At 53.8% G+C, this 41,223-nt stretch carries 36 protein-coding genes and 3 pseudogenes; 21 read left to right on the top strand and 18 right to left on the bottom strand.

Going from position 1 to position 41,223, the window contains the following annotated elements:
- From CFLAV_RS36235 to CFLAV_RS27580, 6 genes and pseudogenes are all read left to right on the top strand, one after another.
- Positions 1–533 (top strand): annotated as a pseudogene (locus tag CFLAV_RS36235) (YMGG-like glycine zipper-containing protein); the annotation flags it as partial.
- 56 nt (positions 534–589) lie between these two features.
- Positions 590–1,228 carry a penicillin-binding protein activator LpoB gene (locus tag CFLAV_RS27560; protein WP_007418194.1) on the top strand — a complete coding sequence of 213 codons (639 nt, stop codon included), beginning with the start codon at positions 590–592 and terminating at the stop codon, positions 1,226–1,228.
- 33 nt (positions 1,229–1,261) lie between these two features.
- A complete protein-coding gene (locus CFLAV_RS27565) occupies positions 1,262–1,594 on the top strand; it encodes a hypothetical protein (protein ID WP_007418195.1) in 333 nt (110 codons plus the stop codon).
- Positions 1,595–1,601: 7 nt separating this feature from the next.
- Positions 1,602–2,441: a COG3014 family protein gene (locus CFLAV_RS27570; RefSeq protein WP_007418196.1), complete on the top strand. Its 840-nt coding sequence runs from the start codon at positions 1,602–1,604 to the stop codon at positions 2,439–2,441.
- Positions 2,438–2,866, top strand: coding sequence for a DUF1425 domain-containing protein (locus CFLAV_RS27575; RefSeq protein ID WP_007418197.1), 429 nt, complete (start codon positions 2,438–2,440; stop codon positions 2,864–2,866). Before CFLAV_RS27570 ends, CFLAV_RS27575 begins: the two co-directional genes overlap by 4 nt.
- A 31-nt stretch (positions 2,867–2,897) precedes the next feature.
- Positions 2,898–3,803, top strand: a complete 906-nt coding sequence (locus tag CFLAV_RS27580) for a hypothetical protein (protein WP_007418198.1) — start codon at positions 2,898–2,900, stop codon at positions 3,801–3,803.
- Between the two features lie 146 nt (positions 3,804–3,949).
- Here the strand turns inward: CFLAV_RS27580 and CFLAV_RS27585 are convergent, their stop codons facing one another.
- Positions 3,950–4,471, bottom strand: a complete 522-nt coding sequence (locus CFLAV_RS27585) for a c-type cytochrome domain-containing protein (RefSeq protein ID WP_007418200.1) — start codon at positions 4,469–4,471, stop codon at positions 3,950–3,952.
- 187 nt (positions 4,472–4,658) lie between these two features.
- Between CFLAV_RS27585 and mbfA the strand changes: the two genes are divergently transcribed.
- The 3 genes from mbfA to CFLAV_RS27600 all read left to right on the top strand — a co-directional run bounded on the left by mbfA (position 4,659) and on the right by CFLAV_RS27600 (position 6,368).
- Complete coding sequence (gene mbfA, locus CFLAV_RS27590; RefSeq protein ID WP_040550480.1) at positions 4,659–5,603, top strand: iron exporter MbfA; 945 nt, start codon at positions 4,659–4,661, stop codon at positions 5,601–5,603.
- 157 nt (positions 5,604–5,760) lie between these two features.
- The gene (locus CFLAV_RS27595; RefSeq protein ID WP_007418202.1) at positions 5,761–6,057 is read left to right on the top strand and encodes a hypothetical protein; all 297 of its coding nucleotides are present in this window, start codon (positions 5,761–5,763) and stop codon (positions 6,055–6,057) included.
- Positions 6,058–6,170: 113 nt separating this feature from the next.
- Positions 6,171–6,368: a hypothetical protein gene (locus CFLAV_RS27600; RefSeq protein WP_007418203.1), complete on the top strand. Its 198-nt coding sequence runs from the start codon at positions 6,171–6,173 to the stop codon at positions 6,366–6,368.
- Between the two features lie 127 nt (positions 6,369–6,495).
- Here the strand turns inward: CFLAV_RS27600 and CFLAV_RS27605 are convergent, their stop codons facing one another.
- From CFLAV_RS27605 to CFLAV_RS27625, 5 genes are all read right to left on the bottom strand, one after another.
- Entirely contained in the window at positions 6,496–7,569 is a 1,074-nt protein-coding gene (locus CFLAV_RS27605; RefSeq protein ID WP_007418204.1) for an aldo/keto reductase, read from the bottom strand.
- A 7-nt stretch (positions 7,570–7,576) separates the two neighbouring features.
- Positions 7,577–8,476, bottom strand: coding sequence for an NAD(P)-dependent oxidoreductase (locus CFLAV_RS27610; RefSeq protein WP_040550482.1), 900 nt, complete (start codon positions 8,474–8,476; stop codon positions 7,577–7,579).
- 92 nt (positions 8,477–8,568) lie between these two features.
- Positions 8,569–9,696 carry a HupE/UreJ family protein gene (locus CFLAV_RS33315; RefSeq protein WP_007418206.1) on the bottom strand — a complete coding sequence of 376 codons (1,128 nt, stop codon included), beginning with the start codon at positions 9,694–9,696 and terminating at the stop codon, positions 8,569–8,571.
- 67 nt (positions 9,697–9,763) lie between these two features.
- Positions 9,764–11,296, bottom strand: a complete 1,533-nt coding sequence (locus CFLAV_RS27620) for a DUF4331 domain-containing protein (protein ID WP_007418207.1) — start codon at positions 11,294–11,296, stop codon at positions 9,764–9,766.
- Between the two features lie 62 nt (positions 11,297–11,358).
- Positions 11,359–12,795, bottom strand: coding sequence for a tetratricopeptide repeat protein (locus tag CFLAV_RS27625; RefSeq protein ID WP_007418208.1), 1,437 nt, complete (start codon positions 12,793–12,795; stop codon positions 11,359–11,361).
- A gap of 226 nt (positions 12,796–13,021) precedes the next feature.
- On the opposite strand from CFLAV_RS27625, the gene purS reads away from it, so the two are divergent.
- The 5 genes and pseudogenes from purS (at position 13,022) to CFLAV_RS27650 (ending at position 19,830) form a co-directional block, all read left to right on the top strand.
- A complete protein-coding gene (purS, locus tag CFLAV_RS27630) occupies positions 13,022–13,258 on the top strand; it encodes a phosphoribosylformylglycinamidine synthase subunit PurS (protein ID WP_007418209.1) in 237 nt (78 codons plus the stop codon).
- A gap of 53 nt (positions 13,259–13,311) precedes the next feature.
- Positions 13,312–14,025, top strand: coding sequence for a phosphoribosylformylglycinamidine synthase subunit PurQ (purQ, locus tag CFLAV_RS27635; RefSeq protein ID WP_007418210.1), 714 nt, complete (start codon positions 13,312–13,314; stop codon positions 14,023–14,025).
- Between the two features lie 108 nt (positions 14,026–14,133).
- Positions 14,134–16,445: pseudogene (gene purL / locus CFLAV_RS37940) on the top strand (phosphoribosylformylglycinamidine synthase subunit PurL).
- A 45-nt stretch (positions 16,446–16,490) separates the two neighbouring features.
- Positions 16,491–17,951 carry an amidophosphoribosyltransferase gene (gene purF / locus CFLAV_RS27645; protein WP_007418213.1) on the top strand — a complete coding sequence of 487 codons (1,461 nt, stop codon included), beginning with the start codon at positions 16,491–16,493 and terminating at the stop codon, positions 17,949–17,951.
- A gap of 88 nt (positions 17,952–18,039) precedes the next feature.
- Positions 18,040–19,830: an amino acid permease gene (locus CFLAV_RS27650; RefSeq protein WP_007418214.1), complete on the top strand. Its 1,791-nt coding sequence runs from the start codon at positions 18,040–18,042 to the stop codon at positions 19,828–19,830.
- Here CFLAV_RS27650 and CFLAV_RS27655 read toward each other — a convergent pair.
- Both CFLAV_RS27655 and CFLAV_RS27660 read right to left on the bottom strand, forming a co-directional pair.
- Complete coding sequence (locus tag CFLAV_RS27655; protein ID WP_007418215.1) at positions 19,827–20,072, bottom strand: hypothetical protein; 246 nt, start codon at positions 20,070–20,072, stop codon at positions 19,827–19,829. The two genes, CFLAV_RS27650 and CFLAV_RS27655, sit on opposite strands and share 4 nt — an antisense overlap.
- Before the next feature lie 141 nt (positions 20,073–20,213).
- Entirely contained in the window at positions 20,214–20,909 is a 696-nt protein-coding gene (locus tag CFLAV_RS27660; RefSeq protein ID WP_007418216.1) for a Mut7-C RNAse domain-containing protein, read from the bottom strand.
- Between the two features lie 418 nt (positions 20,910–21,327).
- On the opposite strand from CFLAV_RS27660, the gene CFLAV_RS33320 reads away from it, so the two are divergent.
- Complete coding sequence (locus tag CFLAV_RS33320; RefSeq protein ID WP_007418217.1) at positions 21,328–22,194, top strand: nuclease-related domain-containing protein; 867 nt, start codon at positions 21,328–21,330, stop codon at positions 22,192–22,194.
- 185 nt (positions 22,195–22,379) lie between these two features.
- On the opposite strand, the gene metF is transcribed toward CFLAV_RS33320, so the two are convergent.
- From metF to CFLAV_RS27690, 5 genes are all read right to left on the bottom strand, one after another.
- On the bottom strand, positions 22,380–23,291 hold the full coding sequence (gene metF / locus CFLAV_RS27670; RefSeq protein ID WP_007418218.1) for a methylenetetrahydrofolate reductase [NAD(P)H]: 912 nt from the start codon (positions 23,289–23,291) through the stop codon (positions 22,380–22,382).
- A gap of 92 nt (positions 23,292–23,383) precedes the next feature.
- Positions 23,384–24,388 carry a phosphoglycerate dehydrogenase gene (locus tag CFLAV_RS27675; protein ID WP_007418219.1) on the bottom strand — a complete coding sequence of 335 codons (1,005 nt, stop codon included), beginning with the start codon at positions 24,386–24,388 and terminating at the stop codon, positions 23,384–23,386.
- A 67-nt stretch (positions 24,389–24,455) separates the two neighbouring features.
- Positions 24,456–24,806 (bottom strand): hypothetical protein, encoded by a 351-nt coding sequence (locus CFLAV_RS27680; protein ID WP_007418220.1) that lies wholly within the window; start codon positions 24,804–24,806, stop codon positions 24,456–24,458.
- Positions 24,807–24,940: 134 nt separating this feature from the next.
- Positions 24,941–26,182: an outer membrane beta-barrel protein gene (locus CFLAV_RS27685; protein ID WP_007418221.1), complete on the bottom strand. Its 1,242-nt coding sequence runs from the start codon at positions 26,180–26,182 to the stop codon at positions 24,941–24,943.
- Positions 26,183–26,578: 396 nt separating this feature from the next.
- Positions 26,579–27,841, bottom strand: a complete 1,263-nt coding sequence (locus tag CFLAV_RS27690; RefSeq protein ID WP_007418222.1) for an outer membrane beta-barrel protein — start codon at positions 27,839–27,841, stop codon at positions 26,579–26,581.
- A 481-nt stretch (positions 27,842–28,322) separates the two neighbouring features.
- On the opposite strand from CFLAV_RS27690, the gene CFLAV_RS27695 reads away from it, so the two are divergent.
- Complete coding sequence (locus CFLAV_RS27695) at positions 28,323–29,534, top strand: type II secretion system F family protein (protein ID WP_007418223.1); 1,212 nt, start codon at positions 28,323–28,325, stop codon at positions 29,532–29,534.
- A gap of 90 nt (positions 29,535–29,624) precedes the next feature.
- The gene (locus CFLAV_RS27700) at positions 29,625–31,133 is read left to right on the top strand and encodes a sigma-54-dependent transcriptional regulator (RefSeq protein WP_007418224.1); all 1,509 of its coding nucleotides are present in this window, start codon (positions 29,625–29,627) and stop codon (positions 31,131–31,133) included.
- Positions 31,134–31,341: 208 nt separating this feature from the next.
- Here CFLAV_RS27700 and CFLAV_RS27705 read toward each other — a convergent pair whose 3' ends face one another.
- Genes CFLAV_RS27705 through CFLAV_RS27720 form a run of 4 tightly spaced genes read right to left on the bottom strand, consistent with a single transcriptional unit; the run spans position 31,342 to position 36,833 of the window.
- Positions 31,342–32,634 carry a carbohydrate porin gene (locus tag CFLAV_RS27705; RefSeq protein WP_202796964.1) on the bottom strand — a complete coding sequence of 431 codons (1,293 nt, stop codon included), beginning with the start codon at positions 32,632–32,634 and terminating at the stop codon, positions 31,342–31,344.
- A 22-nt stretch (positions 32,635–32,656) separates the two neighbouring features.
- The gene (locus CFLAV_RS27710) at positions 32,657–33,109 is read right to left on the bottom strand and encodes a DUF3237 family protein (protein ID WP_007418226.1); all 453 of its coding nucleotides are present in this window, start codon (positions 33,107–33,109) and stop codon (positions 32,657–32,659) included.
- Positions 33,110–33,122: 13 nt separating this feature from the next.
- Positions 33,123–34,160, bottom strand: a complete 1,038-nt coding sequence (locus CFLAV_RS27715) for an SMP-30/gluconolactonase/LRE family protein (protein ID WP_202796965.1) — start codon at positions 34,158–34,160, stop codon at positions 33,123–33,125.
- Between the two features lie 48 nt (positions 34,161–34,208).
- The gene (locus CFLAV_RS27720; protein WP_040550487.1) at positions 34,209–36,833 is read right to left on the bottom strand and encodes a redoxin domain-containing protein; all 2,625 of its coding nucleotides are present in this window, start codon (positions 36,831–36,833) and stop codon (positions 34,209–34,211) included.
- 861 nt (positions 36,834–37,694) lie between these two features.
- Between CFLAV_RS27720 and CFLAV_RS37945 the strand changes: the two genes are divergently transcribed.
- The 4 genes from CFLAV_RS37945 (at position 37,695) to CFLAV_RS27745 (ending at position 40,983) form a co-directional block, all read left to right on the top strand.
- Complete coding sequence (locus CFLAV_RS37945) at positions 37,695–37,979, top strand: carbohydrate porin (RefSeq protein ID WP_083809182.1); 285 nt, start codon at positions 37,695–37,697, stop codon at positions 37,977–37,979.
- 78 nt (positions 37,980–38,057) lie between these two features.
- On the top strand, positions 38,058–39,257 hold the full coding sequence (locus tag CFLAV_RS27735; protein ID WP_007418230.1) for an ABC transporter permease: 1,200 nt from the start codon (positions 38,058–38,060) through the stop codon (positions 39,255–39,257).
- On the top strand, positions 39,254–40,012 hold the full coding sequence (locus CFLAV_RS27740; RefSeq protein ID WP_007418231.1) for an ABC transporter ATP-binding protein: 759 nt from the start codon (positions 39,254–39,256) through the stop codon (positions 40,010–40,012). The genes CFLAV_RS27735 and CFLAV_RS27740 overlap by 4 nt, the downstream gene beginning before the upstream one ends.
- On the top strand, positions 40,009–40,983 hold the full coding sequence (locus CFLAV_RS27745; RefSeq protein WP_007418232.1) for an MlaD family protein: 975 nt from the start codon (positions 40,009–40,011) through the stop codon (positions 40,981–40,983). Before CFLAV_RS27740 ends, CFLAV_RS27745 begins: the two co-directional genes overlap by 4 nt.
- Here CFLAV_RS27745 and CFLAV_RS36730 read toward each other — a convergent pair.
- Positions 40,977–41,223, bottom strand: a pseudogene (locus tag CFLAV_RS36730) (hypothetical protein); the annotation flags it as partial. The gene CFLAV_RS27745 and the pseudogene CFLAV_RS36730 overlap by 7 nt on opposite strands.

A 41,223-nucleotide genomic window follows, 5' to 3' on the forward strand; every position in this document is an offset into this window, starting at 1 on the left:
TGGGTTTGGTGGTGTCAGCCCAGGCGCAATTGTTTAATCCTGAGTCAACGGGAGGCGCGTTGATGGGGGCTGGCTTGGGAGCGGCGATCGGCTCGGCGGTGGGGCATGGTCATGCGGGAGAGGGCGCGGCGATTGGAGCTGCGAGTGGATTTTTGGCAGGGAACCTGGCGCATGCGGCGCAGCACGATGGTTATTATAACGGCGGATATTATGGTGTGAGCTATCACGCTGGTTATGGGTATCACGGGCCTTATTACGGCTACCACGGTTACCGACCTTATTGGGGTGGTTATTATGGTGGATGGCGTGGCGGCTGGGGAGTTTCGCTTTATGGCGGTCCTGATTATTACTCCTATTTCCCGGCGCCGACTTATTACAGCGCCCCTTCCTATTACGAGGCAGCTCCTGTAACACACCAACAACCTGTGCCAGTGCAACAGCAGCAGCCCGCATCACCGCCAACAACAATCATCAACAATTATTATTACACCACGACGCCGATGAGCAGCGCGAATGGTTTGTTCGGACGTTGAGCATTAAAACAAGTTGAATTTCAGCAAGCAATCCACCATATAATCACCTTTTATTTATGAACCTAAGTTTTATTAAACAGCATTCTAAATCAGCTTTGGTAATCCTGGCCGCCAGCATGATGGCCGGCTGCGCCTCCTCGGGCGTGCGTAATCCTTCCGGCGTAGCGGTGACGGAGATGCGTCCGGATGAGCGTGGTTTCGTGGCGGGGACGGGCATGGAATCGCAAGACCTGGTGGCGGTAACCGACAAGATGTCGCGGAGTATTTTGGGGATTCCGCAGATTGCGCAGGCGCAAGGAGTGCCGTGCGTGGTGCTGGATCCAGTGAAAAATGAAACGCGGTTCCCGATCAACAAGGACATTTTTCTGACGCGGATTCGGACGCAGCTGAACAGCAAGTCGGCGGGCAAGGTATCATTCCTGGCGCGCGATCGCATGGATGCGTTGCAGAAGGAACGGAACATGAAGCTGGCTGGCCAGGTGACGGCAAACGCTGATCCGCGCGTGGTGGAATTCAAGGGAGCGGACTATTTCCTGACGGGTTCATTGCAGGGCATGACGACGCGAACCAGCGCGGGAACCAGCGATTATATTTTGTATGCGTTCCAGCTCATTGATGCCCGGACGAGCGCGATCGTGTGGGAAGATTCCGCCGAGATCAAGAAGCAGGGGTTGGAAGACGCGGCGTATCGTTAATTAAACGAGCGCGCGATTCGAAAAATTGACTGCATGAAAAAGTGTTGTTGGGCATGCTTTGCCGCGGTGTCGCTTTTGATCAGCGGCTGCGCCACAACGGAGCGGCAGGCACCGCTGGCTCTGACGGGTAACATCGCGGTGGATGGTCCAAATGCCATCGCGAATGGGCCGAAGCGCGACAAAGTCTTGTGGGAATACCGGACGGCGGCGGCGGATTTGCGCAAGGGACAATTCCAGGAGGCCAAGACGATGCTCGACGATGCGTTGCTGACGCGCGGCGGCATTTACGGCAAGGACAGATGCGAAGCAGGCGCGTGGTTACTTCCACGAAGAGGCGAAGAAGACGTTCATCGGCGAACCGTATGAACGGGTGATGGCGTATTATTACCGGGGCATTTTGTATTGGATGGATGGTGAACCGGATAATGCGCGGGCCTGTTTCCGCAGCGCGCAATTGGAGGATTCCGCGGCGGACGATCAGCAGTATTCAAGTGACTACGTGTTGCTGGATTATCTGGACGGATTGGCATCGGTAAAATTGGCCGGAGATGGCAATGATGCGTTCCAACGGGCGGAGAGATTGTGCAAGCGTTTTGCGAAGCCGCCACCGTATAACAAGGATGCGAACGTGTTGTTCTTTCTCGAATTCGGTCCCGGCCCGATTAAATATGCGGGGGGTGAATATGGTGAGGAGTTGCACATTCGCGTGGCCTCTTCACCCGTGCTTGCGGCAGTCATCAAGGTGGATGGCCAGGCGATCCGGGTGGATCCTTACGATGACCTTGATTTTCAGGCGACGACGCGTGGTGGTCGCGTAATGGATCATGTGTTGGCAAACAAGGCTGTTTTTAAGAGCACGACTGATGCCGTGGGTAATGCGGCGATTGTAGGCGGATTGATTGCGGCCAGCGCGGATCGGCGAGATCCGGAAATCGGGTTGGGGATTGCGGCGGCTGGATTGATCGCCAAGATCGTCTCGGCCAACACGACGCCAAAGGCCGACACGCGCACGTGGGATAATTTGCCGCATTACTTGAGCTTTGCGCAGATGCAGTTGCCGCCGGGTCAGCACACCGCGACGGTTGAGTTCCTGGATCGAAGCGGCCAGCCGATGTCGAATTTGACCAAAACCATAAACATCAATGTCCCCGCAGATAAAAGCGATAAAGTTGTTTTTGTCAGTGACACTTCCATAACTCCGCAAAATATATGAAGAGAACTTTTTTGGCTATCGGCATGCTCGCCACCGCGGCGGCACTCCTGACTGGCTGCGAAACCACACCGCGCGATACTGGCGCTTATGTTCCCGTGAACACGACCGTGAATGACCTGGAAAATCACACCACAATTGTGTTGATGGACCCGCGCGTGCAGATATCGGTGACGTGCAGCGGCATTCAGCAACGGACGTTGCCGGATGGACGCCTCGAGGTCACTGCGAATCTGCGCAACCGCGAGAATCGGCGCATTCAAGTGCAAGCCAGTTGCGTGTTTAAGGATGAACAAGGATTTCCCACCGAAGGCGAGAGCGTTTGGCACAATGTCATTCTGACCGAGAACGGACAAGATGCGGTGACGTTCACTGCCATGAATACGAAGGCGAAGAAGTATACCATTCGCATTCGTGAAGCTCATTAATAATAAACCGTAGCCAACCAGGGAGTTGATTATGAAGAAGCAAATTGCAATCAGTTTCGCCGCTGTAACCGCGTTTGCTGTGGCGGTGAGCGCGGAGCAGATCCGTTACGAGAACAAGCCGGTGCCGATTGTGCCGCCGCCGGTTTATCAGGTTGTGCAAACGCCAATCGCAGCGCCGACAGTGCCAGCCGGCGCTCGCGAGGTTTACGTCTATGATCAGAAGCCACTGCCGGACCAACCGGCATTGCTCACGCAGGAGCAAACTCAAGGGATTATTGATTCCTTCCGCACGAATTTCGTGAAGGCAGAAAGCCCGCGTGTATTGATATATGTGAACCGCGAGTTGGTGGAGGAAAGTTCCGGCATGAAGCTTTCGGGCCATTCCGAGACCATCACCACCACCAAAAATAGTGGCGCAACCACAGGCACAAATAACGTTGCTGGAGAAACACAACAGAGCGTTGCGAAAAATAATTATCACCTCAGCACGAAACCGGCGCCGACGTTGGCCGACCGGCAGACAATCCGTGATGTGGAACGTTTATTTGGGCGTCCGTTACGCGCTGCTGGAGTTGGCTTAGTGGATCAACATGTGGCTGCGCAAAGCATCGGTGACAAACCATTGAGCGCCTTCACCACGTCCAGCGGCAGTGAACGTGAAGTCTTGAATCCGATTGCCGATATCGCGGTGGAAGTCCTGATTTCCTCTCGAACCGTCAATGTGCCCGGCATTTCCGGAAATCAAAACCAAAGTGTCCCTGATATTCAGGCCACAGCCATCCGGCTGAAGGATTCAAAAATCATCGGCCAGGCTTCCACGGCAGACTTATACAATCGGGTTGGCCTGGACAATGCCGCGCGGAACTTCGACGTCAATCAAGTCACCGAGGCGACTGCCCTGGCCTTGATGGAAGACATCGCAAATAACGTCAAGTAAACAGGCAATCTTTTTCTCACAAGGGCGGATTTAACGTCCGCCCTTTTTATTTGCACGCGCCTATCCAGCTCCTCTTCCCGATACAGAAACTCCTCTCTACATTCCCTTAACATGAAAGGCAGAGAGGAGTGTTATTGAACCTAAAATTACTTCGCGCCCTGATCAATCCAGGCACGAACCAGCCCGACTTGCTCAGCCGTTAATGGCTTTGGCATGGGGCGATTTCCACCACCGGGGCCGCCTTGAGGAGGTCCGCCTGCAGGTCCGTTCGTTGAGCCGTGCTCAGCACGTTTCTCAGATCCCGGAGGAGGTCCACCGGGACCACGACCACCCGGCTTCCGCATCGGAGGCATCGCTGTATCTGGATCCAGTCGCGCGATGGCAATTACCAAATCGCTTTTTTCGCTCTTGCCCGGCACAACCACCTGACCGTCCTTGCTGCCTTTCAAAACTCCTTCCAGGCTGTCCAAACGCAGATCGGCCTTATGCCGCTCCTCACCATGGCAACCCAGGCAGGAGCCTTTAAAAATTGACTGAATATCTTTGGCATAGGTCACATCCTTTTGACTCGATGCTGGTGGCAACTTGCTCAAATCCGGTTCCGCAGCCAGGGCCGATAGACTGACAATCGCCATACCCGCTGTAAGCACGTGCTTGGTTAGTTTCATAGGTTTTGCAGATCAGTTGTGGTATTAAAAATTACTTCCCGTTTAAGACCCGGATTGCCAGTTGCGGTTACAAGCAATTTTTGACTGCCGGCAGCCGGAATATGGGCGGTTTTCCTCCCCTGTTGCCAACCGATGCCGCCTAGGGCTATTCTGTCATCTATGGGACTATCCAAATCGTTCCATGACTATGCGCTCATTTGAAAGCCTGTCTGAACGAGAAGTGTTGGCACTCGCCATTTCCTTGGAAGAGGAGGATGCCCGCATTTACGCTGACTTCGCCGATGGCTTGAAGGAGAACTATCCGGAACAGGCCCAAAAGTTCGATACCATGCGCCGCGAAGAAGACGGTCATCGTCATCGCCTCCTGGACCTCTATAAGAGCCGATTCGGAGATCACGTCCCACACTTCCGACGCGAGGACGTCAAAGGCTTTGTCAACCGCCGCCCGGTCTGGCTGGTTCGTCCGCTGGGCCTCAAAGCCGTTCAAAAAACTGCCGAATCAATGGAAGTCGAAACCCGCCGCTTTTATGAAGCTGCCTGCCGCCGCACCAATGATGCCGGCATCCGCCAACTCTTGGGCGACCTTGCCGAAGAGGAACGCAACCACGCTCACACGGCTGAGGAAATAGGCGCCACGAAGCTTAGCGAAGATGAGTCCGCCCGCAGCAAACGGCTCTTCATTCTGCAGGTGATTCAACCCGGCCTTGCCGGTTTGATGGATGGCTCCGTCTCCACATTGGCCCCGCTCTTTGCCGCCGCCTTCGCCACGCACAATAGTTGGTCCACTTTTCAGGTCGGTCTTGCGGCAAGCGTCGGAGCGGGTATCAGCATGGGCTTCGCTGAAGCACTTTCCGACGACGGATCATTGACCGGCCGCGGACATCCCTGGGCACGTGGTTTTGTCTGCGGGCTTATGACGACACTGGGTGGCATCGGCCATACTCTACCCTATCTGATTCGAAACGTACACACCGCCACCGGTGTGGCAATCGCTGTAGTGATTGTAGAGCTGAACATCATCGCCTGGATTCGTCATAAGTACATGGACACCTCATGGACCTCTGCCATCATACAGGTAGTTTTGGGAGGTTTGCTTGTCTTTCTGGTTGGAATCCTCATCGGCAGCTCATAATCAATCTTGCTTCGGACACCTCCGCCTGGTGCTACAGGGTCATTTGCCTTCAACCTGCCAACCTACTTGGCGGTACCCCTCCCGAAAAGCCACGGCCCATAACCTTTTTCAACTTTAATGAAAGATTTCACCTCTTTGCCACGTATTATAAGTAGAGATGAATTCATCCAGCTTTATTACTCCGTCGATACACCCTCCCGGTGGAACCGGACAAGCCGGACAATTGAAAATCCTGCTTCAGGACAGGCAATCCCGGCTTTATCTGCAGAAAGCGCACCAATGGACCTCCAGTCGTGACGAAGCCATGGACTTTCAACACAGTGCCAAAGCCAGTGGTTTCGTCCTCCAAAGCAAAATCCCGAACATGGATATCATCCTTAGCTTCCCCGATTCGAAGTACGACCTGCGCATTCCCTGCTCCCTGCCCTCATGGAATGCTGTTCAGTCAGGATAATATTTGGCGAGCGCAAAAACTTATTTTGTTTTTAGGCTTCCGATCAAGGCGCTACAATTCGGGCCTCCCAGCAATCGTGCTGGTCTTTTGCTTCCACCCTGTCATAGTGCGCCATGAATTGGACATCTGTTTACAAACATTCCTGGATCGACGATTGCGAGAAATGGTCAAAAGCCCGTCTGCCATTTGAAGTGCGCGATACCCACACCAAGACACCCGAACTGTTCTTTTCCCGCCTCTGCGAGATTTATAAATTGACCTGGAGAAGGGATGGCAGCACTGCCATCTTCAGCCCTTCTCTTTCGAATTAGCCTTCGTCTCTCTCCATAACTTTTTCAACGCATCGCTGCTCAAAGAACCTTATGTGCTCATGTGGAGTCCATAAAGCAGTCGGATTGTACGGCTGGGCTTACAGCATAACTTCAAAACCAGATCCCGTCAGGTGAGCCACTCGGGATGGTGAGCCGTGCCATCGAAAGTTGTGGAGGTTTTGAATAATTCGTATTTGCCCTCCCTGGCCGCCTCGGCAGTTTTGCTAAACAACGTTGCAACCTGCTCCTCAGTGAGTGGTTTAAAAGTCCTTACCGCCTCCAGTGCCTGATTCAAAATCTCCATCTTATCCATCCCCGTAATCACCACGGAAGTGGGTCGGCTGAGAGCAAAGTGCAGGCATTCGATCGGTGTCGCCGTGTGGCTCTTCAGGATCACTCCCCCACCCATCGATTTCATTCCAAGCACTCCAATTTGCTCTTTCACGAGCACTGGCAAAACCTGGTTTTCAAAACTGTGAGCGTTCTGGGCATCCATCACATTGATTGGCATCTGCACCGCATCAAAGTGAAAATCGTGTTTCTTCGCGGTCTCGAGCATATGCAAATGGATCAGCGGATCCTTGTGACCAGTGAATCCAATGTAGCGCAGCTTGCCGGCCTTTTTCGCGTCCTGCACGGCTTCCATGGCGCCGCCCTCCTGGAAGACTTTCTCCGGGTCTTCCATGCGGATGATTTCATGAAATTGCAATAGATCCAGATGATCCGTCTGCAAGCGCTTTAGGCTTTCGTCAATTTGCCTTGCTGCCCCTGCCTTGCTCCGCCCGTCAATCTTCGTCATCAGGAAAACCTTCTGCCGATAACCATCCCTCAATCCCATCCCCATCCACTCTTCGCTCTTCCCGTCGTGATAATCCCAACAGTTATCCATGAAAGTAATTCCATGGTCGACGGCACTGCGCAGGATGCGCACCGATTCCTTTTCATCCTTCGCGCTGCCCAGATGATATCCTCCGAGACCAATGGCGGAAACTCTCTCGCCGGTTTTTCCCAATGTGCGATAAATCATATCGCCCTTTCGTTCGCCGGGATCAATGGCCCACACGCGCGACCCAAGGGCGCCAACCGCAATACTGGTTACGACGGCCACTTTGAGAAATTCCCGACGGGTCACCCCTTCATGAATTTCGAATTTCGCCCGCAAGTCCAGGTCAGCAACTTTTTTGTGATCAAATTCCTTCATAAGTTTTCTAGTTGTTTGCGTGAATTAATCCAGCCTCCTCGGCGGCTCCGCGGCCGATGACGGAAAAATCGCAATCGCCCCTGCCCGTGGCGATGAGGCTAAGCATTCGATTGTGCAGGGATTCAGCAAGGCGCATGGGGGCATCCGCCGATTCACTGCACTGGATCGCAAGCTTCAGGTCTTTGAATGCCAGCTTCAGTTTGAATTGCGGATCATCGTAATGTTGCTCCGCGAGCAACTTGCCATAATTTCTATAGACAACATCGTCGAACAGATTGTCGCAAAGGGCCTTCATGACTGCATTGCGATCAAGATTTTGCTTTTCAGCAAACGTGAGCGCTTCAGCAAACGCCTCGACCGCGCTGAATAGCATAAAATTAGCAGCAAGTTTAACCACGTTCGCAGCACCCGGATCTTCACCACAATCTGCGACATTCCTGCCGAGCGTGCGGAGAATGTCAGCCACCCGCTTTTTAGCCTCACTGGCACCGGAGACATAAATACCAAGTTTTCCGGTTGCCGCAGCATCTGGCCGGCCACTGACCGTCGCCGCAATATAATCACCGCCTGCCTGCCGATGTCGCTGAGCCAGATCGCGGGAGGTGTCCGGGGAAATTGTGCTCATGGAAAGATGGAGGCTACCGCTCCCGAAGGAATCACAGAGTCCATGTGATCCCAAAGTCACGTCGCGCAAAGCGGCATCATCAGATAGCATGGTGATTACCATGCTGCCAGGCTCGGCGGTTTCGGCTGGAAAATTAACCGCCTGGGCACCCAGTTTAAGCAATGGCTCAAGCTTCTCGCGCGTACGGTTATAAACCTTCAGTTTAAAACCAGCCATCAACATCCTGGTGGCCATCGGTGCGCCCATATTCCCTGTTCCAATAAATCCAATTATTTGGTCCATATAACCCCCGCTTCAAAACTATCCGATGGGACTGGCAGCTTCGCAAGTGGGAGCGAGGGCGGGGGTCCGGGTGACTGCGCCTATCCCCGGGATTAATTGAACCAAACCCTTTGAATGAGCCAGTAAGCGCCTGCCAGGGAAACAATGGCTGAACAGGCTGGAGCGAAGCGGATGGAGAAAGCAGGCTGGCTTTTCAATTTCCAAATAATGGGCAACACAATGGCGGCAATGGCCAGTTGGCCCATCTCAACCCCGAGATTGAATGAAAACAGAGGAAGAGCGTAACCGCCGCCATTAGCACCGATGTTCAATTCACGCAAGGCAGCGGCAAAACCGCATCCATGAATCAAACCAAAGCCAAAGCTCAGCAACCAACGGCGGCGGAGATTATTTCGGCGCAGGATGTTCTCCACACCCACATAGACGATGGAAACCGCTATGAGCGGTTCCACGATGCGCGGGGAAATTTGCAGAATATTCAACACGGTGAGCGCCAGGGTAATTGAATGAGCCAGGGTAAAAGCGGTGATGATTTTTAAGGTCGCCCTTAAATTACCACCCACGATCAGCAAGCCGAGCAGGAAGCAAATGTGATCATACCCGGTCAGGATGTGTTCGACACCGAGGAAAAGAAAACTGCGAAAGGTTTGGGGATTGGAAACCGGAACCTTTGGAACCGTTGAAGCGACAAGTGTTGGCACTGCGCTTTCCAAAGTGCAGTTGCTCGCGTCGAGCATGCGTTCAGCAAGAAGTTCCCCATGTTCGCCGCGCAATGCCGCGTATTGACGATGCCCACGGGATAGCCTCGATATTAGAGCGGAGCGCACGCTCAGGTGTGAGGACCTCTCCCGTGGGAAATTGATAAGGAAATGAATGGCCTGGCTGTTATCTGCCTGTATTTGAATCCCTTCAGGCCGCATCTGTCCCCCTCCCCAGGTCACCTCGAGGGATTGTTCCGCCAGCTTCCGGAGTTGCGGCTGGGCAGTCTCAAACGTCTGCCGGATTACGTGACCATCCCCGGAGGCCTCCAACGAAGGCACCAGCAGGCGGACGTCACCCAATGCCATCGAGAGATCGGCATGAAGTGAATCCTCCCGCAACTGCAATGCGACCGCGCTTAATCCCGGATCGTGGGCTTGGACTGTTAATCTGCAGAGCTGCCAGAGAACAGCCAGACCTGCCAGCCGGAACACTTTGAAAAATGTAAGCGCGTTGATCATGGGTTTGAAATCAACAGTGGGCAAAGGAGATGGCTTTGCCCACTGCAAGTCCACAGCGGCTCAACTGTTAAGGAGCTACGCCATGGTGTCCGTGTATGCGCCCGTTGTTGGGGGTTGGCGCATAAGGGAAGACCTTGTTGAAAGGCACATCGTTATGATCGACGTTGTCCCCAATGACGCTGATTTGACCCGTGCCGTTTGTCCGGAGATCGCTGACAAGGGAGGTGAGGGCGATGTCAACCACGTCGTCACCGAAGCGGCGGCCATTGGGCCAGCCACCCGCTACGATGCCACCATTAACATTTGTTTGCAGGGTGCTGAACAGGATGTCATTGCCAAAGATGCTGAGGCGGCTGAAACCGGTATCATCGGCATCGTTATCCCCACCACCGGCGAGGCGGGCGGGTGGCGTGGAAAGATCCACCTTGATAATATCAGGGATAAAGATGGTGGCAAGATCTGTGCGGTCGTGGAGCAGATTGTCAGGCAGGGTGCTGACAATTGAACTGAACAATGCTGCCGGCTCGGGATTTAAAGCATATTTGGCAAACGTGCTTTTGTCCACAGTCGGTGCAGTGCGGTTATATCTATCTTTATCCGCCACCGCTACAAAAAGTTCATTGAAGAGCGGATTACCCTGACGGGCAACCTGAACGTAACCTCCACTGGCCGTGCTATTCCCATTCACCCCATCTCGCAGCACGGTCAGTTGACGCCGAAAGTTACTGGCATAAACTCCGACCACCTGTCGATCGCCACCAATATCGTCAACGGGAATATTCAATACAATAGTATGGATATTAAAGCCGCCCTGGGAATCAATACCCGGAGTGTGGAACTGCAGGAGATCGAAGATGGCCTGGATATCGCCATAAAAGCCGTCATCTCGCTGTCCCGCAAAGGCGAGGTAACCGCCACCCAACTGAGCAATGCTTTCGAGGGTATAACGATCCAGTTCATTGGTAGTGGTTACGCCCGGTCTTGCGGGATTGTTCCCGTTGTCACCCTGATTGTAGAATGGCGTGGCAATACCTTGATTATTGGGCGGAACTATGCCCGAACCCAAAAGGGTGCTGGAGTTGCCATTCTTATTGTCCACTTTGAAAACCTGATAGGTTTGAATCATGTTCTGATTCGTGTCACCCACATCGTTCACCACACCGAGGAAGGAGTTTAGAATCGTTCCTCTATTTTGATATTGGGTGTTGAACTTGAACTGATAGGTAATGGTTTTGGTGCCGGTGGCCAGGTCGTTATTCTTGTTGCGAAAGTTGTTGGCGTTCGTTTTGCAGATATGAATGGTATACAACACATTATCATCAAAACGAAAGTTGTTTGGCCCTTCGCCAGGTTCCTCGAATGGATACACTGTCAGTGCAACCGTCAGGTATTTGGTGAAGGTCGGTGCCCCGGTGTCTGTGTTCGTACCTGTTTGAAGCTGGCTGACGAAAGCATAAACGTCCGCCGTATTTGCAGCGGGATCGAGTGTAATCAAGGGCGCGTCCATATGGCTGCTGGCAAAAGCTGCAGCAGGAATAAAGCTCAACACAGCCAGCGCCATGGCCCGTGCGAACGGTAGTTTAAGGTTGGGGATTCTCATGTGAACGGTTCCTTTCTTACTTCTGACTTGGTTTTGTTCGGTTATAATATTGCTACAGAGGATTATTTTCCTGTGGCAACAAGCTTACGGTCTGAATCGATGATCTGTGGTTCCAAACCCGCCAGATTCAATCCCAGGGCCGTTAGATGGTCGGTTAAATTATCTCTTTCGGAAGGTAGCAGCATTTGTTGATAGCCATGAGCTTCAATCAGTAACTGCATGGCTTTTTCGGAGTTGCCCCGATTTTCTTCAATAATTCCCGCATGGTAAAACATCCTGGCATCCTGCGTGCCTTCAGCCAGCGCTGCGTCACTATGAACCGCAGCCTCTTCATATTGGCCGGCGGAAGCCAGCGCCCAGGCGAGTGCATCATGAGATTGCACGTCTCCACGGTTATTAAGTTCCTCCTGGGCCAGCCGAACGGCTGTGGCAGGATCCTGCTTGGTGGAGGCCAGATAGAGGGAGGCAGTGCGCGGATCAGACGCCGGCCCCATCTGCTTGATCTGATTTTCCAAAGCCGCATCAGGTTTACCGGTGGCGCGCAGAGCCTCTGCCAATGTCCATTGGTAATCCGGCAATGGATTCAGCGCGACCGCGCGTCTGAGCGGTTCGATGGCTTCTTCTTCGCGATGATCCGCAAGCAAAAGCCGTCCCTTGGCCAGCAGTGCGGGGGCGTAATCCTTTTGAAATTCGAGTGCCGCTTCAGAATGTTTTAAGGCATTGTCAATGTTCCCGGCCTGTAGCTGGTAATTGGCCATCCGCGAGTAAACCCACGCTGCCGTTTCAGCATCCTTGGGACTGGTCGCCTGCACCGCCATTTGCATCACCTCCGTGGCCCCCTGCAAATCACCTTTCAACCAGCGGACATGCGCCACCCGGGCGTACGAATGCAGATCAGGCCGCAGGTCGATCATTTTTTGGTAAACCTCAATCGCTTCATCCAGTCTGCCCATTTCCATCAATACGTCCCCCAACAATCCGTAATCAAATGAAAGCCCACGCTTGGCCACCAATTCCCGCGCGATCGGCTCAGCTTCCTTGAAGCGATGCATGCTATCCAGCACGTGACCGCGCAAAAGCAGGGCCGCCAGATTTGTCGGTTCTTTGTCCGCCATGCATAAGGCACATTGCTCCGCCAGCTTGTAATAGCCCGGATCAAAGGTGCTGCGGGCTTTGGAAACGTAAAGCCAGCCAAGTTTTTCAATCGAGACAAAGGCATTGAATCCTCCGGCCTTGATAACTTGCTGGGCTTTGGAAATATCCTGATCCACGCTTGTCGCCCCTTGCGTCGGCAGCAGGATGATGCTGCAGGGATCAGGCGTCGCGGCCAACTCGGTGCCATTAACCTGTGCTTGTGGTTTGTTGGTGTTTGCAGGCTGGTCCTTCTCAACTTTGGGCACCTTCGGCTCACAACCAGTTAAACAAAGGATCGCCGCAACCAGCCCGGAGAAACAACCCACAAACCAGCCAAGCTTCAAAATGCTCTTCTTCTGGTTCATCAAGGGGTCCTATTTCATTTGAACACACACTTTTTCGCAATCAGGTGAGGACCTACTCCTTGATGGGCAAAACACCCCACTCGCAATTATTTGCGCTTTGCAAAGGAACGCAATGAACCAGGTTTGATGAGTTTCCGGTCACTCTTTTTCGAAAAGAAATTACTCGCCACCCGGCCTTGCTTTTACCAACATCTCGGCGAACTATTCGCAGGGCATTTGCATCGACATGAAAGCTAAGATTATCATCACGCCAAAAAAGGCCGTTCTTGACCCTCAAGGTAAAACCGTACAAAACGCGCTCGAACACATGGGCTATCAAGGAATTAGCGCGGTTCATGTGGGAAAATATCTGGAAATTGAGGTCGCCGGCGATAAGGAGACCATTCGCAAACAGATCGATGAGGCATGTCACAAAATTTTGAGTAATCCGGTGATCGAGGACTATCGCTTTGAGCTGGAATGAGTCATGTTAAGAGCTTCGGGAAATGCGGTTTTTCCCACATTTATGATTAGAATATGAATTTTGCTGTTCTTCAATTCCCCGCATCGAACTGCGACCAGGACGCCGTGCACGCCCTGCGCAATGTCTTTGGCCATTCTGCCCGCCTGCTTTGGCACAAGGAAACCTCACTGGGCGATGTCGATGCCGTGCTGATTCCGGGCGGCTTCAGCTATGGCGATTATCTGCGCACCGGTGCCATTGCCCGTTTCAGCCCGGTGATGCAAGCAGTGCAGACCTTCGCTGCCAATGGCGGCCTGGTGCTTGGCATCTGCAATGGATTCCAAATCCTTTGCGAAGCCGGCCTGCTTCCCGGCGCACTGATTCGCAATCGTTCGCTCCAGTTTCGCTGTGAGCATGTGTTCGTGAAGACGGTCACGAAGGATTCTCCATTTACGGGCCAGGTTCCCGACGGCAAGCTGATGCGCATACCGATTGCCCATGGCGAGGGCTGCTATTTTGCGGACGAAGAAACGATTTCCAGGCTTAAGTCAAACAATCAAATTCTTTGGCAATACGTCAACGACAAGGGCGAGGCGACTGAAGTAGCTAATCCCAACGGCTCCGTCCAGAACATTGCGGGAATTTGCAATGAACGCCGAAACGTGGCTGGTCTCATGCCTCATCCTGAGCGCGCCTGTGAACCCCTCCTCGGCAGTGCCGATGGACGGCTGATCTTCGAAAGCTTCCTTAATTACCTTCAGAACAAAAACGTGGCCAAAGCGGCTTGAGCTTCCATGAAAGTAGCAGCCCTTGAGACCTGGTTGCAGGCATATAATTTGTCGAAACCGATTCGCTTTGACGAATCGCCAAGTTACGATTGAATACATTTAAAGTGAATGAGCGATCCAGCCATAACACCTGAACTGATCAAACAACACGGCCTCACACCTGATGAATTCGAACGCATCAAGGGCATCCTTGGTCGCGAGCCGAATTACACTGAGCTCGGCATCTTCTCCGTGATGTGGAGTGAGCACTGCTCCTACAAAAACAGCCGTCCGTTGCTGAAAACTTTTCCGACCAAGTCGCCCAAAATTCTCGTAGGTGCAGGCGAAGAGAATGCCGGGATCATCGATATTGGTGACGGCCTGGCGATTGCTTTTAAAATCGAATCCCACAACCATCCAAGCGCCGTGGAACCTTTCCAAGGCGCAGCCACCGGCGTGGGCGGCATCATCCGCGATATCTTCACCATGGGCGCACGCCCGGTCTGTGCGGTGGATTCTCTCCGTTTCGGTGAACTCACTTCACCCGAAGTGCGACGTCTATTCAGCGGGGTTGTTTCCGGAATTGCGCACTACGGCAACTGCTTCGGCATTCCGACCATTGCCGGTGAAGTTTATTTCGATAAGGTTTACGAGGGAAATCCGCTCGTAAACGCTTTCTGCCTGGGCGTGCTGCGCCACGATCAGATTGCCCGCGGCGCCGCAAAAGGAATTGGCAACCCGGTATTTTATGTCGGACCCGCGACCGGTCGCGATGGCCTGGCCGGTGCGGCATTTGCATCCCAGGATTTGACCGAGGAATCAGCGGAGCAACAGCGTGGTGCCGTGCAGGTCGGCGATCCTTTCATGGAAAAGTTGGTGATGGAAGCCTGTCTGGAATTGCTCGCCACCGATGCCGTCGCTGGCATTCAGGACATGGGCGCCGCCGGCCTTACCTGTTCCACCTGCGAAACCGCCGCGCGCGCTGGCACGGGCATCGAAATCGACCTCAGCAAGGTGCCGCAACGCGCCCCCAACATGACGCCTTACGAGATCATGCTCAGCGAATCGCAGGAACGCATGTTGATCATCGTCAAGAAAGGGCGCGAAGCCGAAGTGCAGCGCATTTTTGATAAGTGGGATTTGCCCTGGGCCGAAATTGGTTTTGTGACCGACAGCAGCCGCATGGTGGTGAAGAACCACGGTCAACCGGTTGCGGATATTCCGGCCAGTAAGTTGGCCGATGAAGCACCCATTTATCAGCGCGAATTCAAGGAGCCAGAATATTTGAAGCCCGTGCGCGCCTTTACGCTGAACGAGGTGCCCGACACGCAGGATGCCGCAGGCAACCTCAAGACTTGCTCGCCTGGCCAACCATTGCCTCGAAGAACTGGGTTTATCGCCAATACGATCATATGGTGCGCGATGGCACGGCGGTCCTCCCAGGCTCTGATGCTGCGGTGATTCGTATCAAGACTGATTCCTTGCCGCCGCTAAAACCCGGCCTCCAGGAAACTGCGTCCAATGTGGAGAAGTTCATTGCCTTGAAAGTCGATTGCAATGCCGCTTACGTTTATCTCGACCCTTACGAAGGTGCAAAGACCGTCGTGGCGGAAGTCGCGCGCAATCTGGCCTGCTCGGGTGCGGTGCCGCTCGGTTCAACGGACAATCTGAACTATGGCAATCCGCACAATCAGGAAATTTTCTGGCAATTGAAAGAATCGGTTCGTGGTCTTGCAGAAGCCTGCCGTGCCTTCAACGCCCCCGTGACGGGTGGCAACGTCAGTCTTTATAATCAAAATCCGAATGGTCCCATCGATCCCACACCCACGGTGGCAATGGTTGGTCTGGTTGAAAAGCCGGAGCATATCACCACGCAATGGTTCAAGGACGAAGGAAACGCCATTATTTTGTTGGGGGATATTGTCGATACCAGCGATCCCCTGCTCGGCCTGGGCGGGTCGGCATATCTGCAACGGATCCACGGCAAAAAGACCGGCACCCCTCCGCGTTGTAATCTCGACAAGGAAAAGGAACTTCACCTGGGATTGCGATCATTGATTTATTCCGGGGTGGTCAAGAGCGCTCACGATTGTAGCGATGGCGGTTTGGCCGTGGCTTTGGCGGAATCTTGTATCTCCCAGCAGGTCGCACGCGAAACCCCACGTTTGATCGGTGCGGATATCGATCTTTCAAGCATCACTGGGACGCGGTTGGATGCTCTTCTTTTCGGTGAAACCCAGAGCCGGGTGATCATATCAGTGGATAAACACCAAGCGGGCAAGGTCTTGGGACAAGCCAAAATTCTGGGCATTCCGGCAATAAAAATCGGCTCGGTAGGCGGAACGGCATTGCAAATCAAGACGAGTGGGTACAGCTTGAGCGGTGACTTACGCGAATTACATGATCTGTGGTGGAATTCCATTGCCCGTGCAATGGCTTAATACCAGAAGTTGAAGCACTTAGAAAACCTGATTCGACCATTATTCATGCAGCACTATCCCAAACATTATTGCGGTGTTTTCGGCATTTTTGGCCATCCAAATGCGGCTCAACTTACCTATTATGGGTTGTACGCCTTGCAGCATCGGGGCCAGGAAAGCGCCGGCATTGTAACGTCCGATAACGGACACTTTAACGAATACAAAGGGATGGGGCTGGTATCGCAAATCTTCAAGGGCGAAGCCCTGAGCGAATTGACCGGTAACATGGCGATCGGCCATACGCGTTATTCCACGACCGGTTCTTCGCATATCCGCAATGCGCAACCGCTCACGGGTAATTGCCGATTAGGGCGCATCGCCATTGCGCATAACGGCAACCTGACCAATGCAGCCCAGGTGCGCGATGAACTGGAAGCGCAAGGTTTGATGTTTCAAACCACTGTTGACAGCGAAATCGTGCTGAACTTGCTGGCCCAACCAACACTCGGCGGTCACGATAACAATTTGATTGAAACTGTCCGCCGCATTGAAGGTGCTTACTCCCTTTGCATTCTAACCGAACGCGAACTCATCGGTGTGCGCGACCCACATGGGTTTCGTCCTCTTTCCATTGGCAAGGTGGATGGCGCTTACGTTTTAGCCAGTGAAACCTGCGCTTTTGATTTGATTCATGCGGAGTTCATCCGCGACGTGGAACCCGGTGAAATCGTGGTAATCGATAAAAACGGCTTGCGTAGCATTAAAGCTTTTCCCGAGCATCAGCGCCGAGCTTTTTGCATTTTTGAATACGTTTATTTCGCCCGTCCGGACAGCACCATCGCGGACCGCAATGTGTATAAGGTCCGCGTCGAAATGGGCCGTGAACTCGCCAGGGAACATCCGGTCAAGGCTGACCTTGTGATTCCGGTGCCAGACAGCGGCAACTGCGCCGCCTTGGGATATTCCCTTGAATCCGGCATTCCGTTTGAGATGGCATTTGTGCGCAACCATTACGTCGGCCGCAGCTTCCTGCAACCATCGCAATTGATTCGCGACTTCGACGTTCGGGTGAAGTTGAACTTGATTGGCAACCTGGTTAAAGGCAAGCGAGTCATTGTGGTGGATGATTCCATTGTGCGCGGTACAACCAGTAAATCCCGGGTGAATAACCTTAAAGAAGCAGGTGCCAAGGAAGTGCATGTGATGGTGAGTTGCCCTCCGCATATGAATCCGTGCGTTTACGGCATTGATTTCCCCGATCGCAGCAAACTGATGGCGGCGAATCATTCATTGGAAGAAATCCGCCAGTATCTTAACGCCGACTCCCTCCACTATCTTTCCCAGGACGGCATGGTAAAGGCCACCGGCCTGCCCAAAAGCAACTTTTGTATGGCCTGTTACGATGGCAACTATCCCGTGAAATATGATTCCATGGTGGACAAACACATCATGGAACGTCGTGTTGGAAAACCGCATGGCTTAGGCGAAGAATTGAAGAAGGAAGAGCTGCAAAAGCAGTTGCTTTAAACCGATAGGCCCCGACCCTACTTGCACTTTCCTTAGCTTAATTGTACATGGTTTATCATGGGCTCAATAGGCCTTTGATCAACCAGCCATGGAAATCGATACAGTAGGCAGGCCCCGTAACGTGGGCTGGGCAAGGGCCGCTGCGCTCATATACGGCGATTGGGGCACGAGCAAGGCTTATGTCATTGGTCTGGCTTTATATTCCGTGGGCTTCTCTGCCCTGCCCCATCTGCTCGCAGTTTGTGCGGTAACCGGATTGGTTGGCATCAATTATATCTGGATTTGCAAACACTTCCCCAATGGCGGTGGAGTCTATACAGCGGCAGGTCTCCATTCCCGGCGATTGGCGATGATCGGTGGTTTGCTGTTGCTCGCTGATTATATCGTAACGGCTTCACTGAGCTGTTTGGACGGATTTCATTATCTCGGATTCGATCAGGAAGCGGCAAAGAAATGGGCCATCACGGCCATTTTCATAATCGGTGCCATCAATTTCTTTGGCCCAAGACATTCCGGTGCCGTGGCGGTTTGGCTGGCGATACCGACCATCATGACCGTGGCGGTGCTGATTGCGGCAGGCACGCCCCACCTAAACCATTTTCACCCCGAACCGCCAAAAGAGGGGTTTCTACACAACTGGGTGGCGTTCGTCGGAATGATCCTCGCGCTATCCGGTGTTGAAGCTGCTGCCAGCAGCACGGGTGTATTGCGCCTGGATCCCGACGCCAGTTTTGATCGTCCCTCGGTTAACCGCACTTCACGACGGGCCATTCTCGTCGTAATGGCTGAAGTGGTACTCGGAACTGCCATCCTAAGTGTGCTCGCCATGTGCCTGCCGGACGAAGCCGTAAAGCATGAAAACGATCTGCTGCGCTACATGGGCGAAGTGTTTATCAGCCAAAAGTTCGGTCTGATTGTAGGCTGGGTTTTCGGCGTGCTGCTGCTCTCCGCCGTCAATACTGCAATCTCTGGAATGATTTCACTGCTTTATGTAATGGCACGGGACAAGGAGATCCCGGAAACGTTTTCACACTTAAATAATCATGGAGTTCCGTGGGTGGCGTTGATGATCGCCACCGTGCTGCCGGTCATCGTCTTGAATGTGGATGATTCAGTGACCGGGCTGGCATCGCTCTACGCCATCGGGGTTGTAGGAGCAATCGTGATCAATATTGGTTCCTGCGCTTTCGCCAAGCAGCGGCTTAAGCTGAAGAATTATGAACAATACACCATGTTTGCCACTTTCATTTTGTTGGGCCTGATCTGGATCACCATTGCTCTGACAAAACTGACAGCGCTCATTTTCGTAATTGTTATCCTGGTCATCGGGCTGGCGCTCCGGGAAATCACCCAGCGCCGGCGGCGGGCCATGCCTGCACCTGCTGTCATTGGAGTTGGTGTTCCGTTGGCGCCGGCACCGATGCCGATAGTAGCTCCTTCTGCCCCCGCCGAACCCACGCCGTCCTATGAAGGCAGGTTTCTTGGAGAAACAATCCTGGTGGCTGCTCGCGGCTGGACCCCGGCCCTGCAATTCGCCTTGGAAGAAAGCAAGCTGCGTGATGCGCAATTGCTGGTACTTTTTATTCGCGAAGTAAATATCCAGATCGATCGGCAAGGCGATTGGCGCAACGATTTTCAAGCGCGTGAGTTATTCAGCCGGGTACTAAGTGAAGCACACGACAGCAAAATCAAGCCCTTGTATACCACGAGCGATTCACCAGCAGATACCATTATTGATATTGCCGCGACCTTCGGGGCGGATACTGTGGTGCTGGGCGGCACTCGTCGCGCAACCCTGGTACACATGCTGAAAGGAAATGTGGTGGCACAAGTGGCTTCGAACCTCCCTGAGTCCATGCACGTGATCGTGATCGGCTAAACAGGCACTATTTTACCCGCATTTTGATCCATCCTGGCTTTGAATTTAAGGTCGTATTGGGCATCCTCAAAATGCATCACGATTCCCAACTGAGGCTGCCCGCTTCTTAAAATGAAATCCAAGGCCCTGGTGGTTTGTCCAAAGTCCAAGGCCTTTTCCACGTTCTCAGTCCAAACGTTCGGGCCGGAGTAATAGAGCCGTGTGAGGTCGTCCTGCAATATTATCTGTACCTGCTTTGCCATACGCTAAAGTTGTGCGCCTTGGACGCTGGATCAAACGGAAGATGGTTACGTTTAGGTGACGAAAGACAGATTACAATTGAACAGCATGCCTTCCTGAACAGCATGCTCCACATCAAACTCGAATCTTCAAACCCGGCCATCTTACACCGCTTCAAGTCTTTGGATGATTTTTCTCCAATGCGTGCCATGCCAGAATAATTTACCGCACTGGCTGCATTGATAGAACTGATCAAGCCATTTCAAGGTGCGTGGCGGAATACGATCGCTGACCGACTCCTTGTCGACCTCCAGCAATTCACCACCACAGGCCATGCAACGCGAGCCACGCATCTGCAGGTCAAGCTCCTGAAAAATAAGTGCCAGTTGTTCCAGCATGGTCAGCGTTGGCGGCACCCAAACCGCCGGAATGATACGATCCCGCAGCACGCGCCTTTCCATCAGCATGCTGTCGGTCGTAAGAATTGTTGCTTTGAGCCGCTGCCCTTCGATTAAAAGATCGTCATCATTTATATCCTGGATCCACACCGCTTCATAACCAGAAGCTCGGAGCCAACGCGCCAGCCCGCCAAGACCGGCGTCGCATAAGAATCGGGGTATGGCGGGTTGGCCATGGAGCATGGAATCCCGGCTCTGGTCGTGGCGGACAAAAATACGTAGCGAGTGAAGGGCATGGCCGTATACTTCGGCCAAAGCCTGCGCGGGAGTAATTGCTTTTTCCCTGCTCAGATACCGGGCTCGATCCATCAACCAACGAACCCCTTGATCTGCCTTGCGAGCCCGAAGCTGCACCAAAATCGCGCGGAACTTTGTTTCGTAAGCCTTCCCAATACGGCTCATACATTTGTAACTTATTCGTTTTTCTTGGGTTTTAAACAAAAACCATGATCGCCACCGCTTTTTTTGTGTCCATTTTTCACACAAGTGTCCTCCGCCAAGGAACCCGACTCACGCGACCATTCCCCATATCTAGTGGACATTGAATGATTCCAACCACCAGCCATTGAGGTTGAAAAGAAGTTATTCACAATCCGCAATTAACAGCCTATTAGGCATGATAATAGCTATTTGCACCTGTACAGCTCCGTGTGGGTTCACTGAAAAAACACAACGCTTTATGCTGTTTCCGCAGTGCGTCCGCTGCTTGCGGTAAATGTTAGGAATCTTTCGCGTGGGATCAGCGAGCTGGATTCGATTTGGAATGTGAGTGTCACGCTTGGAAAATGAGTCCCAAATTACATCAAGCCAAAGCCAAATTATGTTCGCCCAATTCATTCATTCAGTTGCCGCCACACGACCTCTGTGGGCATCTCTCGGTCGTGCAAGGTTCCTACAGTGGGTGCAAGGTCTGGACACACCCAAACCTCGCGCACAGCAACGCGCCCTCTCTTTGCCAGGCGAATCAACCCACCGGCAACTCCAGGCATTGGAATCCCGCATGGTCGATAGCTTCATCGTGGAAGCTGCATTGGTGTGCGTCGTTACTGTCGGCCTGCTGATGGGCCGTGAACCTGGAACGCTACGACCAAATCCGGTATGGCTGGTGATTTTTGCGCTTTGTGGAATGGCGGCGTTTGGCTGCGCTCTACGTTTGAAGCGGATGAAAAGGAACCGCCGGACACTATGGCTGGCTTTCAATGGCGAACGAGTTGTTGGGGAAGCGTTAGCCAGCCTGACAAATCACGGGTATCACGTCTTTCACGATTTACCTCTCACCAAAGACTGGAGCATCGATCATATCGTAGTTGGACCTTCAGGTGTTTACGCAGTGGAAACCAAGGTGCGACCGGTTCCTGACCAAAAGGCCGGACCTGTTTCCCGCGAAGTGGTATACGATGGCAAGGGGTTGCAGTTCCCTGATCATTATGATGCCAGGCGACTGGCACAAACCAAAGCCCAGGCGGAACGATTGGAAAAGCTCCTCCTAGGCGCCATCGGAAACATGATTGAAGTCAAACCGGTGCTGACAATTCCGGGATGGTCGGTTCAGTACACTACCGAGGAAGATAAGAGTTTGGTAATGACCCCGAAAATGTTGCGGGCCGCGATTCTGAACGACAAGGAACCCATCCTGTCTGCTGACCGCATCCAGAAAATCGTCGAGGATCTGGAGCAAAAATATTGACGTTAAGGCTGGGATGTTTGGTTAATGGTTTTAGCCGGAACTGCGAAGTAAGATTTTCCAGGCTCTCAGGTTTCCCCGTAGGTTGCAAGGCGCACACTCCTGCTTCAGCCCCGTACTCCACGTCCTCCCAACAAATATCCAGTCAGTGGGAAACGAATCACAACCCTTTTTGCTCTCCGGAATGATCAGTGAGCCAGAGCAAGGTTTTTCAAAACTTGAATAGTGGAAGGCGCTTTATTCAAGGTGTACATGTGCAGGCCGGGTGCACCTTCGCGAAGGAGTTCGGCGCACTGCTCAGTGGCATAATCAATGCCATAAGCAGCAGCAGCTTCGTCGTTGTCAGCCAGCTTTTCCAAACAGGAAACGAGGCGGCTCGGTAATTTGGCCCCACAAAGAGCAGAAATCCGCTTGATTTGACCAGCGCTCAGGATGGGCAGAATGCCAGGAAAAATCGGGACCGATGCGCCCAATTTTTTCGTCAAGTGATCTCGAAACTCAAAATAATCCGCGTTATTATAGAAGAGTTGTGTCACTACAAAATCTGCGCCGCAATCGATCTTCTTCTTCAGATGCTCCCAGTCCACATGCTTCCCTTCCTTACAAGCAATGTGTCCTTCAGGGAATCCAGCTGTCCCGATTGAAAATCCTCCCAGCTCACGAAGCAGGGCAACCAACTGATGGGAATATTCGAACCCTCCGTCCGTCATTTTGAATTCTCCGTTGCCACCGGGGGGATCTCCACGAAGGGCCAGGATGTTTTTAACTCCCAGACTTCGGGCCTGTTCGATAACATCGCGGAGTTGCTCACGCGTCGCATTTACGCAGGTGAGATGCAACATGGTTGGCAACTGATGCTCGCGCTGGATGCGATCCACAATCATCAGTGTCTTATCCCGTGTGCCTCCACCAGCCCCATAGGTGACAGAGCAAAAATCCGGCTTCAACCGCAGCAATGCCGGAATGGTTTTTTCCAACAATGCACGATCGCCCTCATCAGTTTTCGGAGGAAAGAACTCGAAAGAGATTACTGGCTGATGAGCATCAGCCTTGGCCGCATAGATGTCGCGGATGAATTGCATTAACTGGCGATTATGCATAAAACGGCTCCCGTACCAAGTTCTGAATTTGTAACCTTCCAAACCCTCACTTAAACATTAGCAATCGACAGAGTGTCCGGGCTGTTACCTCGCTAGTTTTTCAATTTCGCACGCAAGTTTGGAGAATTAAACACTTCTGAATTCAAAGGCATTTTAGGTTTTTTCCCGGCCATCAAGTCCAGAACAGCTTGTGCCGTGGCAAGACTGATTAATTCACCGGACTCACGGCTGCTGGAAGCTTGATGCGGTGAGAGCAGGAGATTGGGTGTCCGACGAAAAGGGTGATCCACTGGAAGGGGCTCAACGGTAAAAGCATCCAAAGCTGCTCCAGCAATCCAGCCTTCGTTCAGCGCACGAATCAATGCCTGCTCGTTGACCAAAGGCCCGCGTGCCGCATTGATGAGGTATGCCGAAGGCTTCATCTTTTGCAATTGGGCCTCTCCAATGAGATCCCGAGTCGAGGACGTGAGTGTCGCGTGGAGAGAAAGATAGTCGCTGCGCTCAAGCAGTTCGTTGAAGCTGACAAATTGGGTCCCAAATTGATCCGTTCCCATTGGAGGGTGCGGATCGTGAGCTATGAGTTCAAGGCCGAAACCTTTGGCCCTTCTCGCCACCGCCTGCCCGATGCGACCATAACCCAAAATCCCCAGCGTTTTACCATTCATATCATGGCCCCATGCAGGTTGCCATAAGCCCTTGGACATGGTTTCGTATCCGTCAATTATTCTGCGGACCAGTGCCAATAGCAGTCCCATGGTGTAATCCGCCACGGATTCATCGGTCATTCCTGGAGTGTAAGTGATGAGGATGCCCTCCCTGGTGGCGCTGGTAACATCAATGGCGTCAAATCCAACTCCCCACCGGGAAATCAGCTTGAGCCGTTTTGTCTCGGGAACTGAAAAAACGTCGGCAGAATACTTTTCAACGCCAGCTATTACGGCGTCGGCGTCTTTAATAATTTTTAGGACGTCTTCGCTCCCTGGCGATCCCAAAATGGCGGAGTTCACGACTTCACAGCCTGCCGCTTTCAGCAGAGCAACTGCGTTTTGACCAACCTTTTCAATTGGCGGTGCAGTGATGACAACCTTCCACGACATACATTAAAAATAAGGGCAGTTCAGGAAAGATCGCAAGTATAGGATGAAAAGGCTCGAAAAACCAGCCTCAATCTGGTAAAGTGTCCACATGGCCCTGACACGTCATTGTCACAAGTGCGGATGGGAATGGAGACTCCCGGGAAACCCCGGGCGAAGCGAATCGTGCCATCGTTGTGGCGCTGACCTGAGGGTCTGCTTGAACTGCGTCAGCTACGATGCGCGCGCGGCCCATCAGTGCCGCGACCGCCGGGCCGACCCTGTTCAAGAGAAGCATGTGGGCAATTTCTGCGAATATTTTGATTTCAGTCGCCGTGACTTCGTGGCCGGAAGTGAAACGAACAGTCGTGAAAATACCGCTCGGGACCAGTTGAAAAAATTGTTGGGCGATTAACAAGCCTCCTTCCCTTAGGTTCAACATTCAAGCCTGCCCGCTTTCCGATCAGGCCCAGGACTTTGAAAAAATTTCCAGCCTCCTGAGACTCCTCCAATGTTTCCATGTGTACAAAAAAGCCCCCTGTCGGTGGAGGCCCGACAGGGGGTGAACAGAACTAACTAAAACTTATAGACGAGGTTCGCAATGATTTCGTAAGCATTGCGGCGGCTGCCACCGAGAGGGTCGGTGACGAGAGTGTTGACATTGGATTCACCGTAAGCTCTGCCGGTGCCATCCGCCTGATGATCCCAACGTGCTTCCAAACGGCTGATCACGTTCTTCCAGAGATCATATTGCAATGTTCCAGTGAGCGCGAACACCTTGGAAGGCAACCCGGTCACGGCCTGCGATTTGGACTGAGTGAACCACTCAGCACGGCCATTCAGGCTCATCTTCTCCGTAACCTGATAGGTGGCGTAGAAGCTGGCAGCGTTTGCATAGCCAGAGTTTGGAACTCCGGGCTGTTTGGATACCCCGGCATAGTCATAGGCAGCGCCCAACTTCAAGGCCTGGATAGGCGTATTCAAAGTACTGCCAGCATAGAAGCTGGTTTGATTCGCTTTGCCGCCATTGATCGAGCCGGCATTGAAACCATTGATGATGCCACCATACAAGGTGGAACCAGCAACCCATCCCCAATCTTTGGGAGCAGTAAATGAGGCGGAACCCATGTAAGTCTTGTAGGATTCAGCTTTCGGACCGCTCGCGAATGGGTTTGCGGTAGGAAAGGCGCGGGAATTGATCACTGGCCCGAATGTATTGGCAATGCCAGCTGAGAAGCCAAGCATGTCACAGACTTGATAGGAAGCGAGAACACCGGTGTGAGTGGTAGGCTCGATTGTGTAACCGTAGGAACGGGTAAAGTTCGGGTTGTTGCCCGATTCAAAAACTTCGTATCCAACGATGGTGTCGAACACACCCAGTTTGACGTCCAGTCCGTTACCAATCGGAGCTTTCAAGTCGACGTAGGCTTGCTTGATTCCGAAATCTGAACCAACAGTATTACCCAATCCGCTGGATGTGGTATTGAAGAAATTGGCATCGGGCCCAAACAAAAGATCGGTCTTGTAGCCTGCACCCCAGCCATCAGCAGCATCAGCGGGCTTTTCGAGGGTCAGCTTAACAACGTTAAGATTAAAACCATCCGCCTTGTTCGGAGTGTTAAAGGCATACTTGGGATTGTTTAAATTACCCGTTCCCAAATTCCACTGTGCTGAGGTATCAACATACCCGCTCAGCATGGTCGAAGAGAGCGTGGTCATGACTGAGGAGGGTTTTGCTGCTTCCTCGGCCTGCACGACTGATGCGAGACTGACCACTCCAACGGCGGCTAATCCCAATGTCCATTGATTAAACTTCATCTTTAGGTTCCTCTGGTTAGTTAGTTTTTTTTGCGTTCTGAGCCAACACCCTTCCACTACCGATTGCATTGAACATCTGGGTGAAACCTTAAACCGATTTAAAGAAGCCGAAATGTTACTACTGGCTTCAAATAATCAAGTAACAAAATTGCAATCCCACCAAGGCAATAATCATGCCACAAGGCACAATTGATGTAAGACTCTATAACATGGCCCTTTACACACTGACAGCCATTCTTCTTCTTCTGGAAAAGCAAGGTCGAAAAGACTCACATTGCCTAAATATCGCCAAAGTCTGTGTGCGAAATTCAGAATCAAAACAAGCGTGAATTAAGTCTCTTTGATGAGAAAACTCCTCTCGCTTTTCTCGAGAGGAGTTTGTGCAGTTCAATTGAATTAGAACTTGTAGATTACGTTTGCCGCTATGATGTAGGAATTGCGGCGGTTGCCAGTGCTCGCCAATCCAGGCGGCGTATCCGAATTCAGCAAGGGGGTACCAGTTCCGCCGAAGGCAGTGGAACCATCCAACGCATGATCCCAACGAATTTCCAGTCGGCTGATGACGTTCTTCCAGAGGTCATACTGGACAGTGCCCGTCAGAGCCAGCATTTCGCTCGCAACACCGAAGTTATTGGCCTGGAAGCCCGAAGCAAGCGACTTCGACATGGTGGCATACTCACCACGAACATGCAGGCTCAGTTTTTCTGTAGCCTGGAATGAAGTGTAGAGCGCTACAGCATTTGCATAAGCCGAAGGAGTTGTACCGCCAGCATCGGACTGTTGGCTGATGCCTTCATAATCATACGAGGCACCGACGCGCAGACCTTGGACAGGTGTTGCAACAGTCGTGCCAACATACAAACTGGTTTGGTTTGCCTGCTGAGCATTGTTGAAACCGTTGATGACACCGCCGTAGAGTGAAGAACCGGAGATGAATCCCCAATTATCAGGTGCAGTCAAAGCGATTGAACCCATATATGTCTTATAGGATTCAGCTTTGTTGCCGCTCGTAAGAGGATTCACAGTCGGGAATGCGCGGCTATTAATAATGGCGGACTCGGTGTTGGCGATGCCAGCAGCCAAGGCAACATTGTTATTAATGCGATAGGTGGACAACACACCCGTCTGGGTGGAAGGTTCAAAGGTGTGACCCCAGGAACGGGTGAAGTTCGGGTTATTACCCGCTTCAGTGGATTCATAGCCGATGATGCTATCAAATACACCCACCTTGAAATCCAAACCATTACCCACTGGAGCACGCAGAGCAACGTATGCCTGCTTGATGGCAAAGTCGGAAATAGCTACGCCACTAGATGAGGTGCCAAGACCAAACGGGAAAAGGTTGGCATCAGGTCCGAAAAACAGATCGGCCTTGTAACCAGCAGCCCATTCTGCTTCGTCCAGCGGCTTTTCCAAAGTAACCTTGACGGCATTGAGATTGAAACCGTCAGCCTTGGTCGAACCACCATATTTATATGCCGGAGCATGGCTGTCACCAGTCCCGATATTCCACTGCATTGAGGTGTCCACATATCCACTAAGGACGGTAGACGAGAGAGCGGTCATGACCGTGCTGCTCTTCTCTTCGGCCTGAGCCGCAGATGCGAGGCTTACTGCCCCGACCGCTGCCAGACCCAATGTCCATTTATTAAACTTCATTTGGTTCCTCCGATGTTAGTTAGTCTGTTCTGTTTCTTTCTATGCATTTTTGAAGGTAAATCCGGTTTACCCTGCACCCCTAAAAGGGTGCATTTCCCGAATAGATAGAAAAAAGTGGACACTTTGACAACAAGTTTTTTTAATATACTTGGCTGATCAGGCTTGATTTATGGACAACTTATTTCTCTGCATTCTCATCGGCCTGAGTGTTTTATGCATTTCATTAGGAACGAGAATCTATTCTACTCCCCTTAAACACACTCCGTGTCTAACGATGAGGCAGCATACTTCCAAGGGTGTTGCCGCAATCTTACTTCTCAACTTTAAACTGCAATAAAACACCTTATTATTGAGTTTCTGCAACCGTTTATGAAGGTGGAACGAGCCTTGCTTATCCTTTTCAACATGATTGGCATCTTTGATTGTTTAAGTTCTGTTCGGCATCGAGGCAGCCAATCGCAAACCTTAATTTAGGATAATTATGCCATCGTACGCTTACGTCGCACGCGAGACCTCCACCGGCCGGGAGATTCGCAGCTCTGTTGAAGCCGCCACCGAGCAGGCTGCCATTAACGCCCTCCTTAACCGCAACCTTCTGGTGGTTTCCATCCAGGAAAAGGTTGGTAAGAAAGGTAAAACCTCCGGAGGCAAGGTCGCGCTCGCTGACCTGGTAATATTTACCCGCCAACTCGCCACTATGCTGGATGCAGGGTTGGCCATGGTTCAGTCCCTCCAGGCACTGGCCGAACAAACCACCAATAAGGTCATGCGCGATGTCATCAAGGATGTTACCGCTCGCGTCGAAGCAGGTGATAGCTTCTCTGAAGCCCTGGTCAAACATCCCAAGGTTTTCAATCGTCTTTATGTCTGTATGGTCGGTGCCGGGGAAAAAGGCGGATTGCTGTCCGAGATTCTCGCCCGCCTCGCCACCTACCTGGAAAATGCCGCCCGACTGCGCCGCAAAGTTAAGTCCGCCATGATGTATCCCACAGTCGTGACGTGTGTCGCCATCAGTATCACTATTTTCTTGATGGTCAAAGTAGTGCCGGTTTTCGGTGAAATCTTTGAAAGTTTTGGCGCCAAGCTCCCTACACCCACCCAATACTTGATCAACGTCAGTCATTTCATGCAGAAATGGGTTGTCCCCCTTTTGATGGGTGCCGGCGCGACAGTTTATGGTTGGCTCTATTTTATCAAACCAAACCCGGTCGCGAGTTTTGGGATGGCCGCCGTTATCAAACTACCTATCTTCGGCCATATTGCTCATAAGATCTGTCTTGCCCGCTTTACCCGCACCTTTTGCTCCCTGATTCGAAGCGGTGTTCCCATTCTCGAAGTATTGCAAATCACCTCCAATACAGTTGGCAACGTCGTCATGGAAAAAGCCATCAAGGTCGCCACCACCGATATCGAACGCGGCGAAGGCATCTCTGTGGCCCTCGGCAAACATCCCGTTTTCCCGGCCATGATCATCCGCATGCTTTCGGCAGGTGAACAGACCGGTAAAATCGATGGAATGATGGAACGTATCTCGGACTTCCTCGATGAGGAAATCGAAACGATCCTTGCTGGTTTGACCTCCCTTATCGAACCACTCCTCATCGTATTCCTGGGCGTAATCGTTGGTGGCATCGTGATCTGTATGTTTTTGCCCATCTTTAAAATGAGCGAAATCGTCAATCCGCACCGCTAAAAAATCTCTGGTTAGGTTCCTCAAACGGTGGGCCGGCAGGATGCAACAATCCAGCTTGCCCACCGCCTCTCTTTTAAATAGCCTGCTTCCGTGGCTAAAGTGCTTCTCGTCGACGACGAATTGACCATGGTCCAAATGGTCACCGAAATGCTCCGTGCAGAGGGTCACGAAGTTTTCCCCTACACTAATTTCAAGGACGCGGTCGCCGCCCTCGAAATCCATACCCCCGAAATTGTCGTCACCGACCTTTACCTCGACAAGACTCGCGCTCACGGCCTGGAGATCCTCCAAAAAGCCCGTTCCATCACCCCTCCAGCCAGCGTCATCGTCATCACCGCCTTCGGCTCCATCGAAACCGCCGTCGAAGCCATGAAGAACGGCGCCTATGATTACCTCGAGAAACCCTTCAAGCTCGACGAACTCAACCTCTGCATCCAGCGCGCCCTTTCCTACAACGAAGCCATCTCCGAAAACCTTTACCTCAAAAAGCAGCTCAAGAAAAAATACCAGTTCAGCCAGATCATCGGCACCGCTGGCCCCATGCAGGAAGTGTTTAAGATGATCGAGCGCACCGCCGATACCGACAGCACCATCCTCATCCTCGGCGAAAGCGGCACCGGCAAGGAACTGGTCGCCCGCGCCCTCCATTTTAATAGCAAACGCCAGTTCGCCCCGTTCATCCCGGTCAACTGCTCTGCTTTGCCCGAAAATCTTCTGGAGTCCGAACTCTTCGGCCACCGCAAAGGCTCTTTCACCGGCGCGCTTACTGATAAGAAGGGCCTGTTCCAGGAAGCCGACGGCGGCACCATTTTCCTCGACGAAATCGGCTCCATGTCCTCCACCCTGCAAAGCCGCCTGCTCCGTGTCTTGCAGGAACGCGAAGTCCGCCGCGTTGGCGAAAACGTCCCCACCTATATTAATGTGCGCGTCGTAGCCGCCACCAACGAACCACTCGAAAAGAAAATTAAGGACGGCACCTTTCGCGAAGACCTCTACTACCGCCTCAACGTCATCTCCATCCAGATGCCCAGCTTGCGCGAACGCCGCGACGACATCCCGCTGCTTGCCGCACATTTCCTCCGCAACAAAATCAACCCGCGTTCCGGCCAATCCGTCCAAATCACCCGTCAAGCCCTCGACCTCCTGACTACCTACGACTGGCCCGGCAACGTCCGCGAACTCGAAAACGCCATCGAACGCGCCGCGACTCTTTGCGAGGACAACCTTATCCAAATTCGCGACCTCCCACCCAGCCTGGTCCGCAGTCTGGGCCAACCACCCAGCGCCAGCACCGCCCTCTCGGCAGACGTCGCACAACTGCCCCAACCCACCACTCCGCCTACGTCCCTCGTGCCGATCCAGACCGCCATTCCCGGTGCCAGCGCACCCCTGTCCGTCCCCAATGGCACTAACCCTGGCGCGACCCCAACCCTCCACGCCGACCTTTCCTTGAAAGACTACCTCCGCGAACAGGAACTTGCCTACCTCAACCGCACCCTTGCCCTCTTCGGTGGCGACAAAGAAAAAACCGCCCTCCATCTCGGCATTAGCCTCGCCACCCTCTACCGCAAACTCTCTGAAGACGAACGCTCCGCATAATCGCTCTTCAAATCCGCAAATCGCTCCACTTAACTGCACTTCACTACACTCAGATCAAACTAAACATTCGCAACTCATTATCACAAAGCCCTTTACACTCCAATCCTTCCTCCACCTTCACCCCTGCACCTGATTCCATCCGCAAACCATTAATCCACAACAGTTTCTAAACCATCCCCTGCACTTGGCTGGCCTCACAACAAGGAGGTCAGAAGTCTACCTTCATCCTGAGACCGAGTACAACCGAGGTCTCGGTACGTCCCAGGATGGGCGTGATCACTTGCAGATCAGGCGTGATGTGACACCAAGGCGTCACCCCCACATTGTAGAAGATCTCCACACCACGCTCGTCGCGCACCGGCGTGATTACTCGGGCAACATCCTTAAAGTCGCCACTGAACCCCAGGTAATAATACGCCAGGCCGAAGTAGTCCTGCCTCCGGTCGCGGATCGGACTGCTGCCGCCGACGCCAAAAATGGCGGACCATTGTATCGGGTTTGGCTTCCCGTCGCTGATGCCGGCATTGCCGAACACGCCCCAATTGCGCGTTTGATCCGTCGGGTCCACCCATAGCGCTTGGTCGAATAAGTACGTGACCCACCAGGAACCCCGTTCAAGAGTTGTCGGGGGCAGCCCCGTGGGGATTTGATTCAAAGATTGCTGTTCCACGATCGCATAGCGCCCGGAACTGTACACTCCCCAGAGGCTCTGGTGTCCCGGCATGCCGAAAAACTTCGTTGGCAGGCTGGCGGTGGGATAAATAATCGCCCCGTTGTCGAAGGCGTCCTTGAAACCGGTCTCGGTGGCGGCATTGTGGGTGTCATACACGGTGAGCGATAGCACGGGGTAACTTTGGGACAGGATCGCCGCTCCGGCTCCCAGCGTCGCGTAGTTCATCGTCCGCCCCAGGATCGGGTTCCAAACGAACGCGGCGTTCATGAACCCGGCGTCAAGTCCATGCCCAGGCATGAACGGCTGCTGCACATTATCAATCGTGTTGATCTTCCCGGCGTACACGAGGAAATTTTCCGAAAGCGCCTGGGTGAACTTGACCGCGGTCAGAGCGCCCGCGGTCCCGAAAAAGACCGGATGGGCCCGGCCGATATTCACCGGCACGATCGCCCCAGTCTCGGAGTTGACCGAATCGCCATAGACGGCTTCGCCGTGGAGGGTGAGGAAGAGCCCTGGCCACAACCCCGCCTTCTGGCCGTCCACGTTGAGCCAATAATCACTGCGGCCCCCGAGTTCGGAGTCTTGCTCCAAGCCGCCCCTGGCAATCCCCTGGTAGTACGCGGTCGCGCTGATGTCGAACGTAAAGCCGTGGTCGCGGAGTTGCTCGCGCACACCGCCCCAATCCCCCGTCAACTTCAGCCGGGTGTCCCAGGGACCGCCGAACGGGGGCGGTTGCGGAGTCGCCCCGGCGTCGCCGCTGTTGCCCGCGCGCGCATCGCCGGATGCGAGGCACAGGACAGCCAGTAATATGTGGATATAACGCAACATGGACATCTTTCCGGTTGTGAGTTCAGGGGGAATACGCGGTAACCTCAATAATTTGCCTGGCGACATCAAGGGTCCCGACTCCCCACAACTGAAGTTGGTTCACCCACGTGTACTCGTTTGAAGAAGCAAACAGTGTTATGTTTACGCGGACATCAGCAATCTCGCCGTCCGGCCGAAGTATGGCCACCCCCTCGCCTTGGGCAGCAATGTTTTGCCCGTCCACCGTCCTGATTGTTTCATGAATGTGCAGCTCAAAGCGGCCATTCGGGCGGACTAGGACGTAATCAATTCCCTCGACAGCGCCATTGAGCTTGGCGCCGGTCGCTGTGCCTTCGAAAGCGACGTCGAACCTTGTGCCTTCAACTGGTGGCGCCACTTCCCCGGCCATCAATGCCGCAAAACTGACGCCGTACTCCTTCATGCCGGTGATGTTCAAGCTCACCTTGTATAACTCTCGGACTTCAATCGTGCTCATGACTGCTTCAACCTCAGTGGGGAACACTCGGTATGTGCTTCTTGATTTTCGAGACCGTGTGGAGCTTCACCTGGGCCGCCCACGGTCCATCAACCGTGCGCAGACTCGGGGATGACACGGCGGCAACATCGGCGGAGAGGTTGGTGACCAGCACGTCCTCACCGTGGAAGACAAGACTGTTAGACCAGAGGAAACCAATGGGCGCGCCGTCTTTGTCAATGCCGCCGAAGTCGCCGAGCTTCGCGATCACCCGGCCTTGCGTCGGCTCGAGCACCATGATCTCGTCGGACTGATTGCACGCGATCCAGAGGTTGTCGTCCTCATCAATGATGATCCCGTCCGGTCCACCGCCCGCGCGGTTGACGAAGACCTCGGGCGTTCCAGCCTTAAGCGGCGAGCCGCTCACCGGGATTTTAATAATGGTGTCGTTCGCTGTGTTCGGGACGAACAGCACCGTCTGCTCCTTGTTGAACGCCAGGCCATTTGCGCCGATCGCCGGTGGTGGTCTTGTCGGCTTCAAGAGCGGGCTCTTGACCCAGATCTCGCCCGCGCCGCCTTCCGGTCCAACTTTCCAGATCAAGCCCTGGTGGGCATCGGTGACATACAGATTTCCAGCGTCGTCGAAGGTCAATCCGTCGAGGCCGGGATGCTCGCCGGTGACGGTCATGAACACTGAGGAATCGCCCGTCTTGGCATCGACAGCGAGGACCTTCGGGTCCTCGTAGTCGATCACGATAAGTTTTCCGTTCTTCGGATGGAAGCGGAGATCTAGCAGCATCCGGCTTGAGCCGGCAATGTGGACGGTCCGCAGGTACTTGCCGTTAGGGTCAAACACAAGAAGCGTGCCCGGAGTACCTTTTGGCTTGTTCGCCGCCACGGTAACAACGTAGACGTTCCCATCGGGACCGAGGCAAATCCCCTCTGGATAGGCCTCACCTGCGGGCAGCGTGGCGAAGCGCTCGACTTTGCCGCGCTCCCAGGCGTGCAGAGGGATCGGCGTCGCCAGCATCGTCAGCAGCATTAGAAACGTCCTGGCTGTGATCATTCTCATATCGCACCTCACAGATTCGTGTTGGTTACGGGGAGAGCAAACCCGCACTCATCGGACTGCCACCGCGCTGGTTAACTGCTTTGCTTCCTTCAGCACCAATGCGGGATCATTGAAGGGCTGGTCACTGATGCGCTGCGAGCGGACCCGGCCCTGCGCATCGATGAGAAAAATCCCGTGCAATGGCTGATTGTCGAAATCGACACACCGGTAGGCCTTGAAAACGTCCAGTTTCGCATCTGACAGCAGGGGGAACGGAACGGTGCCTTCTGCCTGCGAATCGGCCTGCGATTTTTTGAGATCTTCAGGCGAATCGGTGCCGATGGCGACCAGATCGATTCCGCCGTCTGCAAACTCGCGGGCCTGTTTCGCGAAACTCTTGAGCAGCCCCGCGCACCGGACGCAACCAGAGCCTTCGTAGAAAATCAGCACCAGCGGCCGGCCCCGGTATTTACTAAGCGAGACGGTCTTGCCGGAGCCGTCGGGGAGGTTCCAGGCCGGCGCGGGCGTCGCCACACTGGACGGGGCGTCACTCGCAGGATTGGCAGGTGAAGCCCGGACGGTCAGGCTGGATTCCGGCTTGGGCGGCTTGGCATAGTTGTCATATTCGTAGCCGAGCTGCGCCGTGCGGTTGCCAGCGCCGATTGGCATGTCCACGCGTTTGCCGTTTCTGTCCGCGTAGGTGAACTTCCGATTGAGGAACCTGGGATCGGCTGGATTGCTGTTGCCCAGCCGATTCCAGCTTTCCCAAATCCGGTCCAGGTTGGCGTGATGGAGATAGAAGATCGGATCACCGCCAACGGTGGAGAAGTCGGCCATATCGCCGCCGAGGGCGATGTGAGTGAAGAAGTGAGGGTTCTGATCCAGCCGGTTGCAGAACCCAAGGGCGCCGGTCGGCGAGTCGATGTAGAACTTCTCGTTAAGACAGTCCAAACTCAGCCAACCCATGACGGGCTTATCGAGCCGCTCCCCGCCATTGACCCAGGGATAGCGAGTGCTGTTAAAGAGCTCGCTGGCCGGATCGCGAAGAGCGAACGGGAGCGAGAGATCCGCTTCGTTTCCGGTAACGGGGTTCCAGTAGGGCAGCGTAAAATCGTCATCCTGCGACACCTCGCGAATCGTCTGCTCAAACTGATAGAGCATCAGGCGATGCCAGGGCCAGATGAACCACTCTTGATATTGTTCCGGGTTATCCGGATTCATCGGGTGGGCCTGACAGCCGTCCCACGTGGCCTCGGCGAGGGATTGAACACTCGACGGGAGTGAGGCGATGGCGTCCGTCTTGACCTTCATGGATTCCTCCCACATGACCACCGGGTATCCCTTCATCCAGTGCGTATTCCACCACCACTGCCACGAATGGGTATCGGATTGGGGCAGCTTCCGCATTAACATGACGGCCCGCGCGTACTTCTGGAGCATCTTCTGGCCTTCGGGACTCTTGATGTCATAACGGATGCGGACCTTCGTTTGGCCTTGGTCCGACGCCGCCCTGCCCTCGCTCTTGCCGGTCTCGGTCTCGCTCTTGCCGGTCGCGGCGTCACTCTTGCCGGTCGCGGCCTCGCTCCTGCCGGTCGCGGCCTCGCTCTTGCCACCAGGTATCTCGAGGATGTCAGTTGACGACGTGTGAACTTCGAGTTTCGGGTCTTGCATCACCAGCGCCCCGGCAGACTGGATCATCCCGCTGGCCAGGTAGAAGCGATTGCCAATCACCGCGCCGGCAACGCCGTGACGGGGCATCGGCATGGGGGGCAGCGTCATCCAGGAGTTGATTGCTGGATCGTATGCCTCTATGGCTCGAAACGCGCCGACGAGCGCCCTGGTCGTCACCTCGCCGCCGGCCACATAAATCAGGCGTCCGTCGGTACCGCTGGCACCGCCGCTTCGGGCCGTCGGCATCCGTTCCTTCGGGGCGCTCCAGACGTCATTGGCGGGATCGTATTCCTCGACCGCATCCGTGTTGCTGGCGGACATGATGAATGCGTGGCCGGTGCGGCCGCCGATCACGTAGATCTTGTTGTTGATGGCGGCGGCGAACGTGTGGTTGCGCGGCACCGCCATCGGCTTGCGGCTCTCCCACTTGTCCGTGGCGGGGTCGTACGCGTCGTTGGCGGCCAGAACGTTACACGGTCCCATGAACGTGAAGAACGGGGTCTTGGACCCTTCCACGGTCGTGGCGCCGCCGATCACGTAGATCTTGCCGCGCACTTCCACGGCCACCGCGGCTCCGCGCTTGCCGGGAAGCGGCGCCAGCTCCTTCCAGGAATCGACCGCCGGGTCGTATTCCCAAACGTTGTCGATCGGTTGCCAGGCAGCACCGATGGGCATCGGGCTCTTCTCCGGGGCGACGAAACCGCCGAACACGTAGATCTTGCCGTTGTAAGCGGCCAGGGCCGGATGGTGCGCCCGCAGCGGCATCGACGTTTTCTTCGTCCATTTGTCGCCGTCCGCGTCGTACTCGTAGTTGACGCCGCGGGCCTTGCCATCGCCCCAGCCGCTCATCACGTACATCTTCCCGTTGCAGGCAACGCCGTAGTATTCTTCGTCCGGTTCCGGGAACGGCGCCCCTTTCTTCCAGGGAGATGGCGGCATCTGAGCCAGCCCGGACGTGGTGAAGATCAAGCTGGCTATGATGGCAGCCAGAATGGCCACGCTCCATGAAGCGCGTTTATTCATTTGGATTTCTAACGTTCTAGCTTTCATCGCTCATTATTTGTTCGTTGTTGTTGTCCGTTGTTTGTTTATTTGAAGCCTCGTTCCGAGGACGCCCTCCAAAAACGCCAGAGTTTTTGCGCCGCAGATGGCGCACGCATTACTATCAGAGCGGTGCCGTTCTGCGCATCGCGCGCTGTTCAGTTCCAGAAGCGGAAAGCTGGTTTTCATTCGTCAGGTAATGCACCGCAAAACTTCAAGGTTCGCCAAATTTCCAACCTGGCTTTCATTGTTTCTTGTTTTGCCGTGTGGTCATTTTCTGACGTCCGAGGAAGCCCTGTCAGAACGATTGAGCCTTGGCGACTGGTATGTTCCTCATTTAGGAACTTTATACATACAAATCGTTGTTCTCCTGTGACAACTATCAGGCCAAATCCCTGCTCCGTAAAAGATTTTGCTGTTTGCCTCAGCATATCTCGCAGGCATTGATTTAGGCGCTATGGAACTGCGTCAATCTGGCCTGTGGAGAGCAGTTGCCGCCCTAGAGACTTGGAAAGAGAATTCAAGATTCCTTGGCCATTTTCTTTGATGCACCACATTCTCCGCATCAGGTAGGTGGGACAACACCCCAGTTGAAATTATTGCCCCGGTTCCGTCGGCACGGGCGTAGCCATCGCTATACCGAATGCCAAAAGAAATTTCCGAATGGCAGGAGGGATTTTGATTTGAGGCAAGGCGGAGGCCGCAGGCGCTATCTGAAAGATAGCGACAAGGGCGACAACGCCGCCTCAAATCAAAAGCACCCTGCAGCCAATGACTAATGAATTTCTTCGCCCCACAGTCATAATTTTTCAGCGTCCACTTTCATAAAACTTTTTACCCTCTTTGATTCAGTTTCCTTTCCCCATTTCGGAAATTAATTTTGGCATTCGGTATAGTGCGCTTGTTCATGCCGCAGATCGCCAGAACGCCCAGCGAGAAAAACAGCTGCTTAACCCCGCTATAGGCGTCCAGAATCACGAGACAGTCATTGAACTGACCCATCGCTTCTCCTTACGCAAGGGAGCCTTATTCATCCAACACGACTTCCAATATATCCTCCGGCCCGGCGGCACAGGGCCGATAGACAACGCGCTGGTGTTAGGTTGCCAATTTGGTATCCACTTCTGAACACCTTGCAGGGAGACCGGCAAGTGAAGAGATGGATTCAAATCCAAACATTTCGGCGCCGCTTGATTTTTGGCTAAGATGGCGGAGAATGTAGCTTCAAGCAGGAGGAACCTGGCCCAGGAATCAATGGATGGAGAAGAAAACATTTCACCCGGCTCACGCGTCCGCTTTGAGTTGCTCAAGGAGGGAGAGAACCGGTTTGTTCTTCGGTTGAGCGGGCGGCTGGATGCGGACTCCACTCCATTCCTCTGGCAGAGATTGCAATCAGCGCTGGTCGTTCCACCCGGAGCCACATTGGAAGTCAACGTGGCTCCTTTGACCTACAGTGATAGTGCCGGTTTCGCGTTCCTCTACTTGCTAAGCAAAGGCTGCATGACTCCGCAGTCGCAAGTGTCGCTGAACGGGTTGAAGCCCGAATACCAGAAGGCACTGCAAAATTATTCCATGGAGGATGTCCAAGCCTACCAAGGGGAGCAACCTGTCCGCCAATCTCTCATGGATGAGATCGGGATGGCGGTCATAGCCAAGACACTCGAAGTGCGGCAGAAGGTGATCTTTGTAGGTGATGTGATTTCAGGGCTTGGTTACGTTTTGACGCATCCGCGATGGATGCGGCGGAACGAAATCGTGCGGATATTCGAAACGGCCGGCGCGAATGCATTGCCTATCGTGTCGCTCATCAGCTTGTTGCTGGGATTGGTCATTGCGTTCGAAGCGGCGCAGCCGTTCGCGCGTTTTGGCGCGAAAATTTACATCGCCAATCTTATAGGATTGATCATGGTGCGCGAGTTGTCACCAGTTATGACGGCCATCCTGCTCGCGGGGCGTTCAGGTTCGGCGTTCGCGGCGGAACTCGGCACGATGAAGGTCAACGAAGAGTTGAACGCTCTTGAAACCATCGGGCTCGACCCGATGCGGTTCCTGGTGGTGCAGCGCATCCTGGCCAGCCTGCTGCTCACTCCGTTGCTGACAATTTATTCCATGGCAACAGGGGTGTTGGGCGGAGTGTTGGTGATGCTTGGGCTGGGATTCCCTCTTTCCATCGCGTGGCACCAACTCCAGTCCAGCGTGCGGATCAACGACATCGCTTTCGGAATATTGAAGGCTTTTGTGTTCGGGGGCATTGTCGCGGGAACGGCCTGTCTTCGTGGACTTGAGACAAAATCCGGACCGGCTGCTGTGGGAGAATCCACCACGCGTTCCGTGGTCAGCGGAATTTTACTGATCATCATCGCCGATTCAGTCTTCGCCATCCTTAAATTTGTTTTGGAAAAATGAGCGCATCAGCGGACAACATTATTTCAGTGCGGAACTTGAAGGTTGGCTACAAGGACCGGGTGATCCTGTCGGGCATCAACTTCGAGGTGCGGCGGGGCGAGGTATTCGCCATCTTGGGTGGCTCGGGTTCCGGGAAGAGCACACTGCTCAAAAATATGATCGGATTGTACACGCCAATGGCCGGTGAGGTGTTGATCAATGGAAAGAACATGGTGACTGCCTACGGTGATGAGCGTTTGCGCCTGTTGCGCAGCTTCGGTGTGCTCTATCAAAGCGGGGCCTTGCTGGGCTCCATGACGGTGCTGGAAAATGTGAAGCTGCCACTGGACGTGTTCACCGATCTGCCCGAACTTGCCAAGGATTTGATCGCTCTCTCCAAGCTGAGGCAGGTGGATTTGAAGGCATCATCCACGCGCCTGCCGTCCGAATTGAGCGGTGGCATGGTGAAGCGCGCGGCACTCGCGCGCGCGCTTGTGAACGACCCCGGAATCTTGTTCCTGGACGAGCCTTCCGCCGGGCTCGACCCGATCACTTCCGCGGGATTGGATGCATTGTTCAGGAATCTTTCGCGAGGCTGGGGCATCACCTTGGTGATGGTGACGCACGAACTGCCCAGCATTTATGCCGTCGCCGACCGGGTCATCCTGCTGGATGCGGAAACAAAAACCATCGTCGCGGAAGGCAATCCGCATGATCTGCGCGACCATGCCACGGAGCCATTGGTGCGGCATTTTTTCCGGAGGGAAGCCGCATGAGTGCCCGCCCCAACAGTTATAAGATCGGCTTGTTTGTGATCATCGGCCTTGGCGTGCTGATCGCCGGGCTCTTTGCCTTCGGCGCGCGCGGCTATTTCCAACAACAACGAGTTTTTGAAACTTATGTTACGGGAGAAGTTCAGGGGCTTGCCGTTGGATCGCCGGTGAAACTGCGTGGCGTTACCATCGGCAAGGTGACTTATATCGGATTCATCTGGAACGAGTATCCACAATATAAGATTGACTATGTGCTCATCAGATTTGAAGTGCCGAAGGAAACGAGCCTGCTTCCGCCGCCGGACATGAATTTTCAGACGTTGATAGATCGGGAAATTGCGCGAGGACTACGCGCCCGGGTTCAGGGGCAAGGCATCACTGGGTCCAGCATTGTTGCTTTGGACTATCTTGATCCCAAGCGCAACCCGCCGTTGCAGGTTCCCTGGACTCCCAAGCATTATTACATTCCCTCCGCACCGGGGCAGTTCACCGAGGTTGTGGCCTCGATCCAGAAAATTCTGGCGAAGCTTGAAGAACTCAACTTGAGCAACACAGTGGCGCGGGCGGATACACTCATGGAATCCGCCGACCTCCTGGTCAAGCACGTTGATCGGATGGATTTCGTCGCGCTTGGCACGAATGCAAACGCCTTGGTCGCCGAACTGCGCGACACGAACGTACGATTGCAGGCGACCCTGAAGGAGGCGCAGGGAGCGATCAAGGACACGGACCTTCCTGCCGTGGGCCGTCGCGCTCAGGAACTTGAGGCGAAGCTCACTGACCTTGGCAACGAATTGCAAAAAACAGTAGCCGGCCTGGACACCGGCAGCCTGAATGCAACGCTCGCAAGTGCCCGCGAAGCCATTGCAGGCCTGAACGATTTGATGAGCAAGCTGAAACAACAACCTTCCTCCCTTATTTTCAGCAAACCGCCTCCACCCGCTAAAAGCGTCGAGACTCCAAAGGCTCAATGAACATTTCGCCACTGATCGCTGGCCGTTAAATCGGCCGTAAATTCCTTCATGATCTCTTGCAATGCCTCGTTCCAACCTGCAACCGTTGCGGCGGCCGTACGTGCTTTCAGTGGAATGCGCCGGAAATAAGTCTTTTGAAAGACAACATCTCCCCGGTTCCGTCCTGCTTTTTTGAACACCAGGAACCGCATCTCCAGCACTGCCAAGGGATGAACTCGGTCGCGGAAATCGCCGTAAAGT

The sequence above is a fragment of the Pedosphaera parvula Ellin514 genome (assembly GCF_000172555.1).
Taxonomy (GTDB): domain Bacteria; phylum Verrucomicrobiota; class Verrucomicrobiia; order Limisphaerales; family Pedosphaeraceae; genus Pedosphaera.

Excerpts from the sequence above, each read along its gene's own strand:
- CFLAV_RS27705 (WP_202796964.1), bottom strand. The coding sequence starts at position 32,634 with ATGTTGCGTTATATCCACATATTACTGGCTGTCCTGTGCCTCGCATCC.
- CFLAV_RS27620 (WP_007418207.1), bottom strand. The coding sequence starts at position 11,296 with ATGAGAATCCCCAACCTTAAACTACCGTTCGCACGGGCCATGGCGCTG.
- CFLAV_RS27560 (WP_007418194.1), top strand. The coding sequence starts at position 590 with ATGAACCTAAGTTTTATTAAACAGCATTCTAAATCAGCTTTGGTAATC.
- CFLAV_RS27690 (WP_007418222.1), bottom strand. The coding sequence starts at position 27,841 with ATGAAGTTTAATAAATGGACATTGGGTCTGGCAGCGGTCGGGGCAGTA.
- CFLAV_RS27585 (WP_007418200.1), bottom strand. The coding sequence starts at position 4,471 with ATGAAACTAACCAAGCACGTGCTTACAGCGGGTATGGCGATTGTCAGT.
- CFLAV_RS27740 (WP_007418231.1), top strand. The coding sequence starts at position 39,254 with ATGAGCGCATCAGCGGACAACATTATTTCAGTGCGGAACTTGAAGGTT.
- CFLAV_RS27680 (WP_007418220.1), bottom strand. The coding sequence starts at position 24,806 with ATGTTGAACCTAAGGGAAGGAGGCTTGTTAATCGCCCAACAATTTTTT.
- CFLAV_RS27610 (WP_040550482.1), bottom strand. The coding sequence starts at position 8,476 with ATGGACCAAATAATTGGATTTATTGGAACAGGGAATATGGGCGCACCG.
- CFLAV_RS27745 (WP_007418232.1), top strand. The coding sequence starts at position 40,009 with ATGAGTGCCCGCCCCAACAGTTATAAGATCGGCTTGTTTGTGATCATC.
- CFLAV_RS27600 (WP_007418203.1), top strand. The coding sequence starts at position 6,171 with ATGAATTGGACATCTGTTTACAAACATTCCTGGATCGACGATTGCGAG.
- CFLAV_RS27735 (WP_007418230.1), top strand. The coding sequence starts at position 38,058 with ATGGCGGAGAATGTAGCTTCAAGCAGGAGGAACCTGGCCCAGGAATCA.
- metF (WP_007418218.1), bottom strand. The coding sequence starts at position 23,291 with ATGCATAATCGCCAGTTAATGCAATTCATCCGCGACATCTATGCGGCC.
- CFLAV_RS27565 (WP_007418195.1), top strand. The coding sequence starts at position 1,262 with ATGAAAAAGTGTTGTTGGGCATGCTTTGCCGCGGTGTCGCTTTTGATC.
- CFLAV_RS27675 (WP_007418219.1), bottom strand. The coding sequence starts at position 24,388 with ATGTCGTGGAAGGTTGTCATCACTGCACCGCCAATTGAAAAGGTTGGT.
- CFLAV_RS27710 (WP_007418226.1), bottom strand. The coding sequence starts at position 33,109 with ATGAGCACGATTGAAGTCCGAGAGTTATACAAGGTGAGCTTGAACATC.
- CFLAV_RS27570 (WP_007418196.1), top strand. The coding sequence starts at position 1,602 with ATGGCGTATTATTACCGGGGCATTTTGTATTGGATGGATGGTGAACCG.
- CFLAV_RS27650 (WP_007418214.1), top strand. The coding sequence starts at position 18,040 with ATGGAAATCGATACAGTAGGCAGGCCCCGTAACGTGGGCTGGGCAAGG.
- CFLAV_RS27695 (WP_007418223.1), top strand. The coding sequence starts at position 28,323 with ATGCCATCGTACGCTTACGTCGCACGCGAGACCTCCACCGGCCGGGAG.
- purF (WP_007418213.1), top strand. The coding sequence starts at position 16,491 with ATGCAGCACTATCCCAAACATTATTGCGGTGTTTTCGGCATTTTTGGC.
- mbfA (WP_040550480.1), top strand. The coding sequence starts at position 4,659 with ATGCGCTCATTTGAAAGCCTGTCTGAACGAGAAGTGTTGGCACTCGCC.
- CFLAV_RS27715 (WP_202796965.1), bottom strand. The coding sequence starts at position 34,160 with ATGAGAATGATCACAGCCAGGACGTTTCTAATGCTGCTGACGATGCTG.
- CFLAV_RS33320 (WP_007418217.1), top strand. The coding sequence starts at position 21,328 with ATGTTCGCCCAATTCATTCATTCAGTTGCCGCCACACGACCTCTGTGG.
- CFLAV_RS27685 (WP_007418221.1), bottom strand. The coding sequence starts at position 26,182 with ATGAAGTTTAATCAATGGACATTGGGATTAGCCGCCGTTGGAGTGGTC.
- CFLAV_RS27660 (WP_007418216.1), bottom strand. The coding sequence starts at position 20,909 with ATGAGCCGTATTGGGAAGGCTTACGAAACAAAGTTCCGCGCGATTTTG.
- CFLAV_RS27625 (WP_007418208.1), bottom strand. The coding sequence starts at position 12,795 with ATGAACCAGAAGAAGAGCATTTTGAAGCTTGGCTGGTTTGTGGGTTGT.
- CFLAV_RS33315 (WP_007418206.1), bottom strand. The coding sequence starts at position 9,696 with ATGATCAACGCGCTTACATTTTTCAAAGTGTTCCGGCTGGCAGGTCTG.
- purQ (WP_007418210.1), top strand. The coding sequence starts at position 13,312 with ATGAATTTTGCTGTTCTTCAATTCCCCGCATCGAACTGCGACCAGGAC.
- CFLAV_RS27655 (WP_007418215.1), bottom strand. The coding sequence starts at position 20,072 with ATGGCAAAGCAGGTACAGATAATATTGCAGGACGACCTCACACGGCTC.
- CFLAV_RS27605 (WP_007418204.1), bottom strand. The coding sequence starts at position 7,569 with ATGAAGGAATTTGATCACAAAAAAGTTGCTGACCTGGACTTGCGGGCG.
- CFLAV_RS27580 (WP_007418198.1), top strand. The coding sequence starts at position 2,898 with ATGAAGAAGCAAATTGCAATCAGTTTCGCCGCTGTAACCGCGTTTGCT.
- CFLAV_RS27575 (WP_007418197.1), top strand. The coding sequence starts at position 2,438 with ATGAAGAGAACTTTTTTGGCTATCGGCATGCTCGCCACCGCGGCGGCA.
- CFLAV_RS27595 (WP_007418202.1), top strand. The coding sequence starts at position 5,761 with ATGAATTCATCCAGCTTTATTACTCCGTCGATACACCCTCCCGGTGGA.
- purS (WP_007418209.1), top strand. The coding sequence starts at position 13,022 with ATGAAAGCTAAGATTATCATCACGCCAAAAAAGGCCGTTCTTGACCCT.
- CFLAV_RS27720 (WP_040550487.1), bottom strand. The coding sequence starts at position 36,833 with ATGAATAAACGCGCTTCATGGAGCGTGGCCATTCTGGCTGCCATCATA.